This window comes from Halopiger thermotolerans (assembly GCF_054654555.1).
Window position 1 is genome coordinate 1 of record NZ_BAAIEU010000001.1, and the last position, 55,945, is coordinate 55,945.

Here is a 55,945-nt window from a genome sequence, read left to right on the forward strand (position 1 = left end):
AGTACCGATATTGACCAACCACCGGAACTACCCGATGCCTTACCTCGTTCGTGAGAATCTGACTACTCTACACAGCATTTTTTGAGGCTCCGTTCTCTGGTGATTCCTATGCAAACGGGGAAGAAACCCTTCAAAAACCTCGTTCCCGGCCGTGATCTGTTCTACGTCCCGAAATACCAGCGCAACTACTCGTGGGATGAGAAACAACGCCGCGAGCTCTGGGAGGACCTCCTCGAATCTCTCGACAAGACGCACTACATCGGAACGTTCCTGATCGAGGATTCGGACGAATCAGATGACGGGCTCTACGATGAAGTCGGAATCATCGACGGACAGCAACGGCTCACAACACTCCTGATTTTACTCTTCGAGCTACAGGAACAGCTCCACGCTCACGGAAGAGAGGAGTACGCGGTCGACATCCTGGATAACTACCTCGTTGCTTCTGACCAGCAGCGACTTCGGCTCCAGGAGGACGACGATGCGAAATTCTTCAAGAAATACATCCTCGAGGACGTCATCGACACGGAAAAATCGACACAGAGCTCGAACCCCGAAGCAGAGTACACGCTCGACACACCCTCGAAACGCCGGCTGGCGAATACGAAGTCGTTCTTCCGTGAGAAACTGGAGGACGCCCCGCCGGAAAACACCGATTACGAGGACCCGGTGGAGTTCTACACCGACCTCTATTCGACGATTCAGAACCTCGATCTGCTCGCGTACGTCGTCGAATCGCGGGCCGAAGCCGCGCGGATCTTCCAGACCGTCAACGACCGGGGGAAGGGCCTCACTGACCTCGAAATCACAAAGAGCTATCTGATGCACCGGCTGGCGCTGGTCACTGATGACGGACCTCGTGACGGGGAGGACGACGAGGAACAGCGGACTGAGGGCCTCATCAACATCGTCCAAGAGAACTTCGGCGAGATCTACTCGAACATCGAGCAGATCACCGACACCGATGTCGGGAGCGGCCTCGACGAAGACCAAATCCAGCGGTATCACTTCATCCTCTGGGATGCGAACTGGACGACGAGCTACGATAAACGGTACTACCAGAATCACCTCGAGCACGTCAAGAAGGCGTTTGCCACGGACAACGGCGACCTCGCCGAGGAGATCATCGACTATACGAACGATCTGAAGCGATCCTTCCAGCGGCTTCGGGAACTGGTTACGCTGGACGGAATCGACAGTACCCGTATCGAGACACGATTGGAGAATCTCTACGCCGTAGGCCGTCTCGGGAATTTCTACCCCCTTCTCATCACCGCCTACGACCAGTACACCCGCGACCTCATTTCGGAATCAGACTTCGTCCGTCTCCTCAAGAAGATCGAGACGTTCATCGTTCGAACGTATCTGATCGAGCAGAAAGCCGCTGATACGGGGCGAACAAGAGCCTATCCCCTGGCCCGACAGCTCTACTACAACGAACCGGGCAAGCAGGCAGAGGACATCAGTCCCAGTTCCGTCGACGACGTCATTGACAAGCTCGCTGACCACGTCCACAACTACTGCGACGATGAAACCCTGATGGACACGCTCTACGACGCCGACGTCTATTCCTACTACAGCGACTCCAACCGGAAGAACGAGCTTCGATACCTGCTCTATGCGTATGAACTCTCGCTAGAACGCGAACGGGAGAACATCCCCTTCGAGGTGCAGAAGGTCGTCGACAACGAGGACGACCGTTTCACGATCGAGCACGTCTGGCCACAGACCGTTTCAGACGAGTTCCCCGAGCACCTCCACGAGACCATCAACGAGAACAGCGACCGGCTGGGCAATTTGGCGCTGATGACTATCGAGGATAACGCCGGGAATCAGAACGACCCCTTCGAGAAGAAGAAAGCTGCATTCGATGAGTCCAAGTTCCGGATGCTCAACGAGATATTCGAGAACAAGGAGTGGAACGAAGCAACGATTGACGAACGGGAGAGACGAATTTTGAACGTGATTCAGGAACGATGGCCGGATGAGGTCGCACGCCGGAAAGAGGAATCCCCTCTTTCAGCGTTCCAAGAAGATTAGAAGTCGTTTAGATTCCCTTGCCGATCTCCATCATCCTCGTCGTTGTTAAATATTGACGAGTCTAAATCAAGATCCAGCATTTCACCTGTTTCGCCAGCTTCGAGGTCTCTTGCTAGTTTCCAGTCGTCGTGGTCGTGGGGAAGCACCCGCAGGAGTCCTTCGAGAGTTGCCTTGAATGAGGGGTCTGACCCACAATTCCGATCATTCATCCAGTTCCACGCTTCTGTTGCTCCTTTCGCTTCATAGATGTGCATCGCGGCGTGTACTTTGTCTAAGGCGGTCGAGAACGAAAGGCTATCAGGGTCTACCGGTTTTCGACCCGAGCGATTTTCTGGTGCCTTGTTCACGTCCTGGACGCGATCACCGTGCGGCCGAAGGACTATGTCTCCACTTTTTGTCCGCCACATACGGTTCTCCTTTTTCAAGCTATCAACGTTCTCTCCAACTCCAACAGCTAACCTTCTGCCTTCATCATATGGGAAGCGTTGAGCTTCAAAGACGAACCAAGCTAGGACGTACCACTCTGTTTTGGCGTCGACATCACGGATTCCTTCATTAAGATATTGCTCAATGAGATAATCCCGAACAGCCCCTCTAGCTTCATCAAGAGCAGTCTGGGGGGAGACTTCCTCACCTGTATCATCCACCACAGGATAGTTTTTGGTAAATATCTCAAGTGTCGGACCGAATGAGGCCAACATCATATCCACCTTAGTAAATTCGGCTTCTTGAGACTCTAATTGCTTGACCTTCTCCTGAGCCCGAACCTGTGTATCCTTCCTAACTTCCTCCCACAGAGTTGGCTCAGAGCGTTGGAGATCCCGCTTCTCACTTGATAAGAGAATGGTACTATCTGCGCTGTTTCTTCCTGCCTGCTGAACTCGGTGTTGATTCTCCGTGTTAACTGGATGTGAAGCAGTAACTACGAAACCAGATTCGATGAGTGCTTTTGTTAGTGTATCCCACGCCTCTGTTTCCTTGTGCGTGAACATCATCGTGAAGATGCCACCGGGATTCAGGACGCGATACATTTCCTCAAATATATCCGTCATTTTTTGCTCGTATTCCCGACGGGCCAGTTCCTTCTTTGACAGCTCGTCTGATTCAACTCCTTCAAAGCGAGATTTGTTGGCTACTGCCTCATCTTCCTTCTCTGTTAGAGTTGAATTGAAGAACTCTGGAATTATGTCTTTTAGATATTTCTTCATCCAGACGTAGAAATAATCTCCCAACTCCGCATACATTATCATCCCATAATAGGGTGGATCAAGAACCACTGCATCAACATCACCATCGTCGATCGATAGGTCTGCCGCGTCTCCCTGAAGTACCTCTGATGGGGCGTCTGAATTTTCTAATAGTTCTCGAACGCCTCCATAGACATCTTCTGCAATATTCGATAACATCCAGTCATATCCGTGATCTTCTACTGTGAGATTATGTTCGACAAAAGACCAAGAGAATGCAAAGTCTGAACCCGCGAACATGTGGCCAATCTTCGGTTGGCTTGCGTCCCATTGGGCCATCCGACTGTTGTAATCGAGGGCCTTGTCAGCAACCAAACAAAGATAGACCAAAATAGATTCTGCCTGCTGTTCCGGGTATTCATCTTGAATTTCTTCTTTGACTTCTTCGAACTTTTGCCAATACGTGTGGTGCGTGAGGAGCTGACGAGGTGTGAAAAGGTCTCTCCATTCACTCATCCCATTTCTCCGCAGCTCCGTCGTCTTTTCTCCAGAGGGGATGGATTCAGTCAGCGAGGTAGAGATCTCCACATCTGAATCTGCAAATTCAGTTGCTTTCTCAAACGCCTCAAAATCCTTCTCGTCAGGCTTTCTGAACTCGCACCCACCCGACGTGTATGTGTCATAATATATGGCATAAAGCTGATAGTCGAAATCGCCTTCCTGTAGTTTCTCTTTCAGAGAATCACTTCCCAGAGTAACATGGCACCGAGGACACGTCATCTTACTATAGGATACTGTGCCATCCGTGGGGTTGAACTCGTCTCTCTCTACGTCTTCTGGAATATCAACGATATCGAAATCAACGTAATCGTTCTCATCGTTAACCCGTGGCCTGACGGCTTTTCCACTCCCTCGATTTCGATCCAACCACCAGTTTGAGGCCAACGGGACTTTCAGCCCACAGTCTGGACAGGTAACACGGTGGGCAAAGAGGTACGTCTGAATCTTCTCGTCATCTCTTTCTGGGAAGAACTCTTGTAATTCTTCTCGCGCTCTGCTATCTATCTCATCCCCCCATTTGATGATGTCGTCTGTTAGATCGACATCCGTCCTAGTGTATTCCAATAACGCCTTAAGAACCACTGAGGGGACTGGATTTAGTTCGTTAGCAATAGTTGGAAGCCCGTATCGAATACTTTCTAAAGGTATAGATCCGCCGCCTGCAGTCGCGTCGAGAACCGTTGGAAGCTCCCCATCCCAAGTACTTTCTAATGAGTTGTGAATTTCATCTTTTTCAGCGTCAGAAGGGGTGTACCGCCAAATTTTTCGGTAGCCATAGTGTTCGTGCTCCGACCCACTCCGCTGATCTTTGGTTTGTCTCTTTTTACGTACGTGCTCCGCAATGGAATCTTCCGGATTACGATTAGATGGCTTGAATCCCATCCAGTTCAACAGAGTGTCATCATCTATAGAGTCAGGAAGCACAGATGCTAAAACAGCTAATCTAGAAACTGGCGTTGGTCGTGGAGCAAACCACACATGGGCATACCTATGAGGGGGCCGGTGCTGGAAATCCAGATTTTCCCTTTCTGTTTCAATGCCAATTGTCCGCACCGGTACTGTGTCCTGAATCTTAAATTGATGGTTATTATCAGACATGATTTATTCGGTCAGTAGTGTTCGTAGTGCCTTTGCGCCACCAGAGCTATTCGGAGATCTGCACTTTGCGTTCCAGTAATAGCACTCCTCTAAACTCATTCGAGCAACACCACGAGCAAGATCTCTCATCCGATCAACCCTCCGCAATGGCTTAATCCCAATAAACCCTAAAGAGAGTCTGACGCCAATTTCTTCGGGGAGTAGGATAGTTGCTGATCCAGTACCCGTAATCTGCTCAGGCTTGATCTCCGCTTCTCGAAGACTCTCATCGATAAGCTGGAGAATACTTCTTAGGCGTGACCCGGACAACCTGCTTACCTTTACTCCAACCCAGTTGTCCCAGGTCCACTCTTCAGATCCATCGGTGTCTCTATCGATTATTTGCTCGAGTGGGAGGGTTTTCGATGAGAGCTGCCGGCGCCGTTCCAGCCGACGCTGGCGTGCGTCAGCTTGCTCAGTCGGAAGCAGCTCGTAGAGCGTAATCGTTGCTTCGTTCCCTGTCTCGTCGCGGACGAGGGCGAACGTGGGACGTCCACCGTAGACGCTGCTTCCAAGGGCGAAGGTCTCTGCCCGTTCCTCGTCTCGTTGGATGCTCATGAGTCGTCACCTTCGATGTTCGTCGGTCCGCCGGCCTGCGCTCTGACGGTGATGTTCGTCCCGTCGAGTTCGTCACCGAGCTGGGCGAGCACGTCGTCTTCGTCGTCGTCGATGGCCTCCGGTTCGTCCATCTGGAACTTAAAGCTCAGCTTGACCTTCTGATTACCACCTGCCCGGTCGCTAAAGCCTTCGGGACTCTGATTCAGCGTGGTGAAGGCATCAAGCGGCCCGGTGAAGTTAGCGTTGAAGGTTGCCTCACCGTTGCCCAACTCCGCACGGCTCTTGTAGTCGAGATCCACAGTGATGGACTCATTCCGGGACTTCACGGGCGACCGTTGTGCGACGAAGGACCCGTGCTTGAACGGCTGATCGCCTTCGATCTGGACGATGAGTGAATCGATCCCCGGCGTCGCATCACTACCGGCCTGGGAGACGGCGTGCCCCCGGATTTCGCTAAAGGCCCGCTTCGCGCTCATCGACCCGGTGGATTTGTCCCACGTCCCACCGGGACCCGTTCTGCAGTCCTCGCAGAGGACGGGCTCGTCGGCTTTCGTCTTGCCGTCGACCTCTTCTCCGCAGTCGTCACACTCGGCGGGTTTGTTCCGACATTCCTCACAGAGCTTGTGAGTGCTCTGAGGTGGGAGGTCCTTACCGCAGTTCGCACATTCCGTCAGCTCCGGCGGACGAATCTCGTCGGCGTGCTGATCGAGGAGGTCCTCGATACTCCCGAAGAGTTCGTACTCGTCGCCGATCTTGACCTGCGAATCCGTAATCGAGGTCGTGACGTCCGGCGACTCCGGGAGCGGCGCGTCGTGTTGCCAATTATCTGGCTGGGACTGGGCGTTCCAGTAGGCCGTCCCCGTCTCGCTATCCCAGTAGGCGTACTCGTGGTCCGAGACCATTCGTGCGATGGTCTTTCGCAGCGGTTTCGTACTTAAGAGGAAGGGCAGCCCCGGCTTCCGGGCGAACTGTGCTTCAAGGTCCGCTGTCGTCATCCGGCGCTTCTGGCTCTGCCACAGCTTCTGCTCGAACCAGACCTTTCCTTTGGGTTGGTCGTCGTCTCGGATGATCCGGTTCATGTCCTCGAGCGTGGTTCGGACTGCGTCGACGAGCTTCGTCCCGCCACCGGCGTCCACGGACGTGATGGTCACGTGCGTTAGCCCGTCGTCCTCGACATAGAACAGGTGGCGATAGACGTTCCGAACGCTCTCCCCGAGGAGGCCACGTGCTTCGTCCTCCCTGTCCCGGAGTTCCTGGAGCTGTTCGTCGGAGAGGTCCGCAGTCTGCTGAGAGTCGTCTCGGAGGTCCTCGATGGCTTCGAGTCGCGTTGCCTGGTCGACCGCATTCTCGAGGAGTTCCGCATCGGGGGCGAGGAACAAGACGTAGTTCTTGTACGACCGGCTCTGGATGGTCCCCCCGTGTTTCACGGCGGTTTTCTCGTATAGCTCCTGGATTTTGTCGGGAACCTCAGTTTCCTGACCACGCTCCGTTTGTACGGGCGCGGTGAGCATGTGCATAATCGAGAGCGTAGGTGTGGAGCCGTCATCTGCCACGTCCGCTGGCTCCTCGGGGAACATCTCGACGTTGAATCCCCCGCTCCCGACCTCCCGTTCCAGTCTGGCTTCGAACCGGCTTCGAGCCTGCTCTTCGGAGGTGTTCTGGATCCGCTGGTCGATGATTCGAATCAGGTTCGGCTCGGCTTTGAACCGGATCTGATCCTCGTCGTAGAGGTAATAGCAGGCGACGTTCATGTCGTCGCCGCCGAGGTTCTTCAGCGCGTTATCGTAGTGGTCGAAGGAGACGCCAGGATGGGCGACTGCTTCGTTGAGTCCTCGTCGAGCGATTCCTGACGCCTGCTCACCGAACGCGAGACTATTCCAGAGCACCGTCGTCGTGATGTGGGACCCGAGCGCGGGGATGCCCTTCTCAGTCCACTTCTGATCCTCGAGTTGGGCGTGTGCGGTCCCGTCACGAGTATAGATGTCCGCAGTCACCGCCGCACTCAGATCGACGAATTCGAACAGGGATTCGTTGAGCGTCGCCCGAATACTCCCGTCCGGAGCATCGTCCGCCGGCGTGAGATCGTAGAGACGGAGGAAGTGACGGTCATACTCTTCGGGCTGGTGATTCCACAGGTAGTGAATCGCTCGCCCGAGCAGTTTCAGTGCTCCACGAGTCCGCTGGAAGTCCGGGATCGTGTCGATCTTCTCGGTTAGCGTTTCGAGAACAGTGGGGTGGAATGGGTATTCTCGTTCGAGTTTCGAGCGGTAACTGTCCTCGCTAACCTCCTGCGGGAACTGACGGGGGGCTTCGTCGTAGAAGTGGAAGTACTGCTCGGCCACCGTAGCCGCAACATCTGTATCGATTTCGTCGAACAGTCGATGCTGGAGAACAGCCCCGACTTCCGTCTCGCCGGTAGGAGTGATCACCTTCTGCTGGCGCTGGACGACAGCGTCCAGTTCATCGACCAGGCCACGGACCTCTTCGGCCTCCTCCTTGAACGCCGAGTCCGCGATACTGTAAATGACGGTGAGTGAGTCAGCTTGGGCGGCTGTCTCCAGTAGCGACTTCATGAAGGAGACAGTCTGACTGGCCAGGGTAGCCCCGCCGACCTCGAGCGTCGACGCGTCCTCGAGGTACTCCGCGATCTCGTCAATAAGGACCACGGAGGGCTGGTCACTCTGTTCCAGGAGATCCTTCAGCGTGTTCTGACCAGGGGCCTGCCGGTCCCGGTCGTAGTCCTCGATCTCCCGATAGCCGTCCAGCCCGAACAGCTGGTAGGCAATCTCGCCCCACATCGTGTTCGTGTCCGGGGCGTTCGGGTCAGTCCGACTACTTCGGGCGCTGCGGGCGTCGACGTGTCCGCCGACGAAGACAGCTGAATTTGCTTCGAGTCCATCGGAAACAGCGTCCAGATACTCGGTCGCCAGCTCGTCCTTATCGACGAACTTTGAGAGATTTCCAATCTCGGTCGGGTTGTTTGCGAGATGATACGAGGCTATGAGATCGTGAGTTTCGGTACTTCCCGAACGTCGCTTCGTGAACTGTGCTGAGTCATGGACGAACGGAGTGAATGCCGGTGTGGTAACTGAGTGAACAGGAAGTAGAATCCACGCATGAGGAGAAGTGAAGTAAGAAGGCTGAGATACGCTGTTCTAGGCGAATGCTGTTGCTCACCCGGAGCTTGCCCAAGGCCGCGGGCTGACCTCAGCCCGCGGCCGGCGCGTATGCTTCTGGCACACCTGTTCCGTTCATCTCGATCTCCCAACTCCGCTCTAGCTCTTCCTCTAATGCATGTCTGATCCAGTCAGAGAACGTCTTGAACGTGAATTCCTCGGGCAGGTCGCGCCCGCCCCGCTGGGGGCGGGCGACGACCGCCCATCGAAGCACAAGCCAGAGGTTCTCCAACAGGAATCCAACCAGGACGAACGCGAAGCGGATGATTGGGTCTTGTGTCGTCGTTACCACTCGTGCTTGGCGAAATACACGGTAGCTCGTTTCGATCGCTGACCGTTTCCGATAGAGCCGTTCGACTTGTTTCGGCGTGCGATCGGCCAGATCGCACGCCACATAGCCTCGCACGACCTCGCCACTTTTCCCGCGATCTCCGGCGTGATATGACACAGCGACCGCGAGCGGGAATTCCAGTTCCCGCTCGCGGCCTTTGTACATCCGATAGGTTGTCATGTACGAGCAGTGCGTATCCAGCTTCTTCCTCATGCGCTTGCCCTTCTTTTGGACGGGAACGACAGTCGCAGCAACCTCCCGTGAGCGGCGCAGAATACGTTCGTTGTAGAAGCCGCGATCAGCCAACAGAAGCTCTATCTCGAAGGGATAGGCCTCGACGCGGTCGAGGACGCGCTCGACCGCGTCGGCCTCTTTCTCATCACTACGGACGTACGTCATCGCCAACGTCACTGGCTTTCCGTTCGAGACGAGATACGCCGTGCAGTACCGGTGGCACGTCGTTGTTCCGTCTTTCGCGTGCATGCGACAGAGTTCACCTTCTTCATCGGCGTACGTTCCGTGGTAGGGGTTATCGACGAAGTCAATGGAGACGATCCTCGACCGATCAGGGTCGAGGATCGTCATCGCTAACTCTCTGAGAAGGCGGTTAGCAACCCGCTCAAGCCACTCCCGGTTGAGCGTATGTAGCCAGTCCATGACAGTATCGTCACAGACAGCGTTGTCGTTGTCCTTGCACGTCTCCCAGATGGACGTCTGATTGACTGCTGCAAGAATGACAACAGCCCAGATATCGCCGGGATCGAGGGGCGAGCCCTCGATCCCTGGCAAGGGGAGCTGGCAGATGACGTCTTCCGCTAAATCTTTCACGTCCGAATCCGAAAGAACACCGTCTGGCTGAGGGATACTGAACACATTCACTCAACCAGACATCTTCCTCATGAGACCAACGCTTTAGCTCCAGCTCTCACACCAGTCGGGAAGTACCGAGTTTTCCCGCCGCCGAAGGTCGTATCGAGACAGAGAATACTGCTTTTGTAGCCGTGCGTCTCCCGGTCTGCGGCAGCCAGGAACCGACCGGATAGGTTGCTCAACAGTGTGGTCAACCCCTCTGTCGGATACGTGGTATCGAAAAATTCCGCAGCGTCACGATACACAGGGGCGGCTTCATCGGGCTCGTGGGCGACGGTCGCGAGGTTAGCAGCGAATTGCTCCTCCTCCAACGTCCCGTCGATAACGTCGGAGCGAGGCTGGCAGGCCTCGAAGAGCGAAGTCACCTCCTCCTTTTGTGTACTCATCGTATGACAAGACGTGGTTTTCACACTACCTTAAAAGTTCGAACTGTGTTCCTCGATTCCGGTAGCAATCAATTACTGCCTGATCCCTCGATGAGCAAACTTCCTTATTTAAATTCAGAGATGCTTCTGTTCTGGGATTCTCTCCGCTGCCGCCCGATTTGGAGTATCTCGAACTCGGACAGGTCGATATCTTCATCCTCAGTGATCGAATCGCGAACTGACTCGGGGAGGGATTCGACCTCGATTGCTGTCAATGGATGTTGGGTGAGGAAATAGCTGCTTGCGAGGCTCGTCGGTGATACAGCAATAACCTTCTCGCTCTTTACTTCCTGCAGTTTGAGTTCAGCATTTCTATACTGATGTACTTCCGCGGATAGCGCCTTAACGGGAAAGAGGGCGGAGATATCCCCGTGGTCAATGTATCCGCCAGCGTCGTAGAAATGCCCAACACTCATCTATCTACACAAAATAATGCTTGGTACTTATTTCTTGCGGGGGTACTATAATCCGGGCTCGATTCACACCAATCTGTTACGATGGTCAGAGATCTCTATCAGTGTACGGCAGGTGATCTTGCTACACAAGCAGTCGATACCGTTCCTGCTGATTGGTCGGTAGCAGAGACCTATGAGTGGCTTTCAGAGAACGGCTACGACGTCTCCCCAGTCGTTGACGGGGAACAGCCCGTCGGATTCGTTGAGATCGACGAACTGTCCACGGCTCCCGACGGTGCTCCAGTCTCTGAACACCGACAAGATATCACACTCGAGGAAATCATTTCTACTGATGCGGATTTCGGGAGCGTTCTTTCTGCTCTCTACGACTCAGGCTTCTACTTCCTCGGCGGCCGCAATCAGGTCACGGGTATCCTTACTCGAGCAGATTTGAACACGTCACCGGCATACATTCACCTCTACGATCGACTTTCACTCCTCGAAGAGGGTCTTCGTGACTTGATCCAAGACGAGGCTCCTAATTGGAAGACGAATGACGCGGTTGACCTCTACCACGACGAAATACAGGACATTGAGCGACGCTATCAGAAGGCCGAGTCAGCGAATATCGCCTTGGAAGAGATCCATTATGCTCAATTTTCCACCCTCAAGAAGATCGTCGCAGCAATTGACCCGTGTTGGGAGGCGTGTGGGTTCTCGAGTGGTGATGCTGCAGAACGAGACCTCTCAGACGTCACCGATGTTCGGAATGCAGTTGCCCACTCGAACCTCCTAATCGAGAATACTGGTCAAGGACTGATGGAAGGCAGGACCGTCACCACCGTTTTAGATGCGTATGAAACGATAGAGGCGTGTATTGAGGAGTTGGACCTCGAGTCAGACTGAAGGTCTATCTCCGGCTGGGACAGAATTATGTCACGGGGATTAGTTTGCTTGTTGCATGGCTAATGGCTGTGATTTTCTCACCAGTCCCTCCTTCGACGAACTTCAATCTGAGGTGTTTGAACGGGTTGCTGAACAGGCTGGCGACGAGCCCGCCAGCATCCTCTACATCGAGAACAACGACCATCGCACGGATGAGGTCGCCGACGCATGGGCCGAGAATCACGAACCGCTCCGGCTTCGAGTAACCGATTTCAATACTGTCATCGGTGAATGCTACGAGCGAATCGCCGACCCGAGTTCTCTTCTGGATGCGTTGACCCGGCGCCGGTTAATCGACCGAGCGCTTCGAACTGTTGCTGACCGTGGTCTCTTGGACGATGCGCATCTCTACCGAGACCACTTCACCGACCTCATTACAGAACTGGAGGGAGAGGGCTACCACTCACCTGAATCAGTTCGAACCCTCGTCGCCGACTCCCAGTTATCTCCTGGAACTGCTGATCTGGTCGCGAGCGTGTATGAGGAGTTCTACGAGCTCCGCCGAGAAGGTGTCGGGGATGACGTGTACACCCTTAGTGAGGCGTACCGGACGGTCCTCGATAGTGGAGCTTCCCTTACGGAGATCTTCCCTCACGTCGACGTCGTCGTGATCTCTGGATTCTACGACCTCTCTCACCACCAGAAGAGTTTTCTTCAGCGACTAGCCACCGCGTTTCCCGTCTGTATCTCGCTCCCCCTGGCCGACACAGAAACGCCATCCGGTGGAGCAAACCAGATCACAGCTGACGCAATGGAGACGTACCAAGCAATTGCTGGCCCACCAACCACTGTCTCTCCCGATTCTCCGAGTTCACTCATCGACGCTGCTGGGAAGCTTTATACGCCAACTCCAGGAGTTGATGAGGATACGGCTCCTCCCGACCAGCTTCAATGGTACAGTGCCCCCACACCAGATCGAGAGGTTAGACAAGTTGCCCGGAGAGTACGGGGACAGCTCGCTGACGGCGCCGACCCGAACGACATCCTGGTTGTGATTCCGGGTCTAATTTCGTATCAGGAGCAAGTCGCCGACGTATTCGAGGCCGCTGGTATCCAGTCAGTCGGGTTTGCGAACAAACTGCTGTATCAGACGTATGCTGGGCGGGCAATGCTCGATCTGGCTGAACTCTGTGTCGACGACCCACGCACAGATACGGTAGCTCGTCTCGCGACGAATCCACTCGTGACTCTTGGAGGAGCCACCGACGACGTTGATCGGTCCGCTGTTGCTGACCTCGCCCGCCGCCTTCCGACGGTCGATACTGACCGACTTCTCGAGGAACTCGACGATGCCTCTGCTGAGGTGTTAGAGAACCTTTTCCAGGTCGCCGACGATGCTGAGGTCGCGGAGGCCGACGACGTCGTTGAAGCCGTGCGAACTGTGTTCGAAACTGTCGACCTCTCTGACAACGTCGACTCTATCGAAGAAGATGCGGCGTCATTCGATGCCCGAATGGAGGTCGCGTCCTACAATCGGGTCGAGAGGGTGCTTGATGCGGTCGAATTCGTGGCTGAGCGCTTTGGGATGGACGAGCCAATCGAAGAAGTGGCCGATGCACTTGAGAAGGTGCGGGTCCCCCCACCGAGTCAATCTACACAGGACGTCGTCGAGATCGTCGGTCCGCGCGACGCCTACATGCAGTCCTATTCGCACCTGTACTTCGTCGGATTGACCGAGCAGGACTTTCCCGTCGAACAGGATCGTCCGCTCTTTTTCGAGCGACTGTTCGACGACATCCCCGACCTCTCGTTCACCGATGACCGAGCTGAGGCCCGCTACCAGTTTGCTACCTTGCTCTCAGGTGCCGAGAGCGTCTACATTACGACCCCCGAGACATCATTTGATGACGATGACCTGCTTGAGTCGTCGATTCTCGATGAACTCGCTCGAGTAACTGGCCTTGAGCCAACGCCTGATGATCTTGGGAATGCCGTTCCCGAAGACGTCCAGCGGGCCCTTCGTCATCACCGAGATAGGGAGGCACGGGAGGAAGCCGTTAAGCACGCTGCTGACTCCGGAGTATTCTCGCGACAGCAGGCCGAGCGCGTCGTGGCGGGTGCGAGGTGCGCTGAAAGTCGAGCTGACGCCGGACTATCCGCCCACGATGCACAGCTTGACCCCGAGTTGGTCTCGGAACTCCACGGTGAACGTGGGCCGTACAGCCCGACGCAGCTGAAAGATTACGCTCAGTGTGGGTACGCCTACTACATGAAACGGATACTGGACATCGAAGCACCGGACGAGTTCCATCTCGAGCCTCAGAAAGTTGATCTCGGGAGCCTCGTCCACGATATCTTCGAGGAGTTCTATCGCGGGCTCCAGGATGACCACGGCGATCCAGTTGACCTCAGTGAATATGACCGGGAATTCCTCGAAGAACAGCTGTTAGAGCAAACACGAGATAGCCTTGCGGACTCCGATATCGACTTCGACGACGTGTTCTATAAACGGTGGCTGGAGCAGCTCCTTGCTGGGCTCGCGACGCCCGACGTGAACGAGTACTTCGGTGACGGGCAACCTCATCAGGGAATCGATCGGGGGCTCTTCGTCCGGTTCCTTGATGCGGAGCACGACGACAACGATGATGTTCCGGCATGGTTTGAGGTGCCGATGGACTTCTCCGATTCAGAAGAGGGCGAAATCACAGTGACGACACCGGATGGAAGAGAGATATCCGTCGGTGGATTCATCGACCGCGTGAGTCTTCGCGAACAGGACGATGGTACCATCGATGGATTGGTTCACGACTACAAGACGAGCGACCCGGACACCATTCAGACAATCGACGGTATCGAATTTCAGCTCCCTCTCTATACACTTGCGACCCGAGCTGAACTAGCAACCCAATACGGAGATACACTTGGCAGTGTGGACGGAGAATTCTATGTAACGGAGCCGCCGACGGAGGTCACCCGGAAGTGGAGTCTTAGCTACTATCTTGAACGGTATGATGGAACTGACGAGGACTATGAGCGGTTCCTCACAGAAACTGTCCCGTCACGGGTTGGCGAGATAGCTGACGGTATCGAGAATGGTGCCTTCCAAACGACCACGCTTTCGCCGAAAGAAGCCGGCTGTCGCTACTGTGATTATCGAGACATCTGCGATGTTCGACACCACCAACGCCAAGAGATAATCCAAGAGATGGACCGCTCCGGTTCGTCCGGTTATATCCCACAGAGGGCGCGAGATGGGTCGTTCCTGGATACGCTCGGGGGTGCAGACGAATGACGGGGATCGACGATACGCCGGCGTCGACGGACGACGAAGATGGGGAGGAGCTTTCCCCGACAACTGAACAGGAGGAAGCTCTGGAACTCGATCAGAATATCGCGATTACCGCTGGGGCAGGGACTGGAAAGACGACGACCTTGACTCTCCGTTACCTCGAGATGCTGGAGTCCGATCCCGGCATCGGGCCCGAGAACATCGCGACGATCACGTTTACGAACGATGCTGCGAATGAGATGCAGGAGCGTATCCGGGAAGAAGTAGCTGAGCGTCTCAGTGAGGCCCCGGAATCTGACGAGTACGACTACAGTCGATGGCGCAGCGTCAAGGACGAATTAGAAAACGGATATATTCACACCATCCACGGGTTCTGTTCTCGGCTGCTCCGTGAGTACGTCGTCGAAGCCCCGGTCCAACCCGAGTTTGACACGCTGGACGAGGCTGATGCCAAGGTGTTGATGCAGGAGGTGGTCCGGGAGACTATCGACGCTCGTTGGGAGGCGAATGAGGACATTCGTCGTCTCGCTCGTCTCTGGAATCGGGATTCGCTCGAACAGGTCCTCGTCGGTCTGCTTGAGAACCGGCCGAGGAGTACCGAATGGGCGACTCGATGGGAGGGTTCGACAGTAGATGAATACCTCAATCACATCTGGTCGACCTTCTATCCCATAGATAGGGGTACAGCGGAAGAACTACTCAAAGAAGAATCCGTACAGGAGGCTCTCCATACGATCTGCGGACTTCACGATGAAGAGTTCGAGATTGATCCTGACGACAAGGGAATGCAGTTTATGCAGGATGTGACTCGTGTCGTGCGAGACACGGGAGTTCATACCGACGATGCAGTGGGATACCATTGGCAACGGGCACTCGACTCTCTCTGCGATCACCTGACTTCTAACAGTGGGGAACGATACACTGGACGACAACGGTTCCGCTACAGAGGATCCAAGAGCAATTGGAGCGCTCACGAGGAAGAGCAAGAGCAGCTTGATGCTGCTGTCTCCGCTCTACTTGATGGCCTCAACCCCGAGGAGAGGGACTTCATCGGCGGTCTCGATACCGAGTGGAACAGTAGTCACTACGTCCTGAGCCTTGCTCGGCTCTACTCCACCGTTCTGGACGAATATACACAGACGAAATCGGAACAGAATGCTCTCGACTATCACGACCTCATCCAGACCTGCATCGACTTCTTGAACGCGGACGACAGTCTCTGCGAGCAAGTTCAGTCACAGTTCGAGTACGTTATGGTCGACGAGATGCAGGATACTGACCAGCTCCAGTGGGAGTTTATCAAATTATTGACTGCCGGTGACACCGATGATTTTGATGCTCAGAACGTCTTCCTGGTCGGCGACGAGAAGCAGAGCATCTATCGATTCCGCGGCGCCGACGTGACCACCTTCGGTTCGGCTCGTGAGGACCTCGCTGCGGCTAACCCGGACGATGTCGAGACCACCAAGCAGCTCAGAGGCAATTTCCGCACGATTCAGGAGACGCGAGAGTTCCTGAACGCGCTCTTCGACGAGGTATTCGAGCCGATGGACGACGAGTACCGTGACTACGAAGCCAAGCCTCAGGCACTTACGGATGAACGCCGGCAGGGACGCGATGTTACCGGTTCGGTCGAGTACCTGCTCGTGCCTGACGAGGACGTCCCGGAACTCCACGATACCGACTACCTGAACCAAACGCCTCGATTCGCTGGGCACGGTGAACGCGAGGCTCACGCGCTTGCCAGCCGTCTCACCTCGTTACTGGATGACCCTCCGGAAGTCTACGATGACGACGAGGAATGTCTTAGACCTGCGAAACCCGAGGACATCACCATCCTGTTGCGCGCTCGCACCCGCCTCAAGGAGCACGAACGGGCGCTGGATGAATACGGGATTCCGTATACTGTCGTGTCGGGTACTGGGTTCTGGGACGCCCCCGAGATCACAGCCTTGGTCAATCTGTTCACGTTCTTCGAGAACCCGGAGGATGACATCGCTCTCTACGGTGTCCTCCGGTCGCCACTGTTTGGCTTCCCCGATGAGGATCTCGCCCGACTCCATTCCGAGGATCAGCCACTCTGGACTGCTCTCCAGACAGCAGAGGATGATCTCGGCAACGCTGCCCGCCTTCTAGACGAGTGGCGGCAGATAGCTGCTGTTACCGACGATGTAACGGCTGACACGACCGTTCCGTGGGGGAAGTTGCTCTCCCGGATTATCGACGATACCGGATATATCGCCAGTGTCGGGGCAGATGAACGTCCGCGACAGGCGGCAGTGAATATCAACAAGTTCCGCGAACAGGTTCGCGCTTGGGAAGAGGGTGGTGTCAAGACGGTCTCAGAACTTCTCACGCGAATCGATCGTCGGAAGGAAATCGAATCCCACGCTGACGAAGCAACTATTCCTGAAGATGCCGACGGCGTCCAGATTCGAACAATCCACTCGGCGAAGGGCCTTGAGTTCCCTATCGTCGCAATTCCAGAAGTGGGCACCGAGTTCAACTTCCAGGGGGACGTCGACGACTACGGGAAAGTCTACCTCGACGAGCTTGACGTCGGGGATGGCGAGTCAGAACCGGTGCTCGGTCTGAAAGCTCCGTCAGCCGATGATCCCTATGAGCACCAGAACACGCTCGCTCGGACCCGGCTTCAAGAGGAGGTCAGGATGCAGGAACGAGCCGAACTGAAGCGTCTCCTCTACGTCGCAGCGACGCGGACCCGTGATCACCTGCTCTTCAGCGGTGTTCACTCTATCGACGCCGATGAGGGGGATGGCTTGGGGTTAGGTGACCCGAATGACGCCGCGGATGCACGATACTGGCGTGATTGGCTCCAACCAATTCTCTTGGAAGACGAAGACGGTGACGCAGGGCACATCTTGAGTCAGCTTTCCGTCGGGACAGAACATACGGCCACTATCCGTGGGAGCGAATACACGGTTCGGGTTCCAACCGCTCCTGTCCACGATTGGGACGCGTCAGGGTCGACTGAGCGCGACTACCCCCAGATCGATATTCCTGCCCCAGAACTGTCCACTCCCCCGACGTCAATCACGGCCACGAATTTTGCGAAAGCACTCTCTCCGGATGATGCAGCCATCTACACCGACGAACTTGAGGAGGATGCCGCAAGCCTCGAAACGGATGGCCTTCAGGCCAACCATCTGGGAACGATCGTCCACAAACTCTGTGAGCTACGACCTGATCGAGATCGGTGGCGCTCCATCGCGGCTCGGCTGGGTTCTGCTTTGGATGATACGGTGACTGATCGGGATTTGGATCGGATCGAAGAGTATACTGAGCGCTGCCTACAGTTCCGTGACGGCGTCGTCGACGACGAGTCGCCGACGACTATTCACGAGGAACTCTCGGTTGTGACGCGATTGGAGGCCGGCCGAATCGTCGGCGATATCGACCTGCTCCTAGTCACTCCAGACAGCTACCACGTTATCGATTACAAGACGAACGACACCTCTCAACGATCAGTCAACGACCTCGCAGAGAAGTATTGGCCCCAACTCGAAGTGTATGCAGCTGCCCTCCACCAGAACGACGATTCCCGAACCGTTCACACCACGCTGTACTTTGCCGACGCTGATGAGCATCGGACCACGACCCACGACATGCTTTCGTTGGATATTCTTGGTGATGACCTGAACACACAGCTTGAGGGATTAACGCAGTCCGACGGCGCCGCAGTCCGAGGAGGATCAAGCAATTTCTGAGCCAGTCCAGGCTCACTAACGCTATTCCTGCTCTGGAACTCCTCTACACCCAATTCCTATTCTCAACCCTCGGAATTTAAAGCGAAAACTTATATCACTCGACAAGGCGTACACACGTAATAGCGTATGACTCGATGGCGAGCGAAGCGCCGGTACGAGGCAAACCGGCGGTTCGGCGAGCGTGCAGATGAGGCGCTCGTAGCCATCTCTATCCTCAAAGCCAAGCGTGACGGCATCGACCTCGAGCAGAGTGAGGACGACTTGCGAGCAAAACTCGAATCGGGCCGCCACTTACTTGAGCAAATTCGCGACGCGCTCGATGAAGATCCCGACGCTGATCCGTACGAATTAGCCATCGCTGAGCAGATTCAGGAGAATGCGATTACTGCAAGCTCCCGGTTGGTCGGCGATTTCGAGGACCTGATTGAGGTCATGGAAGCCGCTGAAGAGACTCTTACCTATCAACAGGGTCTTGACGAGGTCCGTGAACAGTTGAAAGAGATCTCGGAGACTGCGAACCGCACTTCTCGAGATAGTATCAATCGTATGCGGGGTACTCTTGCCGACGGAACTCGCTGAGTCCCAGGTCGCGTATCTTCGGGGCAAATTCGAGGCCGCCCGCGAGGTCTTGGATACTCTCGATACTCGGATACCTGCGACGGATTCGATACACAGCTCCGTCGAAGATGGATTCGATAATATCGAGGAAACGCGTTTTCTCTACGAGCGTGCATACGATCAGGAACCGGATGCGGAAGCGACCCACGAACTGTATGAAGAGTACCTAGAGGCCATCGATACAGTTGCCCTGGAACTCCAGGTTTTGGAGGTCGAACTTGTATACTTAGATCTGCATCAGTATCAACGCCAATCGGCAACATCTGGTCGTCTCAACCACGCGTCATCCCTCTCGTCGGAACTCGCGGACGCATTTGGAATGGATATAACTGTCCTCCCGGTAATCTGGGATGGATTTGCGATTGATCCTCTCGATGAGAATCTCCCTGCCACCGGTGATTTGAGCCAAATTTACGTTCTTATCCTCCCCAGAACTCAGAGCGATCCAGAGTTCTATGCGCCCATAATTGCCCACGAGCTGGCTCACGCAGCCTTGGACCGTCAGGAAGATCTGAAGGCGGATTTCTATAATCTTCTGAGAGACGTTCAGCGGCGAACTCGTCAAGAGATCGATGATGAGGCCCACTTTGCACGCTCTTGGCGGACTTGGTTCGAGGAACTGTTTTGTGACGCTTGTGGAGTATTAACCTTCGGACCGGCCTATCTCTCCTCGCTAGCCAGGCATCTTTACCACCCGAATCCGTACTATATCGAGAGCGATGCCGACAGAGATCTCCATCCACCACCTGCACTTCGATTTGATCTCGTGATGGACCTCTCTGAGGAGTTCTTCCCTGGCCTTCTGGATGGGATTCGTGACGACCGTATCGCGTTCGAGCGCCATCTCGATGCACTAGAACACAGTCGACCGCGAATCTACGACACCTACGACTACGGTGAGCTCAGGACGTTCATCACCCAAGAGGTCCCGGCATCGGTCGATCATGATCTCGAGACACTCGTCGACGATATCACAGCGGGTGTGACTCCCGATGACCAGCCGGAACGGTCTCACCGGTTAGCCGCGAACCAATATTGGTTGGATACCTATCCACCTTAGAACGGCGGGTAGGTGAGGCGCGAGACACGGTCGTGACTGAGACGACTATTCATTCTCCGCGTGAGGTACACCGTGAGAGGGTCTTTGATCCCCTTTGAAGGCGCGCCCCAATTCAGTTCCGAGAGATAGAACGCATCTCGCCCGACAGAGTAAATGTCGAAATCTCCCTCTTCAACGGAAATCTCACAGAGAATCGGCTGCGGGGTCCCTTCGCCTAGTCGGGGTGCATCGGTCGTGACGATCAGAACGGTCTCGTCATCCAGCTGAGCATACGAACCCATATCCGGCATTCCGTCATCGTCGTAGATACGATAGGTGGGAGAATGTTGGACGTCGACGCCCACCCATTCGAATGACTCAGTTACGAAGTCATTCGATTTCAGATACTCTACCCCCTCTTTGAGGCCGGAGATCTCATCGTCGCCGAGGTACCCGTTTCGGTGAATCGTGAGGGAACTCAGTTGATCGAACCCAGAGCGAGGATCGTTGACCGTACCCTGAACGGCCCGGATCAGAATCTGCTTCGCCATCCCCTGATTCGTCACCGTACTTCGCCCGGTCGGATTCGTCTCCTCTGTTTGATAGAGAATCTGGTTGTCAGTACCTGAGACTACTACTCCGCTAGCAACGGTTCGGTCACGACCTGTTACGCTAAGCCCGAGGTAGGCGTCTGTATCGAGCTGATTCTCGATGCTGAATGGAATCACGCCCAGCTTTACCCCTAACCCGACTGCCGTGTTCGAAATGACATCGGCCTCGTGTCCCGACCGCTGGGCGCTTCGCAGATTCGTTGCGGTTAACGATTGGAGCGGCTTCCCGTCCAGTATCTCGATCAATTTGTGGTAGACATCTTCGTCGTATTCGGGGAGATACCCAAAGCCGGCGTCGACATCCTCAAGCGAGCGTTGCCATTCTTCGACCTCTCGCGGGTCCTCGTAGTTGACTCTTCCAGGCCGATCCGAGAGGATGAGTCCAAGGTGTTCCTCAACATATTCTCGCACCTGCTGATAGGCACTGAGCGCTTCGTCTTCCGTCCCCTCTGGGAAGAGGACAGCCACACTGAAATCCTGGTCAAACGTGCGTCGAGGGGCGACTTCCTCGAGATACCCCTGCTTTGCTGGGTTCCAGTATTCTTGGGTGAGCTCGCTGCCGTTAAAGCTGATGTTCGGCCGCCCAATTGCCATCTCCGTTGAAGGGTCATCGCCAAACGTCAGTACCGGATACCCGTATGCGCTGATCCCGTCGCGTACCGGGGATGGGCTAATGTCGGTCTGGATAGAGCCGATACTGATGTCGCCGATCAACTCACGGAAATCTTCGACTTTCTGCCATCGCTCTTGAGGCCCGAACGTTGCTCGTTGGCTGATTTCGTCCGGGCGATCTTCAGACGGTGCGAACAGGAGTAACGACGGGGCAGCTGGATACCAATCACTATTGCCGTACTGGATTTTGACGGTCGGTTCAGATGGATCGATTCTGTCGGCATATTCTTTCCCATGCCGGCTCTCGATTTCGTCTAGTGTCTCGTTGTCGAACCGACCGGGTGGAATCTCGGAGACTGTCGTGTTCTCAAAGACTCCCGTGACAGTACAAGAAGCCCGATCCGATGTTTGGTAAATGAATGTACGACCGACGAGTTCGTCGTTTACTCGATCTATCCCCCAGGCAGGATCATTTAGATAGTCAGCTAGCGTCCGTGATCCGAATGCACCTAACGTCGGATCTAATGTGATGAGAGGTCGGTCGTGATGACTAATTCGAACTTCGACGCCGGGATGGACGTCGTATCCTTCGATACGCGCCTCTCTATCCTCGTGATAGAACGTGTTCTTCGTCGAGTCGTACCAGTAATCGTCCGTCTCGAGATCGTCCTTCAGTTCATCGATAAGCGCTTCCTGTAGAACCTTGAAATCACTCCACTCAGAGAAATCGAGATCAGATTCATGTGCGAATTCCAGCTCCGCTCCATCCGCTGATTGAATCGTTCCGTAATCCCGCTCGGCGCCGATTACTGCGATATAATGTCGACCGCCCTGGTTGTACCAACGTGCTCTTCCACCTACATTCCTCTCGAGGATCGTGGCATGGGCATTGAGGAGGGAGTAGTTATCGTTGGGCTGGGGATCGATATCATAGAGGTCCGCGGTTACTGACGGCACGTCGATCTCAAACGAATTGATGAACCGACCCATTGTCTTCTGTTCCCTGTTGACAGGATATAATACCCCGCGGTTCTCCGGTGAGCTCCTACTGATTGAGGTGAGAAAGTCGAGCTAATCATCGCACGAAGTACTTATGGAACCCCTCCGGACGCAACGTATGGGCCTATTTGAGACCCTCTTTAGCTCATCCACCGGTGATTCTGTTCCGCAGGCACAGCAGCCAGGTCAACACGAAATTTTCCCAGAGGAGAAATATACCGTCGCTTACGCTGTAGCTGCCCGGCCTGAGGAACTTCAAGCGTTGGAACAACTTCTGGAAGCTGACCAGAACTCTCCCACTGCTTTAGAAGCAGAGCCCTTCCTCCGGGATATAATTGAGGATATGGAGCATGACCGAGACTATTCTCTTCGCCTTCGCACCTCCGGGGTGGAGCTCGTAGACGATATCCGTGAACTCATAGAGCATTGGGACAATCAGGTAGATGAGCAAATAGGGACGATTTGGTGGCCTATCGGAGCAGATGCCACGTTCAGGTTGTACCTCCATTATTTGGAACTCCGTGCTGATGCAGAGGACGACCAATTTTCCTTCCCGGAGTCCGTTGGTCAGGTTCATACTCTCGTCCAGCGTGGTCTTAGTGCAATGGACGATGATGACGACTCGAAGCTCGCTGTAGTCCACAAGCGAGACATTCCTTGGGAAGAACCAGCTGAGGACAGCTGATCCAGTTCGCTCCTTCTCAAAAGAGACCGATTAATTGTATCCAGTATCAAATCCAGCTACGCTCTTGTGTAGCACATTGTTGATTTCAGAGAGTTGCTTTGACGGCGTGTTTGAGCGCTTCTCGTCCGGGTTTGCGGTAGAGTTCTCGTCTGAGCTGGAACGCTCGGAGATACTGTGTGAGGCGATCTTTTGAGATGCCTCGATGTGGCGAGAGCCACCGTCGCGCCAGCGACGCGTGGCTCTCGCAGGTGTTCACGTGGACCGTGTCGTCGGCGTACTCACCGTCTCCGTGAACGACGTATTCGCGGTCGAATTGCTCATCTTCATCAAGCGGATCGTACGCACGAAATCCGTCGGTATAGACCGTGAGAGGCTCCTGCTGGCGGTCAGTCAGCAGGAGCCGGATCGTCGATTCGTCTGCGGATTTCGCCGGCACAACGTACCGCTGCTCGGTGCCACGATCCACGAGGACGAACACGGGTGGTTTGTCTTGATCATACGTTCCGCGTCCGCGTCGAGAGAGACCGCGAGAGCGCGACCAGCGGTCGCGCTCGCGGCCTTTCAAGCCGGCAGAGACGTAGAACTCGTCAATTTCAACCGGGCCACGGAGATCGAGTGACGGCGCGTCGAGCGCTTCGGCGAAGCGCTCGACACGCCTGTGAATCGTTTTGTAGGTGACACCGATTTCGCACTGTAACTGCCTGAGACTCGTGTTAAACCGCAAAAACGCGTAGATCGAAAACAGCCACTTGCGGAGTGCGATCTTCGAGTGAGCGAAGATTGTGCCAGTCTTATCGTTGAACGTGCGGCCGCAATCCTTACAGAGATACCGCTGAAAGTGCCCGTAGCTGCCGTTTCTGACTGTTCGGTCAGAACGGCAGCGAGGACAAGAAACGCCGTCACGCCAGCGAACCTGTTGGAGCAGGTCCGCTGCGACCGATTCCGACCCAAACACATCCAGCGGAATCATTCGTGTCGGACACCGCTGACGCGGTGTCCTTGTCCTCTTCGACTCCACAGCGATAGCTCAGCAGTATCAACAATCTCCTACAGAAGAGCGATCCAGCTATGGTAGAAATTTCAGACTCCCTGTGTTCGCTGTTTACTGCGAAAATTAAGGAGGAAGATGGCACATTCGTCATCAGGATTCCTCCGAATGAGATCAAGCACGGGGCGCTGACTGTTGATGAAACGTACCGCATCGCTCTTCTTGATTCATCCTCCGAAGCTGAATCAACATCTCCACAAAGCCCACGACATCCCGCCTCTCAGAGGACCACGAGCTATGACTCATCTGGTCCTCCAGTTGATGAGGGGGAGGTACGCGACGTAACAATCGAAACCGTTGGTGATCAAGGCGACGGTATTGCGAAAGTCGAACGGGGGTATGTCGTGATCGTTCCCGGCGCTCAGCCCGGCGACGAGCCAACAGTCGAAATCGAACAAGTTCAGGAGAACGTCGCGTTTGCGAGCATCGTCGATAGCGATCCGCGAGCACTCTAACCTGTTGTCCCTTCTGCGGATCGGTCTTCTTCTCGGTAAACCATCGGTGTGAGAAGGCTCCGTTCGCGTTTGTCTGATGGAGGTGGTTCTGAAAGTCACGTCACGTTTTCTTCACGCGCTCGCGATGACACAACCTTCCAAAGCCGAAATACAATCTATGACAAAGGAACCGATTGAGGTACTCGACGACCTGGCCAACCAGGTCGCCGATGAGTTTGAGGCGTATAGACAGCCGGACGAATTCAAGGATGTCTCGCTCGTGATCGAGAACAGCGACGAGGAACATCCGACGCTGATCGTCCACGTTGATAGAGAGGACGCGGAGTCTCTTGCCGACCGTATTGATGAGTTCCTCCGCGAGCACGGTGCTCGTACTGAGCGGGAACGACACTCAGCTAAGGACGTGCGTGTGTTAGCGACGGTCGATTGACACCGACCCTCCAATTTTTTGACTGACTGCAAGCACCGCTGAAGGCCCCTATCTTGACTTCCAATCAAAGTGGTCCGACCGGTTCAACTCAGGTGGTCAATCTGAGCAGACAGATCTTGGAGAGCGGTGATCGTTTCTTCTGAGACAGCTGAGGCCCGAAGTCACTCCGGTACCCGTGCTTGAGTTCATCGCTCATAATGAATTCAACGAGCAAAACGAACAGAACGAGAAAAATGAATGGATTGAACGCATCCAGAAGAACGAACTGGTTAAGAATCGGCTTGACGGCTTGTACTCGATAAACAGAACGAAAGAAACGAACGTAACGAATAGAACGAATGAGTTGATAGCAATGAGTGTGTTTGCTTCAACGAGCGAAACGAACAGTTGGTTTTAACATCGTAGTAATCCTCTCACCGAGTGAAACACCATCACCGAACGCACCGAACTAAACGACCAAAACGAACGAAACGAACATAACGAGAGAAACGAAGATAATGACCGACACCAATACCGCACGAATCACGGTGGCAAATCAGAAAGGAGGCGCGGGGAAAACAACCGACGTCATTCATACTGGCGGCGCACTCTCCGCCAGAGGCCACGACGTCCTCCTGGTCGATATCGACTATCACGGAGGGCTCACCTGCTCGCTTGGCTACAACGATCTGTATTACGACACCGACCGCACAACGCTGTTCGACGTCCTCGACTTCGATCAGATGGAGTCGGTGAACGACATCATCGTCGAGCACGAGGAATTCGACATTCTTCCCGCCAGCGAGAAGCTCGCGAACAACAAGAACATCCAGACGTTGCTTGAGGCGCCGAAGAGTCGCGAGCGTTTGGAGATGACTCTTGACGAACTCGAGAAGAACTACGACTACATCATCGTCGACACGCCGCCATCCCTGAACGTCCTCACCGACAACGCCCTCGTCGCGACCGGCAACGTCGTCATCCCCGTCATTCCCGAGAAGCTCAACGCCAACAGCCTCCAGATTTTCGCAAAGCAGCTGAGCTCTCTCGAACAGGCGTACGGAGACATCAACCGGCTCGCCATCGTCTGTAACCGTGTCGAGCAGAACGCTGAGCACCGCGATACCATTGAGGAGATCAAGTCGGCGTACTCCCTCCCAGTGTTCGAGATCCCGAAGCGGACCGACCTCTCTCAGTCGATTGGCGAGGGTGTGTCTGTCTTCGGCTTCGGCAAGGAGAACCAGCGCGTCGAGGATGCACGCGACCTGTTCAACGAGATTGCCGACCTGTTCGACGAGACGTTTGAGAAGACCGCACCTGAGGAGGTGGAAGCATGACCGACGGCTGGGGCGATGCTTCCGGCATCGAGGGCAACTACGATGAGGAGGACGAGGAGGTCGAATCCAGCGAAACGAGTGAGGTGAGTGAAACGGTGGAAACCAGTTCATCGACCGAAACGACCGAATCGACTTCAACGAGTGAAACGAACGAAACGAGCAAAACGAAGACGAACATCAAGGACGAATGGAATGGGCGGACGATCTACATTCCCGACGATGTCCTCGGCGAGATGGAGGATACCTACCTCGAGTCCCAGCTGAAGCTCCGCAAGGCGGGGCAGGACGAGTTCAAGAAGAACCGTCACTTCTACCCGCTACTCGTCCAGTTCGGTGTTGAGGCGCTCTCTGATGCGGATGCTGAGGAAATCCAGGCTCGGCTCTCGGAACTCGGCGACGAATGACCTTGCGCAGAGCGAGGCTCGGCAGTAGTTGAGACTGGTCGTCTCAATGCATATGGCATTCTGGCGAAGTTCATAAATAGTATGAAGACGTAGTCTGGGATAGAACGATGGCTCGAATCACCGGCTCCTACCCAGATGACCTCGACCTCCTCATTGAGGGAGCTGTCGAGGCTGGTGTGTTCGGGGGAAAGAGCGACGCGTTGCGCGAGTTCGTGCGTGAATACTTCGAGGACCACGAGAACGAACGTATTGCAGCTGCGGTCGCCCTCTACGAACGCGAGCGGATCACACTCGGTGATGCCGCCAGACTCGCTGATGTCGACCGCTGGACGATGCGTGACATCCTCCGTGAGCATGGTGTTGAACTCCGCCTCGGACTCGTTGACGAAGACGACGCAGCCTACGAGGTAGAGGCAGCACGTGAACTCGAATTCGATGATGAGGACTCGCCTGATGAGGAGTCACGTGCTAAATGACAGGTAACGATCTCCCAGCGAACCCGAGCGTCTTGAACACGACTGTCCTCTCGAATTTTGCGTACATCGATCAGCTGTGGGTAGTTACTGGCCTCTCTGGAATCTGTACGGTACCAGTCGTGCGTGAGGAGCTCGAACACGGCGTCGATAACTACCCATATCTCCAGGAAGCACTCGATATGCTTGATGACGAGATCCCGGTCGCGCCGATCTCGGATACTGTCGCAAACAGAGAAGCCGTTGTTGGTGAGCATCTCGACCCCGGGGAAGCACAGGCGTTCGCCCTCGCCGACGCACACGACGGTCGACTGCTGACAGACGACGGAGATGCCCGATCGTTTGCGAAAGACCAGGGCGTGACCGTTGTCGGGTCGGTTGGCGTTCTGTTGGCTGCAATCGATGCTGGGAAGATCGATGAAGCGACTGCTGACGGGTGGCTGTCGACGTGGATCGATGAGATCGGTTACTACGTCCCGTATCGGACGATTTCCGAGTATCGATGACGGGCTTGCTTGTGTTCGAAACGCCTGATTAGTGTGCCCGTGAACACGTCTATTACCAATGAGTGAAGCCGACAGACGACTATCCGAAGAGAGTGAGCAACGGTTTCTAGACCTGTACGCCCATCTGTTGGTGTATGTCAACGACCGATTCGAGGTCATCGAAGAAATCGAAACGGTCGCTGATCTTGAACAGCACTACACTGACGAGCTTCTCCCGCTCCGAAACACGCTGTACAACGAGTCGACGGCGGACCTGATAGAGGACTTCGTTCAAGAGAATCCTCCCGGTTTGTCGGAGGCTGATCTCGAACAGATCGCAGCGTGGACTGACTCCGTCGCCGGAGAGTTCGTCGTCGTCCGCTATCGAGAGGACGATGCGATCTTCCTCGATTGGACAGAACCGCCGAAAGCATACGCAGTCCGCCCGGCTCGACTTCCGTTCGCCGAGGTGTGGGACGAGTCCGCACTTCCAGTCCCAGTTTCGAGTGTCGTCCTATTGCCGTTCGAGGACCAGATCGTCTACGACGGGTGGATCGGGGTCAAGAACATCATCTTCGGGGGCTCGCTCAGCGCAGACATCGACGACGAATACGAGGAGGCCAAACATCGTTTCGGCATCATCGACTCACTTCCAGTACCCGAGGAAGCCGAAAAGACGGACGCCGAGGAGTTACGCTTCTACATGAAAAACAAGCGTAACCGGGAGCAATACGCGCCAGAGATCGAGCAGTTGCGGGAGAAAACCGACAAACTGGAGCGAATTTACCACCAAGAAATGGGGAAGGCCCGAGCCCGCAGCTTGGGTCGCGAACTGCGCGAGTTGGGACTCAACGAAGCCTATGTAGCGATCTACGATGATCGGATCATCACTAGTGCCCCCTCCGAATCCGAGGTTCGCAAGCTACTCGAAGAGATTATGCCCGCTGGGAAGGCTGACCACCCCTACATCTACCACTTCGATCCCTGATGGATAGTCTGTAGCCTACGAATGGAGTTGCGCGACAGTCGAGGCGATTTCGCTTTTGGTCGGTACGCCGGAGAACTCGAACACGCTGTCTCCGACACCAAAGGCGTACCTCTGGTAGGAGACGTCGGCGTGAATCCAGCATTCGACATCGCTATCTGTCGCCTCATACTCGGCTTCACCTGTATTCTCTCCGTGCTTCAGCACGTCGAGCAGGTACTCTTCGATACGTGGCGCATTTGCGATTCGCAAGAGATGGTCGGCAGCGACGTTGTCCAACACGTCTGCTGGGGTTCCGTATCCGTCGCCGACGAGATAGAACTCGCCGTCGTATTCGTGTGACTCGACCTGGACACGGAGTGTGTACGTCTCAGCCATATCGGTAGTTCCGAAGTACCACGTATCAGACTGGCTATTGAAGAGACGACCCGCCAGTGGCCGCGTCGTGAACAAGATTTAGTCGGAATGGCTCGCAACCACTGTATATGTCTTTCACTGCCAGCTGGCACACGCTTCTCGAGGAACTCGACGACCTCCCCGAGAGTGCGACGCTCATCACGTCACTCTCCCATCAGCGATTTCGTATTACTGACGTGCAGGACGCTCGCGTCATCATTCAGTTCGAAGACAGCAACGAGACGCGGCCACTCCAGCGCGACCAGTTCGAAACGCTCTATCGACGAATTGAGGACGCCCCCGACGGGTTTGACCTTGATCGTCTCCCGCCGGATGCCGACCCATACCCGGCGGTGTGGAGTGTCCATCCACGATTCGAGGTTGATGAGGACGCTGGCATCATCACACAATCAGCGGTTGCGACGGCAACGCAGGTGATGGGTGCAGAGCAGGAACCAACGGACGATGAACGAACTGAGCCCGACGGACTTGATGTCTACTCGGATGCGCTCCTCCTCATTGACGCACTCGAACGTCACGATGTGACTGATCTCTCTGAACTGGAGACGGACGCGTTGGTGAATCTCTACACTCTGCTTTCGGATGTCCAGCGAGATGCTAACGAATTCCGCAAGGAGGTCGCGGATGTCCTCCTCGCTCGGCTCCATCACGACCGTCCGGTTTCGGGGCAGTATGGCTCCGTCCAACGGACGAGTCGCCGTAACCGCTCGCTCAAAGACGATGAGGAGGTACTGGAACGCCTCGAGAACGCTGGCATCGACCGCGAGCGTGTGCTGAGTGTCGACCGCTCGAAAGTCGATGAAGCGCTTGAAGTCACCACGCTCTCCGAATCCGATGTGTATGAGGTCGAAGAAAGCGAATACGTTCGCAAAGCAGAGGTCGATGAAGATGTCAAAGAGTCCCGATTGCAGGGGTTGAAAGACCGCCTTGCTGCCAGCGAGGACGACGAGGCGAACCAGCTCCGAGAGGAGATCGAGGACCTCGAGCAGCGTATCGACGACCTCACCAGCTTCCGCACAGGTACGGAGATGCAAGGATGACTGCCTACCGCTTTCGCGTCAAGTTCGCCCCCGACCCCACGTCGCTGTGGCGGGATATCGTCGTTGGTGCGGACAGAACGATCGCCGAGTTTCAGTCGGCGATCAACCCTGCGGTCGGACTCGATCAGGGCCACCTCTGGTTCGTCGGGGAGGATGAAGACTACTGGGACAGCGCCGTCAAATACCAGTGTCCGCAGGAGTACGAGGAGTCGCTTGGTGGTGATCCGGTATTGCGTACGGAACGGATTGAGAACGCTGACGAGGTGACGATCAGCGAGATGACTCGCCAGCTCGGCCTCGAACAGTATGACCGTATCTGCTACCTCTATGACTACGGCGACGAATGGCGGTTCTACGCAATCTTGAAAGAGATTCTCAGCGATGATCCGAGCGACAAACCACCCGAGGGTATGAAAGAGAAAGGCGAGTCCATCGACGACCAGTACGACGCACCAGGAGCCGCTGAAAGCGATTCGCCTCTCCCTGACCCACTCTATTCAGTGCTCCCTGAAACTGCTGTCCCTGTTACGGATCTGCGTGAGTTGGAGAAGCGAAATGGTATCGTCCACGTCATACCACTGCTCAGTCTCGAAACCGGATTCGGGGCGGTCTGCGAGCGGTTCGCGATTCAGTTCGAAGAGAGGGGATACGTCCTCGAAAACTTTCAGCCGGGGTGGCAGGTCGTCGAGGAAGTCGACGGGGTAGACAAGACGGAGGAAGAACTCCTCGCGGCCCTTGCGGACGCAGTACGTGGATGGCACGCTGAAATCGCGGAGATATCGGGGGCGATGACAGGGCAGCATTTCGACGAGGAGACTGTCGAAGCGATGCACGTCGAACTGGAAGCAGAACTCGAGCGCATAGGATACGGCCACCTGTAGGCTGCTCTCTTGACTGTCTGCCGAAGAGAACGAGTTCTTGGCTGTGAAATGTCCAGCGTCTCGTAGTGGCACCAACCTGTGAGTCTCGCCGGAGTGTCTTTCGTGGGATCGCCCGAAAATCGCACGTCGCGTGGCCGAAGTACGACTCGACACCGTTGTATGACCGAGGTTCGCTAGCCGGACTGGAGTCGGACGTTCGTACTGTTTCGGAAGCGTGGTTCGATCATGACGCCCATACCTCCGTTGAGCTGTTCGTCTGTACGGTTCCGCTGGCCTACTTTCGATTCAACCCTCACGATCGCTACGCGAACTCGACACGCTATGAGATGGCCACGCTCTTTCGCCTGTTCGTGCTGAAAGAACTCCACGGGTGGGACCACGAGACAGCACTCGTTGAGTACCTCAAACGTCGTTCTGACATCCGTGAGCAACTGAGTATCGAGTCGATTCCCGATCAGTCGACGCTGTGGCGAAGTTGGCACACACGCTTCACGGAAAATCTCCGAGAGACTATCGAAACGGTTGCTCGAACGATCCTCATCACCGCTCAGAACGCGGGCATCACGGTCCCGCGTGAACCGGATCGAACGCTCCGGCACCACGATACTGAATCCGGTCAGCCGGCGCCAGACGATGGAGACGTTCTCGACCAGGCGAGCAAGATCACCGACCACGTCAGCCACATCATCTTCCCCGCGTTCTCGCTTAATCGTGGTGAGGGCTGTGAGATCCACGAGAATGCGTTTTGGGACTTGCAAACGTATCTGGGATTGCGAGAGAATCTCGCCGCGAACGAGGGAGCTCGCAGTTTCATCCACGAGTCGACTCGTGACCGGACTCCGATGGGACACGCGCACCGTGACCATCTTCGTGATCTCTCGATCGAACAGATTCGAGAGATGTATCGGCAAGCGGTGGGTCGCCTCTTAGAAGAGGTCGCAGCGACGGAGGCGTTCTATCGTGCCGGGATCGTAGCGATCGATATCACTGAAGCCGATCCCTTCACAGGTGACCGAACGGGCCACGAAGACGAGATTATCGGGACGAAGGAGAAGACCGACGAATACGCCTACCAGTGGGCGACAGTCCAGCTAGTCGGCAACGCTGTCCCACTCGTCCTCGATGCTCGTCCCGTGCGGAAAGGCGTTACACGCAAGGAAATCGTCGAAGACCTGCTTGACTCTGCGGAGGACCTCGTTCACGTCGATAACGTGCTGATGGATCGAGAGTTCGACAGCCAGCACGTCTTGGAGATGCTCAGCCAGCGCGGGCTCTCGTACGTCGTGCCGAAACGAATGCAGACCAGCGAGAAAGCCCAGGCCAAGCGCCTTCTGCAACGTGATAAGGATCGGTATGAGACCAGCCGGAAGTTGCATCTCGGCGATAACAAGTGGCACCACACGACGCTGATCTACCGTCGAAAGGAGAACTCCGAGCATAACGATTACCGACAGTATTCGGTGTTTATGACGAATCGGAGGAGTGGCCACCTCACCGAGTATGGGTATCGGTGGGAGATCGAGAGTGGGTACAAGTCGATCAAGCGATTTATGGCCGCAACCACGTCGAAGCATTTCGGCCTACGGTTCTTCTACTTCGCGTTCGCGTGTCTCCTGTACTCGATCTGGCGAGCGGTGGATCTGCTCGTACAGGTTGAGTTGACCGGTGAGTACGAGCATTCGCCCATCGTCACAGCCGACAACACACTGACGCTGTTGAAGAAAGAAACGGGAATCGGATAGTGAGGGGACTCTCCCCGTGGTAGCGCGGCGTCTGAGTGGCTACACTATCCGAAGCCTCGGAAATGCCCCGGGTTAGTTTCCAGTTCAACAAGAACACGCGTTTCGAGAGCGATCTGAGGCAGATTCCGTTCGTCAAATCGGTCGAAACTACGCATCACAGGCCCGCTAAACCCACTGTAGTCTCAACTCCCAAGGCCCGAGAATTTGTATAGCGATATACGATATACATTCTACTGTAATGCGGAGTTCCGACGCTAAGAGACTCTAGACCCCCGAATTCTCCCGATGGCTCGAAAACAACAAGTGGTCCTGATTATGCCAATAATCACGACCACTTTGAAGTACCCCGCCGCTGTCGGTGAAGCACGAACTTTGGAACCGCACGAAGAAGGCCTCGAACCCGGGGAAAACGTGCGAACACCGCCATCCTCCAGTCCGTGTCGCGAGCGCTGTCGATAAGACCTAATAGCTTCTAATACAAACCAATACTCAAGATGCCCATCTCGAAAGACGAGTTCCGCTCTATCGACGAGGACGGGCCCTCGCTTCCCGATCTCGCGCCGGACACCACCCAGGGCGCGGTGTATCGCTTCCTCCTCGAGCACGCCGACCAGGCGTTTCGCCAGCGTGAGATCGTCGACGCCGTCGACGTGCCCGAGGGGAGCGTCGGCCCCACGCTGAAGCGGCTTGAGGAACACGGCCTCGTCGAGCACCGCGACCGCTTCTGGACGATTGCCGACGCAGAGCACGCGGTCGCGTCGGCGGGGCTTCACGGCGCTGTCACGGCCGACGACATCGACGGCGGGTTCTCTGACGACGACGTCGAGGCCTGGATGGAGACCGCGGTTGACCCCATCGAGTCGGAGACCGAGCAAGACGACGAGGGGTCGTGATCTCGGATGGCTGATCGCGGAACCGTCGTCTGGGCTCCCGATCCGTTCAAAACGGATGGTGGGAATCCCCGGCCGTGGCTGGTTGTTTCCGGCGAGCGGATGCCCTATCCCGACGAGGAGTCGATCGCCGTTGCGTTCACAACGCAATCCCACCACGCCGGCAGCTTCGCCGTGCCGAGCGAAGCGTGGGTTCGCGGGGAACCGGGCCAGCAGAGCTACGTCCTCCCCTGGACGCTGGCCACACTGAAAGACGACCTCCACGTCGTCGGCCGGCAGGGCTCGGTTACCGACGAGTTCACCGACCAGGTTACGACGGCCACGATCTCCTACTTGGACAATTCGGAGGGTTCTGACTCCGCATGATCGACGACACCACCGGCCAAGAGCCCGCAGCACGGCCGTTGCGGAGTTCCTTCGACCGCTATCTCCAGGACAAGGGCAAAGGTCGCGGCGGCGAGGGCGGGAACTACCGTCGGAACGCCGCCCGTGAGCTCGAACGATTTGCGGAGTGGGCCGCCGGCGAGCGCGGCGACGACGATTGGACCGGGATCACTCCCGAGGGGGCCGACCGCGATCCGACCTTCGAGGACCTCGACGAGCGAGTCTTCCGCGAGTACGCTCGGCACCTCTCTGGTGACCGGGGACTCAAGCAGAACACGGTCCAGACCTACTACGCCTACATCTCGGCGTGGTGTGGCTGGTGCGTCAACGAGGGCTACCTGGAGGCCCATTACGCTCAGCGAGCGAGCGCGACTGCGCCGCTCCCCGAGGACGACGGCCGCAAACCCGGCGACCAGCAGGCCTGGACACCCGAGCAGCGCCACGCGATCACCCGACACGTCGACGCACAGGCGCGTGAGGCCATCGAGGCATACACCACCCTTCCCGATGACGTGGACCCACTCGACAAGCAACGAGCCCGGTACGCGGCGCTGAAGGCGGCCCGCGACCGGGCGCTCGTGGTCGTCCTCGCGTACACAGCTGTCCGCGTGGGAGAACTCCTTCGTGATCCCGACGATCCGCGCCGTCGTGGCGTGCGATGGGAGGACATCGACCTCGAGGATGGAAGCATGGACGTCTATCGGAAGAAACAGCAGTGGGACGCTGCTTCTCTCCCCGATCCTGTAATCTCCCCGTTGCGGAGCTACCGGAAACTGATGGATCCGCCGACAGAACGGTGGCCCGTATTCCCGACGCTCGATCAGCGGACGCTCGCAGAGCTCGTACAGGAGGAGTTGGCCGACCGGGGAGAGCAATCGGAAGCAATTGACGAGCGACGTGGGGAGTACGCTCGCGACCTCCTGCTGGCGCTGGACGAGGACATCCGCCCGCCGTCGATCACGACGGACGGCGCCCGCTCGATCCTCCAGCGACTCACGGAAGCCGCGGAGATCGAAATCGACCATCCGAAGCACGACTATCTCGCACCCCACGGCGGTCGCCGAGGAATGGGTGAGGTACTTGTCCGGGCGTTCGGGTACACTGTCGCAGCCCGTTATCTTGACAACTCCGAGGAGATGGTCCGGGAACGGTATTCCCACATCGAGGCCGGGGAACTCGGCGACGTGGCGACCGAGGCCCTCGACGAAATCGACTCAGTTTCAGGAATTGGCGACGACAATTAGCTCTCCCGTCCTGCTCGACGATATCCCTGGTAGAGGGCGGGGAGTCCCAGCGGGAGTGCTAAGACGCCGAATCCGATAAGTGCGTACTTGCTTTGCTGTTTTCGCTGGAGAGTGAGGAGCGTGGCTACGACGCCGAGAAGCGCAATTGCGTAGGCTGCGTTGCTCCAGATGACCTCGTAGGTCGAACAATACAGCCAGCAAACAAACGTGTAGGCGGGGGCGTTCCAGGTTGGTGGCTGAAGCTTCGGCCAGAAAAATCGACAGAACGTGGTCCAAGCCAGCATCGCGACAGTCGGCAACCCTACGAGCCACACCGCAGGTCCCCGATTTGAGTCACCGTATCGCTTGTATCCCGCCAGGAACAGGGCCGGAAAGCAGAAGACCCAGAGCCAGATTCCAACCGTGTAGGTGATCGGCCAGTGTTCGATCCTCGGTTGCGTGAGGGGAAGTTGCAGCGACGGAGGGAGCGTCGCCCACGGGAATGATGGGTCGGGAACGGGATTCGTGAACAGTGCAAATAGACCCAGTGCCGTCCCAGCGATGAGTCCGTATAGTGCAGTGTTGGTATATCGATCGAGCCATATCGGTAGCCCCTCTTTATTACGACCGTCCTCGCCAGGTCGGGACTTCCAATCTGTCATGTGAACCTCGTTAAGGGGTATCGGTTAGCCTGCATGCATCTCGTGGTCGCCCGATTCCTCCTCGTCTCGTGTTGTCCAGTAGCCAACGTAGATCTGTCCGAGGAACAGTAACGTGAAGAGAGCGTTGAGATACGTCGTATAGCCGGCGGGGGCAGTCCCACCAGCTTCACCCTGGGGCGGAATGAGGCCGAGGCCACCCCACAGGTAGTGGATCACGACGCCCGAGATAACGGCGGTGATGAAGATCGAGACGAACAGCACCGCAGCCATCCGGAGGCCGTAGTATCGACGGTACGCGTCGTCGATAGTCGGGACGATCAGATCTGCGAAAATAAAGCTCATGACGCCGCCGAAGGCGATGCCATTATTCCAGAGGATAACCGCAAACGGAACGTTTCCGACCGAGCAGACGAACGTGACAACGCCGATTATGACGCCGATTACTGCGCTGGTGAGTATCCACACGAACGTGCCCTCAGCCCCGATACCGAAGAGCGTCGTCCACCACTCACGGGGGACGAACGCACCGATCAGCCCGGCGATGAGGAAGCCGGCGACGATGTCTTTCCAGAGCATCCCCCACTCGCCAAGGGCGTTCTTCGAGGCGAGTCGCCAGCCGTCGCGGGTCAACAGCCGGTCGCGCCACGTCGCGTCCTGTTGACGCTGCTCCTCAAGGTAGGCCTGCTTGCACGATTCTGAACAGAAATACTCGGTCCCGCCGTCGGTTTCCAGCCTAAGGACGTCATCGCTCGTCGGGTCAACTTCCATGCCACAGGACGGATCGCGCACGCCTTCCGACGAGCGGAGATACTCGCGCGACGCGTCGAACCACTGTTCGGGAACGATATACTTGAAAACCGCCGCGAGGAGTCCGATGAGGATGAGACCAGCTACGTAGTCGGCCAACACGAACTGCCATCCGAGCAGAATCCACATGACGAGGCCAAGTTCGATGACGAGATTCGTCGAGGCGAACTGGAATGCGGCGAGGCTAGCCACCGGTGACGCACCCTTTTTGAACAGCGACTTCGTCGTTGCAACCGCTCCGAACGAACACGACGATGACGCAGCCCCGAACACCGTTCCGAGGCCGAGTTCCTTCCAGCCGTTGCCACCGAGAACCGCGGACATCTTCTCTTCACTGACGAACGTCTCCACGGCACCCGCGATCGTAAACCCGAGCACGAGCGCCCACCACGTTTCCCAGAACATCTCGCCAGCGAGCCGCAGCCCTTCGACTACGGTCTCAACTACCATTGTATCACCACCCCTTGGCAAATTGTATGGTCAACCTGATTCCATGGGAGAACAAAGTTTGACTTCTTCATTATACGTGACAATGGTGGATCCAGATTTAATGTGATTTTGCTTAATATGTCTCCGTTATCTGTCTCTAATACTTTCAAACCAAAACAGCTGTAGCGCATTCGAGTTGTTGCTCACGGAGCTCCGTCGGAATATTTTTTGAAATTGCAGACATACCATCGTATGGATTATGAGAGGGATCATACTCGCTACCGACGGGTTCGAGGACAGCGAGCTGAGCTATCCCTATTACCGGCTCCAAGAGAGCGGATGGGACGTCGATATCGCGACGCCGGATGCTCACGGCATCGAAGGCAAGCACGGCTATGAGTTCGATGCCGATCTCGCGATCACCGACCGGGAGCCGTCGGAGTTCGCTGACGGGTACGATGTGCTCGTGATCCCGGGCGGCGGCTCGCCGGAAGCCCTCCGTACGGAGGCACCGGAGGCCGCCGCCATCGTCGCCGCGTTCGACGAGCACGACGAAGCGATCATCTCTATCTGTCACGGCGCACAGTTGCTCATCAGCGCCGACATCCTCGACGGCCGTCGGGCGACCGGCTACTGGACGCTCGAAGTCGACATCGAGAATGCCGGGGCAGAGTACGTCGACGAACCGGTCGTGGTCGACGGCAACCTCGTCACATCGCGCGTCCCTGACGACCTTCCGGCATTTATGGACGCGGCGCTCCGGCTCGTTGACGCCGACTTGGACGCCGAACCAGCCGCCGCACGGGTGTAAGCACGAACAGCGAGGTTCCGTTTCGACTCGTCACTGCACCTGTCAGTTGAGGAGCGCGTCAGTGACGATCCGCTTGTGGTCAAAGCCCATCTCCGGCAGGTTAGTCGGATCGAACGTCCCCACTTGTCGAGCTTCCTCGCGTGGTGTCGGCGTGTCGTCGCCGACAGGTGTACATCGATACGCCGCGCTGACATTCCCCCGCTCGTCCCGATTCGGGTCGTCATAGAGGCCGACGAACTCTTCGACGGCGACATCGAGCCCGAGCTCCTCGGTCACCTCACGGACGCAAGCCTCCCGTGCGGTTTCGTCCAGTTCGACGAGCCCGCCCGGCAGCACCCAGTCCCCCTCGAACGGTGGATGGGCTCGTTCGAGAAGTATTACCTCCCCTTCGAGTACGATCACTGCATCGGTCGCGAGTGCCCGTACCTCGACCATACGGGATAATCGGGTGACACTCACAAAGACCGTTCGGAGATGCTCTCGCCGTTGGTGGTCAGTTCATCTGCCGTAACCGACGACTGAATCGATTCAGGAGAGCAACGCATTGATCTCCTCGGAGCGCTCTGACACGGGGATATCGTCACGGTCACGTTCGATCTGGCGATCGGGCTCCTCACTAACACTGTCCTCGAAGTAATCGAGAACAACGGTTTCTTCGTTGAACCCCGTCACGGAAGCACCGTACAACGACCCACTCGCTGCTTTCCAGATTGTTCTCGTTCAATACATATCGACAGAGGAGGTCTGAGAACTTTCGTGACGATCGGCCTTTTGCATCCGCTGGGCGAGTTCTTCTCGTTGGCTGATTATCTCCTCGGCCTGTTCCACGAGGGGCGATGTATCAACGTTGAGCCCGGTTAGCGGATTAATCCCCTCGTCGATGAGAACGCGTGCACCCTGTGGGTCCGGATATCGGGGATCGGTTTCGACGATGAGCCCTAGGGAATCCAGACCTCGGTCGCGGGCGTGACTCAGTAGCGCCCCGGCCGGTCCGCTAATCATGCCGCTCCCGACCGGAGGAGTAATATCGGCGTCGGCCAGCATCTGATCGGCCTCACCGGTCGTTACTCCGTATACCGTCGGTACAGCCTCGGGTTCTTGCACGCTCGGGAACCCACTCAGATAGACAGGAGTCGTGTTCAGTTCATCAAGCCACACAGTTAGTTCGGCAGCAAATGTGGGCGTATTTACAGCTGAAACCGGGACATCGCTGCGCAACGCTAGCACATCGTGTTCTTCGTCGGCGAACAATCGAATTGGCGGTTTCACGTCCGGATCTGGACCTTCAAAGAGGGCAACGGGTGGGAGTTCTCCGCCGGTAATGTCACCGAAGTACCTCATATCGAGTTGATTGATTATGTGGTCGGTGGCGATCTTCCCAACCAGGCCAACTCCGGGCAGTCCTTCGATCATTACCGGTTCGGTCAGGTCTATCGTCTCGTCGCGAACGGTAATGTCAACCATATATCTATAACTACTGGTTGAAGCACAAAATACGCTGTGTTGCTGTCGGTAGGACACTTCGCTCGTCATCAGACTTTGGAGGCGATGTCAGATGTTTCGCCATTCGTCCCGACTTTGTCCCAAAAACTGGGTGTGGGAACATCCTTTTCGTGGGTACTCGGCGTACTCACGTCCGGCGGTGAGAATCTGCGTCCACTCGACAGATGGAAGCCGAACTGTTCGGTCGTGAAACGACGTTCGAGTATTCGGAAACCTGGGTCGGTTATGCGATAGTCGCCTTACGCGTGATTATGGGATGGACGTTCTTCTACGCCGGAATTACGAAGATTCTTGATCCGGAGTGGTCGGCCAGAGGATTCTTATTGAACGCCATCCCGGACGGTAACCCCTTCGTTGGCTTTTGGACGACGCTTGCTGAAGAGTGGCTGTGGTTGATTGATCCTCTGAATGCGTGGGGACTCACTCTAGTCGGGTTGGCCCTTATCTTGGGAGCGTTCGTTCGCTGGAGTGCGTTCTGGGGCGCAGTGATGATGCTGTTTTACTGGGCGGCCAGTCTCCCGCTGGCGCACGGTATCGTTATAGATGATCATATTGTCTATGCGCTGCTCCTGTTCGGGTTGGGCGCGTTCGGCGCCGGTCGTCTCCTCGGCTTAGATGGCTATCTGGAGCAGACTGAGGTCGTCCAGAAGCACCCAAGGTTACGCTACCTGATGGAGTGACACACTCCTCTGATCTTTGTCAGTTGAGTTGTCAGGGGAGCGTATCGTAGGACGTAATGGAATCGTCTTGGATTGCTTCGAGGGGGTCGGGAACCCGATAATCTGGCTCGAGTTCGCGAAGTTCTGCCGCTGCGGCGGTGATCGCGTTAATTGTACGTCGAGTCGTCGGGCTATTTTCTTGCGTTTCGCACTCGCGAAACACGGCGACATCGTCTTCGATATCGAATCGAACGATACACTCGCCCCGCGACGGATCGGCAGCGACCGGATTCGAGTTCGCTTCCTGAATATACGTCTCTACGTCAACCGCAAATACTTCACCGGTTCGTGCGTCGTACCGTTCGGTGACGGGACCATACTCGACTTCGTAATCCACCATGCTTCTCTAACTCCGGCAAGGTTCTTGAAAAGCATTCTGTATCTGACGCTGAGGATAGAGAATCGAAGGCGTCTTCGAAATCAATTGGTCACGTTGCTACCAATGAGTTCCGAGTCTGCTATTCCCGACTGTTTCATCCGTTGATAGGAGACCTCACGCTTTAATTTCCTCTGTGGATTCCGCACTCATATCTACGTATTTTGGACTATCGAATTATTGTGAAAAGGATTAGTATCGGGCAAATCGAAGGAGGACACATATGCAGAGGTCTTGGGTCCCCCTTGAATGTGTAGAGTGTGGCGAACAGTGGGAGAAACCCCCTGAAGAACTTCCGACCCCAGGTAATGAGTTTGTATGTGATAACTGTGGGACGGATCGACCGATTTCGGAATTCATAAAAACCAAACAAGGGCTGAAGGTTTTGAAACAATTCTACGGATCATGAGAGGTCACGACTAACTGAGATGGATTTATTAATGATGATAATTGAATGCCAGTAGCAAAAATTTCTATTCCATTCACGTGTACGATCCGTCTGGGGTTAGTAAGCATGGCAGGAGACGACTCAACATCAATCCGAGATGCCGTTTTGGCTATGAAACAAACCAATCCGGAATTGACTTCGGATGAAATAGCGACTCGGTTGGGCTGTTCAAAACAACGAGTCGAGAAGACATTAGAAGAGTACGATTCTATCGGCACCGATATACTGGATCCGGCCGAGTGGGAGGATCCAAATCAGTGTCCATTCTGTGGTGATAAACTAAGAGATGGCGGACCTGGGTTTATTGATCACATAGAAGACGCTGAGGACTGTGCAGTCTCGTTTGCTCAATGGCGTGAAGGAATCGCCGGTGACGTTCAGGGGGAGTGGGTCGGATGATCTGTCCGACGCTACGGGACTGGTTCCTCTCGATTAGATTGAGATATTCCCCGCCAAGTTAGGCCGTCAATTCTAGCAATTGCTACCTACGTCTCGTTCGACGACGGCAGGGATATCGACATCGTTCGGAGCCACAAATAAGCACGTCGCTTAACAGGAATCACTGATTACTGGCAGACGATGAGTTCCGTGTTAGATGATTCAGTACGTGAGATGTTAGTCAGAGCGTGTCGAACGGCAATAGGAGAACACCTCCGAAGTATCGTCTACTTCACCCCTAACGAGTTCAAGCAGATATACCTTCGAGACGATCTTCGTGCGGAGGCAGATATCAAGACATTCGTCGAAAATGAGCGAGCTGGCTTTGATCGACAAGAAACATACACTGGCTCAGAATTAGGTAAGTACCAGTACACGATACACGGATTTGACGATGGATTCTTGCTCAGAGTCGTGGCCGATGATCGCGCCGTATTCGTTACAACTGATCAACTTTCGATTAACAGGTTTGAGGAAGCAGTAACTGCTATCCATAACGCACTTGTAGAGAATTAGTCCAGCTTCCTCTGTATCATCCTGGAGGGACCGAATGGTAACGATCAGGAAATCGGGATTTCCCTACCCGTCAGTTTCTCTGTTCGTTGTCTCCACTGTAAGAGTTCGAAGGCCCGCATGAGGTCGGACCGAGAGACGAGCCCGACGAGTTGGCCCCGATCGTCAGTAACAACGACGCGTCCGATCTCATTAGATTGCATCGCCTCGAAGACCGTACTGGCGTCGGCGGTTTCCGGGACGGTCGTGAGATCAGTCGTCATAACATCCGCAACTGTTCGGGTTTTCCGCTCCTCTGGAGAGAGGTCACGCACGTCGTCAAGGGTGACAATACCGACCAGTCGGCCGTTGTCGACGACCGGATAGCCGCCGTGGCGCTCTCGGAGCATCCGGTTTACGAGCGCGTCGACAGTCGTGTCCGGGGGGACTGTTTCAAGATTCCGCGCCGGCGTCATAATATCCCGCACCGGTACGTCTTCGAGCGCCGCCTGCAGTTCGACCTGACGCGCCTCGGCTGCGGCACCGATGAACAGGAAGAACGCGATCCCCAGCGTGATGATATTCAGCGTGACAATCCCGAGGAGTCCGAGCAGGACGGCGACCCCCTGTCCGACCCGGGCAGCGATACGTGTCGCTTTCGCGAACGGACGCGTTCGAGCCAACAGCGCCCGGAGGACCCGGCCACCATCCATCGGGAAGCCCGGTAAGAGGTTGAATACGGCGAGAGTGACGTTCAGTATCGCGAGGTATCCGAGTACGAATTGGGCCGCATCGACAGAAGTGGGAACGGCAACCAGTGTTCCGTAGGAGAGCGCACCCAGAAAGACGCTCACCATCGGCCCTGCGACGGCGATGGCTGCCTCGTGGGTCCATCGTTCGGGAATCTGAACGAAGTTGGCGACACCGCCGAATATCCAGAGCGTAATCGAGTCGATCTCGTACCCATACCAGCGGGCGACGAGCGAGTGCCCGAGTTCGTGTAGTGCGACACCCACGAACAGTCCCACACCGGCAATCAAACCCAGGATCCACGGTTGCAACCCCGCGGAAAGGGCTGTTCCGTCGATCCCGAGACCCAGAATACGATTGAGAACTGACGTCAATCGCTCCAGTTGTGTCCCGATTTCGAAGGTGATTATCGCTAATGCCACGAGAAGGGTCAGATCGAGCTTGATGGGGATACCCAGGACTCTCGTCAGGGTGAACCGGCGCATGGTTGAGATTTCAGATTCTATCCTCAAAAGGATGTCTTTTTGACGTCCGGGTAGCGATCAGCGATCATCAGGTTCCAACCTCAGGGAGCATCCTGTTGCTCCTCTTCCTCATCGAGCGCAGCATCGACTTTTTCCGTGACCAATTCCTCGACGTCTTCTTTCACGATCAGGTCGTCAATATTATGAGCCCCATCTTTCTCTTGGAGGACCTCGGCAAGTTCGTCGATGTCGTCGATATTCTCCGGCAACTGTTCTTCCAGTTCGGTGTCGACTGCTTCTTCGATGCGTGTGTCCACCGTAGTGCTGACTTCCTCTGCGACCTGTTCTTCGAGGACCTGATCGACTTCCTCGCCAACCTGCTCTGCGGCCTCCGTGGCGACCTCGTCGGCAACCTGTTCTTCGACTTCCGCCTCGACCTTCTCTGTGACCTGTTCTTCGACTTCCGCCTCGACCTCCTCTGTGACCTGTTCTTCGACCTCGCTCGCGACCTGTGCTTCCGCTTCCTCCGCGATGGACTCTTCGAGGATTCGCTCGTAGATGGACATCTTCTCCCACATCCGGAGGAGATAGCCGACGACGAGCCCGCCCTCGAACGCGGCTACCCGCGGGTCAACGCGGAATACTAAATATCCGAATCCGGCGATGAACAAAATACCGTAGAGTAGTTCGACGTGGAACTGCGTCTGTCGTCCCTGAAAGCGACTGCTCAGTGCCATCGATATGATGTTGACGTCGAGTCCTCAAAAAGACTGGCCTGTGGGAAGGACTTACACGACGAGTTCGAATTGTTCGGCGAGTGTGAAGGCGATGAATGCGATCACGCCGGCGACAGTCGGCGTCGCGATCCAGGTCGCAACGATGCGCTTCACGGTCGAGGGGTCGTACAGGTTGAGCTGGTCGGACGCCCACTGCGACCGTTCTTCGGGGGGCAATCCCTCAGGATTGACGATAGCTGACAGGGGGACCCGGCGACTCGCGCGTCCCCAGCCGAGTCCGATTACACACGACGTCAAGGTGACCGCTAAACTCGCGGGAATCCCGGCCCAGCTCAGTCCGGTGATAATCGTCGCCGCGATCATCTCCACAACCAGCGCGGCTTCGAGCGAGAGGTCCGTGATATCTTCACCGACGGTCTCCATCGTCCGCGAGCCGAGGGCGAACGCCCCGAGTCCGATCGCGACTCCCCCGAGCGCCACACCGGACGTCATTCCGAGTTGTCCAGAGCCGACGAGCGGTGCAACCGCGTTCGCGGTGTTCGAGGCACCTGCTGAAAACGCCATGTAACAGCCGATTCCGACGATAACGAACTGGGCGAGCCGGCTCGTGTCTCCGGTTTCGAAGTCCAGCCGTGCCACGATTTCGTCGTAGAAATAACGGCCGATAAACGCACAGATCCAGAACGCGAGGATCGGCGAGACGATCCACCACATGATGACGACTCCGACGGTCTCCCAGTTGAGAACGCCGAGTGCTGCTCCCATCCCGATGACTGCAACGACGGCTGTCTCACTAGTACTGACGGACACTTTGAGGATGTTTCCAAGCAGAATCCCGAGACCGATGAACAGGAGCACCCCGATCGACGCGATTGGGGTGAAGTATTCAGTCGGAACGAACTCCTCGCCGAGGGTGTGGACGACATTCGTCCCGACAGTAAACCCACCGAGTAAGACGAAGATAGCCATCAGTCCGGACGCTAGTCGCATCGACAACACGCCACTTCCTGTCGCTGGGCCGAAAGCTACGCCTGTTGATGACCCTCCGATATTCACGCCGACGAAGACGGCGGCTGCTATCCCGAGGACGAACAACACTGACAGTGCCATCATCAGTGTGTATGCCTGTTCGGGAAAAGAGTCCTTCCATTCGTCCCGGAATCCGGTATCAGCGCTCCAAAGACTAACAAGGGTGAGTCGGTTATTGTTAGCCCATGTATCAAGCTCTCATTCAGAGCGGCGACATTGATTGTGACGACTACGAGCACACCGACCACGGGGTCGAACTGTACGAAGACGGTGAATTCATCGCGTTCGTTCCCTACGAGAATCTCTTGGCTGTGGTGGATGAGTCTTGGGCAACTGCAGAGGATCGCTCCATTCTCTAATCGCCATCAGTACGTCCTTGATATTATCCTCCATCGTGGCTGTGATTCTTCCCAGTAGGTGTCTCCCCTCCGATCAGCACTTGTGATGGCACTGAGCAGACAATAGCCGCTCCCATCACAACGTTTTCTATCTGTGAGGATCAAGATATCTATGTATGGTCGTCGAACGCGCCCTTGATGAACTCCAAGTGGTAGGAGAGTTCGACGAACAAGTCGCAGAGGATCACCCGACGGTCGTGAGTCTGATGGAGGATGTCCTTGATCATGGCGAGGTCCATGCCAAGTGGGCTGATTCCGATGATAAGGTCGAAGTCCGGCAGGGCACCGCTACGTTCGATTTTGACGGTGAAGTCATTGTCATAGACGACGGCATCACCGATCACGCGTTTGCGATGAATCAGTTGGTCAGCTGGGAAAAACCGATGAATGTCTACGAGAGCGAGCTCTAACGATGCGCCATCGATTCTTGAGCTTCATTTGTCGGTCTGATAGTTACGGGCATATCCCGTAAGAGAAACGAGGACCGAATCACGACGTGCCGACGTGAACTCAGTTAGTTCTTGGTCGGAAGTCGGTTCGGTCGACATCAGCTTCCGTCCGTTCGATCCACTCCATCTCGTCAACACCTACGGTGCATTCGGTTCGATCACCAAGAACCGTTACCAGTTGGTCGTCGAGGGAACCGATGCCGAAAACCCCTCTGAGGACGACTGGCAGGAATACGAGTTCAAGGGACAGCCTGTTCGACCAGATAAGCGGCCACCGCAGTGGGCACCGTATCATCTCCGGTTGGACTGGCAGCTGTGGTTCGCCGCGATGCAACCTCGTCCGGGGCCCCGCCAGCGATGGTTCTTCTCATTCCTTGCGGCACTCTTGGAGAACGATTCGGACACCCTCTCGCTTCTCCAGACGAATCCGTTCCCTGACGATCCCCCGAAACAGATCAGAGTCCTCCGCTATCGCTATCGATTCACGAGCCCCGCGGAGCGAAGCGAAACTGGACGGTGGTGGGATCGAGAGCAGATCGGAACGTACGTCAGGCCAGCCTCGCTTGAGAATCTCCAGGCTGGCGGACGCGGTCGACGGTTCCGCGTCCGATGACAGATCCAGGCGAGACAAATCACCGCGTTTTGTCACTCGGTGTTGGTTCTCCTCCCATTCGTCTTCCTCGCCGGGGATATCTTCGAGAGCAACTTCCCCCAGAAAGCGCGGTTGTTTGCACCGCGGCGATATCCCCACTCGCGAACGGTCCGGTAGGTGTCGAACCGCCGAAGGAATTGGATCGCAGGACGAGCGATCGATCCGAGGTCGGTACGAAGGAGTGCTTCTTCAATTGATGCACCACAGGAGTATACTGTCGCGTCGGTCACCAAATGCGAACACTTCTCGTAGTCGTCGGGTAGTCGATCGCGGAGCTGTGAACCTAACTCGGAGAAACCGACGATCTGAACGTCAGCGTGCTTCTCGAAGTATTCAGCCCACCAGGTACAGAATCCACAGTCATCATCGTAGACGAACACGGACTCACTCATATACACGACTACGGGCGGCCCCTACTAATCGGTTCCACGTCCTCCGAGCCACTCCCTGGGATTGATATCAACTTGTTCCACTCCAGGAACGGTATGCTGACCTGCTTCCGGAGGAATCGTACAGACATGGGCCAGTTCCTCCGATTAATCAAACGGAACATACAGCGAGCGAGAGGCGTGGAACGATTCGTTCGACTTATCGTGGGCGGTGGGATCGCACTCGTTGCCGGGCTCTGGATCACGGTCCTTTCGACGACAGGGTCGTGGCCGTGGTTAGTAGGTTCTCTGCTTATTTTCGTCGGTGTCGGAGGGGTCGGCGGTGGGATCTGGAGTGAGATTGATTACTAATTGTCCACCTGTTTAGATCAACTCGTCCTCTCCTCTATTGAACTATTATCACCAAGGATTCTGAGATCTTCCTGAGTAACCTAAGATCAGTGGAAAATGATTCAATATCTCGATCACCGACCTAAGTTCGAAGGTGAGATGATGGCGATCGAACCAATCCTCAGCAGTCACGACTGACCCGGTTTACTCGCCAAATGGGCGAGCTGGCTCGCCGCGCTTGCCGGCCTCTGGATTGCCGTCTCGCCGTTCGTCCTGACTGGGACGATCACTGCCGGGACGGCCATGTGGAGTAACGTCGTCCCTGGTGTCCTCGCGATCGTTCTCGCTGCGTACGCCGGGTATGACCTCCACTCCGGCGAATAACGTCGCTATTTCATCCATTCATCGCGGTAGCGCTCTTCCCATCTAGCCCTTGATACGGTGATCAAAGGTGTCCACGGATCCGAACTGACGGATCCAGACGTGAAGGAACTGAAACCAGCTACTGACTTCAGTCGCTTTGCCGAAGTTGGTCGATTCGCTCTTCGAGGTCGTCTATAGCATCGCGCACCTCCTGTTTTGCTTTCTCGCTCATCTCTTCTGCCTCATCGGCAGCTTTCTCGAACGAATCTCTCACGCGCTGCAGAGCCTCGGATGTACTATCGTTTTCAGTCATGCTCCTGTTTTGAGCTATCCAGTACAGTAGTAAAAGTTTGGCTCGCTATTCCTCTCGGATCCTTGGAAGGATCGATTCCGGGCGGCCTGGGGAGGATGTGACCTGTACGGGACGAGGCGACTGCTCTTATCCTCGGAGGAGGTTCAATACCTCGTCTACAACTTCTGCCTGTGTGGCAACGACGTATCGCTCTCCGGGTTCGAAGACGGTCGACGGTCCAGCGACAGCGTCTCCTTCTGCCGTCGAAATAACGAGACTCCCATCGGGGAAGCGAACGTCTTCGAGCTGTCTGCCCGCAACAGGGGCGTCTTCGTTGACGCGAATCTCGTGAATATCGATCGCTCCGAGCGTATCGACGAGCGTCCTGACGTTGCTGCTGATTATCGCATTGGCCGCACTTCGAGCGCCAGATATTTCCGGGGAAACGACTGCGTCGACAAACGGTTCGTACTGTTCGTCGGCTTCGCTTTCTGTCCGGGCAACTGTGTGTAGTTCCTGTGTGAGTCGTTGAGCCATCATACATGCAGCGAGGTTCGTTCCTTCATCTCCGGTGAGTGCTGCGAAGACATCACAATCTGCGAGTCCTGATCGTTCGAGTACGTCTGGCCGGGCTGCGTTGCCCTCGAAGACGCTCGCCGTGTACTCGTTGCTGAGCCATTTGCATCGTTCCGGATCGCGTTCGATGATGAGTATCTCGTGGCCGCGATTCGAGAGCATCTCGGCTGTTTCGGCACCTACACGTCCACCACCCGCGATCATGACGGTCTTGTCGGTCGTCATTTGTCAGTAACCTCCTGTGTTTGTGGATTTGCTGTCGCTGGACTCTCGTTCGATTTGACGTGTGTTACAGTATCCGGTTCTACTCCGGTACCTCCGTCCCGGAGGAGAGTAAGATAGACCAGGCCACCGAGCACGATCCAGCCGAGGCCTAAAAGCCATGTTCTGAGATCGATAAACGCGCCGAGTAAGAGATTGAAACCGATACCGAGGACAGGAGGAATGGGATAGTACGGGACGCTGAACGGTCGGGTCAGTTCCGGTTGAGTCCGTCTGAGATGAATAACGCTCCCATTCACCAACACGAACGAAAGCAGAAAGAACAGGCTCGAGAGATTTCCGACCCGCTGGATGGGGACGAAGACGATAGAGGTCACCATGACCACTGCACTCGCGATCACCGCGACGTGTGGCGTGCCAAATCGGTGATGGAGTCGACCGAACGATGGCAGAAGGAGGTCGTCACGTCCCATCGCGAAGGCCACCCGGCTCGACGCGAGTACAACGGCGTTGAGTGCGCTGATCGTCGAGAAGACCGCACCAAACGCGATGATGGCAGCACCCGATCCGATAACTGAGAGAGCAGGCATGAACGATTCCGCGGCCTGAGCAATTGCTGTTTCGCCGGCCTGACCCAATTGCTCAGCCCCGAGCGTTCCGACCGCCACAAATACGACAAGTAGGTAAATCAGCACCGTGACCGCTAGACTAATGAAAATCGCTCGGGGGATGTTCCGTCTGGGGTTTTCAACTTCCTCTGAGACAGTCGTGATGAGATCGTAGCCCTCGAAGGCGATGAATGTCAGTCCCATGGCCGGGAGAACGGCCACTGGTCCCTTCTCGGCAGGGAACAGCGGTGAAAAATTCCCTAGGTCGACGACAGACAGCCCAGCTCCGACGAAAAACAGGAGAACGAGAACTTTGAGGGCAGTAACTAACGTCTCGGCACCACCGCTAGCTTCCGTAGAGAAGACGTTGAGAGCAACGAGTCCGCCAACAGCGAGGAGAGCGTAAACCACCGTGAGTTCTGGCAATCCTGACCAGTACAGGTGGACGAATTCGATGAAATTCGGTGCGAATCCGAGTGCGTACAGGCCTCCGGCGATCATATAGGCGAACCAGAGCATCCACCCCATGAGAAACGCGACTGGAGCAGGAAACGCCCTAGCAACGAACGCGTATCCGCCGCCGCTCTCTGGGATTGCACTCGCCAGTTCCGCGTACGAGAGCGCAGTAAACGCCGTCACAACCCCATTCAACGCGAACACGAGAATCGCAGCAGGTCCGGCGATATTCGCTGCTAACCCCGTCAGCACAAAAATTCCAGCACCGATCATCGCTCCGATACCGACCATCGTCGCGTCGAGGAGCCCAAGATCCTTCGACGGCGACCGACTACTCGACTGACTCATATCCACCTCGTATGGGCTGCGACAACGAAGGGTAACTGTCTCCTGTAATCGTAATTGTGATTTCGATCAGGAGTGCAACGTGAGACATTCTGCCCCTCCTCATTCCGTTTCTCCGGAAATCTGGTTGGCATTCGCCCGGATGCTCGTTTCTAACTCGATCTGCTCCGAGTCCTCGATCTGGACGGACACTCCATCCACACGCTGTTCGTACAGCGTCGCATTCCGCCCTCCGGTCGAGATCTCGGTTCCCTCTGTCACCAATCCTCCATCGATCAGCTTCTCCATCTTCCGGTACAGAGTCGATGAAGGAATATCACAGATCCGAGATAACTCCTCTGCTGTTGACGGACCATCGGTAAGATGGCGGAGGAGTTCCCGACATTCTCCGTCTCCCAAAGCTGAGAGTATCTGATCGGGGGATCGATCAGACTCTTGTCTGCCGGTTCGATAGCCGAGACTCTCGTCTCGAGAGCCCGATTGTGAACCCATCCTCACCTCAGGTAAGCCCTTATCCATTGTTAAAGATTTTGAGAAGGGGTCCCACACGATCACAGGGCGGATTCTTCCCGAAAACTGGTACTGGGCATTCGAGTATATGTGCCGAGTGGCCCTGAATGAGGGTGATGGCATTCCCAAGTCCATTCCGTCGCTCGAGTCGTGACCGAGATAGCCTCGCACGGCTGTTGAACGCGATGAATGAGGATTTCGAGCTGTACGAGGAGGACGACGAGTTCGTCCTCACGGTCGAACTTCCGGGATTCGAGCGCGACGAAATTGACGTCCGGTGGCACGATGACCGACTCCGAATTACGGCCGAACACACCGATGAGGAGGGAAGAGAGGAACGGCAGTACGCCCAGACCTTCAGTTTCCCCAAGGATGTCGACGAAGACGAGATCGATGCGACCTACCGAAACGGGATTCTTGAGGTCCGGCTGCCCGTGGTCGGAAGTCACGCAGGTCGCGGGCGCACGATCGAGGTAACCGGCGAATGACGTTCCTCGTTCCGTTCGACGACTCTAATTTGGCGCGAGCGGCACTCGTTCGAGCCGGTGAATATGCCGAGGCCTTGGACGAGGACGTGACCGTCGTCAGTGTCATTCCGGAGGAGGACGCGGCGTACGCTCGACGGAAAGGGTGGATCGACGAAGACGAGGAGTACAGCATCCACGACGTAGCGGAGACGCTCCATCGGCGCGTCACGGACTATCAGTCGAGTGCGGCGTTCCGCTACGAACGAGCCGACATAGGAGTTTCCTCGGCAGTCGCAGACGAAATCAAAACTGTTGCCGACGATGTCCTTCCGTCCGTCGTGTTCCTCGGGACGGACAACGTTGGCGAGGTTGCTCAACCCGTGACCAGCGTCGCCGGTGGCGTCGCCGAGGGTGCCGAGTACGACGTCCATATCGTTCGGCACTGGTCTCCCACTGCCGTCCAGCGGATCGAAACGGACACCGAAGCCTATCCGGACACATAGTCCGGTCAGGTGGCCAGACACGCACGCACGCACCCGTTGTCGAGCAGCGGCGAACAGATGGGTTTGACGATGAATTCTTTGTCAGATAAGCTGGGCACTCTGGTCGACGGAGTCTCGACGAAAAAGATCGTTAGTTCCCAAAATCCGACAAGCGACGGCAATCAGGTCAGCGCTGACCCACTCACACCGTCCGCTACGAGTCCCCGTTTAACTCTCGATGGGGATGGTCTTGCCGCGAGCGGTAGCGCCCTCCTCGAGCGGGAGGGTGACTTCGAGGACGCCGTTTGTGTAGGTAGCGTCGATGGCGTCCTCGTCGATGTTTTTCGGGAAGCGGAACCGACGGTGATACGTTTTCTTCCGCCCGTGATCCTCGGCGACATGTTCAGCGGCAACGTTCAGGACGCCGTTGTCCCACGCGAGATCGATCTCATCGCGATCGAAGCCGGGCATCTCGATGGTGAGGACGAACTCGTCGTCCTCCTCGTACAGTTCGTAGTCGTTGCCACCGAAGTCGCCGAAGATGCGGGACGGGAAGTCGAGACCCTGCATCCAAGAACTCGTGGGACCAGTGGGCAGCGGCATGGCTGTTCACCTCGTTTCCATTCGGCAGTATGCTTGCGGTTCGTATTAAATCTTGCTTTGCAATTGGTGGTTTGTGAAAAAATACCAAGTGTAATCTTCCGACATTAGGGTAGTCTGAGCGCCTAATTCTGCCTACTCAAGTGACGTTATGTAGAATATGCCCTTGACTTGATAGAGGTATCCAGCGTCGTGTAGGAATTCTACCAGTCGCTTGGCCTGCTCCTCGTCGAAACCAGACTCTATGAGCGTCTGAATTGCCGCTGGTTCCGGAAACCCGTTTCCGTGGTCGAACTTGTCGCTCAGAACTTCGAGTGCATCTTGGGCACGCGGGGGGAGTGATTGCATCCTTCGTTTTCTCTAGGTCTATCTATGACCCGTCACTCACATACGGCTCATTCAATATGGTGTGGCATCAGCTCAGCCCCTTACAGACGCGGAACGGTATTGTGCGTCTGTAGGTCCGTGCTGCCCTGCTTTCCGCTCACAGTTCAGGCACCCATGTAGAGTCCCTTCGACAGCGAATACCCGCCAGTACTGGTCAGATACTTTTGCCCCACACTGATCACAGGTTTGCATCTTCAGTATCGTGTTGTTCATCCAGCAACACAGTGCTTACGATCATCCCCGCCACGGAAGATGCTAATTACGATTACCTGGTCTCGTTTCATATCGCTGTTCAAGTTTCCACAGGTACTCCGAGATGAGTTCCTCAAATGCGGCAGAGATGTTGTACCCGACCGAAACGACTGATCCGGTCAAGAAAAGCGTGAGTCCCTTGCTGAGAGAAGCGGCAACGATGAGATGGGCAGCACCAATCGGGACGAGTGCGGCGAGATAGTGGATACCGGCGAGAATATGATACTCGGGAGCCGACGGATTCTCGACAGTATCGACAGCACCACCAAAGGTGGTGACAGCGAGGAGACCGAAGCCAGTAACGGTCCCGACTGCATACTCCAAAATCCCGAACGTGTGCAACAGGCCAAACTTGTTAATGAGAAGCAGACCCGTCCCCCAGAAGGCGATCGTAAACCCGTATGCGAACGATTCCTCGACGAGGAGCCCCCTCATGAAGTCCCTGTTCATCGTTGATCATCGAAGTTACACCCGTCGAGGACAAAAATTCGTAGCGTGGGGTTCTTCTAACCTGCTCGTCGTCCCGACGTACACGGGAATTACCACCACCGGGTCAGACGGTTCGAGTACATTCGAGGGAACGCAATCGATTGAGTGCCATCGCGACCTCGAATCGACGAGGCACACCGTACTCCCCTGAGTCGTATGGGGCGATAGAAAGAAGATCACCGCTCTCGACGAGGGCGTCGAACTGGTCAAGAGCCTCGCCGATGGTTGTTGTCCCATCAAAGTACTCGGTGGCGAGATAGAAGAGTGCATCACCGATACTCCGGACTTGTGAGGACTCCGTGATACCTGCGACACGACCGAGTTCGATGTCGGTCTCCCCGAACTCGATCGTGTCGTCGCGTGACCTGATCCGGACCTTGCCGTTCCGCCGCGGATCAATCGAATCCGGACGTGGACACCGCTCGTGTTCGATGAGTGAGGACGGGGCCTGATCAGAGCTATCCGACGGTTCGCGGACATCGTATCCGGACCCGGTTTCCGTGCCGATTGCGTGAGCGTGTTCCGTCACGTCCGTTGGCCGGAACTCGTGCATTTTGATGACCGTGTCGGCGACATCGAAGTAGGCACTGCTGCCTCCCATGATGAGCACCGTCGAGACATCGTGGATTTCGTGCAGCCCGCTAACCCGGTCGACTAGTGGTGTGATTGGCTCCTCGTCCTCGGTGACGAGCTCTCGCATTCGGTCGTCGCGGATCATGAGGTTGGTCGCAGACGTGTCCTCGTCGATCAGCAGGAGGCGAGCGCCGGCCTCGACAGCCTCAACGATGTTCGCGGCCTGCGATGTCGATCCGGACGCATCGGGGGTGCTGAACCGTTCGGTGTCGAGGTCGGTGGGAACGTCGCCGATGAACGGGGAGATGTCCGTTTCGGTCACAGGGCGGCCGTCCTCCGCACGAATGCTCACCGCGTCCGATCGTGTAATGACGAACTCCCGGCCGTCTCCAGGGATATGATCGTAGACACCGTGAACGAGCGACGACAACAGCGTCGACTTGCCGTGATACCCGCCACCGACGATCAGCGTCACTCCCTCCGGAATACCCATGCCGGCGATCGACTCCATCGTCGGTGGCTCGAACGTGACGCGGTGTTCGTCGGGCGACTCGAACGGGACGACACCGTCGGCCATCGGCTCGTCGCTAGCGCCGCTCTGGCGGGGGAGGCGGGCACCATCGGCCACGAAGGCAACGAGCCCGCGCGACGCGAGTTCCTCGCGGATCCAGGCGGCGTTCTCCTTCGTGAGGACGTGTCGTTGTATCTCGTCCGGGTCGTGGTTCCGATACCGCAGCGCGTCGTCAACAATGGCCGGCACCTCCTCGAGCAACATCTCCTTTCCCTGAATCGCGCTGAGGGGTGTCCGACCACTGGCCGGAAGGCCGGCGACGAACCGAACGAGAAGTTCGTCCTCGCGGACCTCGACGGCTGTTCGGGGGATAATCGCCTGTCCCGGCGTGAGTGCGGTGATGAGGCCACTCTTCCCGCTTCCACGGTGCCCTTCGACGATCTGTTGGCAGGAGTCGTTGAACGCCCGGAGCAGGTAGTCTTCCAGCCCAATTTGTCGCTCCTGAGAGGAGTACAACGCGTCCGGGAATTTCGCTTCGGAATGGTTGATCCGGACCCGGAGTTTGCTCGGAGACGCGAATGGATCACCCTGAACGTGGTCGACTTCGAGGACGAAATCGTCGAACTCGTATGCACCTTCTAGCTCGTTATAGAAAACACGAGGCGAAAACCCACGGCTTTAGCCGTGGGATGAAGCCGACAACTGGGAATCAAACCACGCTCCAGTAGCAGGCCGACTCCCCAATGTTTAAGAAATACCCGTGCTACATATAAGATATGGGGGTGCGGCGTACTGTCCCCGTTGCGCTCGATGTAGACAGTGACGACGCCGCACTCCTCGAAGACACCGTAGACACGTTCCTCTGGTGCGCTCAGTACGTCGTAGACCACGCTTTCCAAGGCGAGTACGTCACCACCAGCAAGACCACGCTGGATGACGAGACCTACGACGATGTGCGAGAAGCCACGGACGGCTTCAACGGTGGACTGGTGCAAGCCGCTCGGAACAAGGCCGCTGAAGCCTGCAAGAGCGTCGTTGAACGCTGGAAGCAAGGCAAGAAAGCGTCCAAACCCACGTTCACCAGCCCGCACGTCGTCTACGACCACCGCACCGCGACGTTCCACGACGACTACGTGAGCCTCGCTACCACAGACGGTCGCATCGAAGCCGATTACGTACTGCCCGACGAGGATAGCGACACGCCGCACTCGGAGTACCTCTTTTCAGACAAGTATGAAACAACGGGTGCGGAACTGCACTATCACGACGGTGACTGGGTGCTTCACGTCCACTGCAAGCGGGACGTGGAGTCCGACACGTCGGAGAAGGCAACCACTGAGAACGGAACGGTTCTCGGGGTTGACCTCGGCGTGAACAACCTCGCTGTCACTAGCACGGGCACGTTCTGGACGGGCGACGAGTTCGACCACTGGCGCAGAGAATATGAGAAACGGCGTGGGTCGCTCCAACAGTGCGGGACGCGCTGGGCGCACCAGAACATCCAGTCAGTCGGACGGAAAGAGGAAGGCCGATTCAAGCTGATGCTGCACCGCATCAGCAACGAATTGGTCGCGGAGGCTCGTGAGAACGAGTGTTCGGTGATAGCGTTC

The 55,945-nt window shown here is 56.1% G+C and carries 57 protein-coding genes and 3 pseudogenes (1 of these 60 cut by a window edge); 32 read left to right on the forward strand and 28 right to left on the reverse strand.

Annotation, left to right across the window (positions count from 1 at the left end; all coding sequences use genetic code 11):
• Nucleotides 1-108: 108 nt before the first annotated feature.
• Nucleotides 109-2,040: a DUF262 domain-containing protein gene (locus ACYQ26_RS00005; RefSeq protein WP_211087438.1), complete on the forward strand. Its 1,932-nt coding sequence runs from the start codon at nt 109-111 to the stop codon at nt 2,038-2,040.
• Here ACYQ26_RS00005 and ACYQ26_RS00010 read toward each other — a convergent pair.
• From ACYQ26_RS00010 to ACYQ26_RS00035, 6 genes are all read right to left on the reverse strand, one after another.
• Nucleotides 2,037-4,886, reverse strand: coding sequence for a DUF1156 domain-containing protein (locus tag ACYQ26_RS00010; protein WP_459806276.1), 2,850 nt, complete (start codon nt 4,884-4,886; stop codon nt 2,037-2,039). The genes ACYQ26_RS00005 and ACYQ26_RS00010 overlap by 4 nt on opposite strands.
• A gap of 3 nt (nt 4,887-4,889) precedes the next feature.
• On the reverse strand, nt 4,890-5,483 hold the full coding sequence (locus ACYQ26_RS00015; protein WP_459806277.1) for a DUF7680 family protein: 594 nt from the start codon (nt 5,481-5,483) through the stop codon (nt 4,890-4,892).
• The gene (locus ACYQ26_RS00020; protein WP_459806278.1) at nt 5,480-8,281 is read right to left on the reverse strand and encodes a DUF499 family protein; all 2,802 of its coding nucleotides are present in this window, start codon (nt 8,279-8,281) and stop codon (nt 5,480-5,482) included. The genes ACYQ26_RS00015 and ACYQ26_RS00020 overlap by 4 nt, the downstream gene beginning before the upstream one ends.
• A 409-nt stretch (nt 8,282-8,690) precedes the next feature.
• Nucleotides 8,691-9,863, reverse strand: a complete 1,173-nt coding sequence (locus ACYQ26_RS00025) for an ISH3 family transposase (RefSeq protein WP_459806279.1) — start codon at nt 9,861-9,863, stop codon at nt 8,691-8,693.
• Nucleotides 9,864-9,886: 23 nt separating this feature from the next.
• A complete protein-coding gene (locus ACYQ26_RS00030) occupies nt 9,887-10,246 on the reverse strand; it encodes a DUF499 family protein (RefSeq protein WP_459806280.1) in 360 nt (119 codons plus the stop codon).
• 104 nt (nt 10,247-10,350) lie between these two features.
• On the reverse strand, nt 10,351-10,701 hold the full coding sequence (locus ACYQ26_RS00035) for a DUF8165 family protein (protein WP_459806281.1): 351 nt from the start codon (nt 10,699-10,701) through the stop codon (nt 10,351-10,353).
• An 81-nt stretch (nt 10,702-10,782) separates the two neighbouring features.
• Here ACYQ26_RS00035 and ACYQ26_RS00040 point away from each other — a divergent pair, with 81 nt between their 5' ends.
• The 5 genes from ACYQ26_RS00040 (at nt 10,783) to ACYQ26_RS00060 (ending at nt 20,260) form a co-directional block, all read left to right on the forward strand.
• Nucleotides 10,783-11,586, forward strand: coding sequence for a CBS domain-containing protein (locus ACYQ26_RS00040; protein WP_459806282.1), 804 nt, complete (start codon nt 10,783-10,785; stop codon nt 11,584-11,586).
• Nucleotides 11,587-11,641: 55 nt separating this feature from the next.
• Nucleotides 11,642-14,857, forward strand: coding sequence for a PD-(D/E)XK nuclease family protein (locus tag ACYQ26_RS00045; RefSeq protein WP_459806283.1), 3,216 nt, complete (start codon nt 11,642-11,644; stop codon nt 14,855-14,857).
• Entirely contained in the window at nt 14,854-18,582 is a 3,729-nt protein-coding gene (locus ACYQ26_RS00050; RefSeq protein ID WP_459806284.1) for a UvrD-helicase domain-containing protein, read from the forward strand. The genes ACYQ26_RS00045 and ACYQ26_RS00050 overlap by 4 nt, the downstream gene beginning before the upstream one ends.
• A 126-nt stretch (nt 18,583-18,708) precedes the next feature.
• Entirely contained in the window at nt 18,709-19,161 is a 453-nt protein-coding gene (locus tag ACYQ26_RS00055; RefSeq protein WP_459806285.1) for a hypothetical protein, read from the forward strand.
• Complete coding sequence (locus tag ACYQ26_RS00060; RefSeq protein WP_459806286.1) at nt 19,142-20,260, forward strand: hypothetical protein; 1,119 nt, start codon at nt 19,142-19,144, stop codon at nt 20,258-20,260. Before ACYQ26_RS00055 ends, ACYQ26_RS00060 begins: the two co-directional genes overlap by 20 nt.
• Here ACYQ26_RS00060 and ACYQ26_RS00065 read toward each other — a convergent pair.
• Entirely contained in the window at nt 20,257-22,452 is a 2,196-nt protein-coding gene (locus ACYQ26_RS00065; RefSeq protein ID WP_459806287.1) for an argonaute/piwi family protein, read from the reverse strand. The two genes, ACYQ26_RS00060 and ACYQ26_RS00065, sit on opposite strands and share 4 nt — an antisense overlap.
• Nucleotides 22,453-22,579: 127 nt before the next feature.
• Here ACYQ26_RS00065 and ACYQ26_RS00070 point away from each other — a divergent pair, with 127 nt between their 5' ends.
• On the forward strand, nt 22,580-23,146 hold the full coding sequence (locus tag ACYQ26_RS00070) for a hypothetical protein (protein ID WP_459806288.1): 567 nt from the start codon (nt 22,580-22,582) through the stop codon (nt 23,144-23,146).
• A gap of 85 nt (nt 23,147-23,231) precedes the next feature.
• Here the strand turns inward: ACYQ26_RS00070 and ACYQ26_RS00075 are convergent, their stop codons facing one another.
• Complete coding sequence (locus tag ACYQ26_RS00075) at nt 23,232-24,116, reverse strand: IS1595 family transposase (protein ID WP_458262711.1); 885 nt, start codon at nt 24,114-24,116, stop codon at nt 23,232-23,234.
• A gap of 98 nt (nt 24,117-24,214) precedes the next feature.
• Between ACYQ26_RS00075 and ACYQ26_RS00080 the strand changes: the two genes are divergently transcribed.
• The 7 genes from ACYQ26_RS00080 to ACYQ26_RS00110 all read left to right on the forward strand — a co-directional run bounded on the left by ACYQ26_RS00080 (nt 24,215) and on the right by ACYQ26_RS00110 (nt 28,745).
• Entirely contained in the window at nt 24,215-24,649 is a 435-nt protein-coding gene (locus ACYQ26_RS00080; protein ID WP_459806289.1) for a TRAM domain-containing protein, read from the forward strand.
• A gap of 157 nt (nt 24,650-24,806) precedes the next feature.
• A complete protein-coding gene (locus ACYQ26_RS00085; protein ID WP_459806290.1) occupies nt 24,807-25,079 on the forward strand; it encodes a hypothetical protein in 273 nt (90 codons plus the stop codon).
• Nucleotides 25,080-25,576: 497 nt separating this feature from the next.
• Nucleotides 25,577-26,395 (forward strand): ParA family protein, encoded by an 819-nt coding sequence (locus ACYQ26_RS00090; protein WP_435069812.1) that lies wholly within the window; start codon nt 25,577-25,579, stop codon nt 26,393-26,395.
• Nucleotides 26,392-26,799, forward strand: a complete 408-nt coding sequence (locus ACYQ26_RS00095; RefSeq protein WP_459806291.1) for a DUF8160 family protein — start codon at nt 26,392-26,394, stop codon at nt 26,797-26,799. The genes ACYQ26_RS00090 and ACYQ26_RS00095 overlap by 4 nt, the downstream gene beginning before the upstream one ends.
• A 107-nt stretch (nt 26,800-26,906) precedes the next feature.
• Nucleotides 26,907-27,275, forward strand: coding sequence for a UPF0175 family protein (locus ACYQ26_RS00100; protein WP_074796939.1), 369 nt, complete (start codon nt 26,907-26,909; stop codon nt 27,273-27,275).
• Nucleotides 27,272-27,778 (forward strand): PIN domain-containing protein, encoded by a 507-nt coding sequence (locus tag ACYQ26_RS00105; RefSeq protein WP_459806292.1) that lies wholly within the window; start codon nt 27,272-27,274, stop codon nt 27,776-27,778. Before ACYQ26_RS00100 ends, ACYQ26_RS00105 begins: the two co-directional genes overlap by 4 nt.
• A gap of 58 nt (nt 27,779-27,836) precedes the next feature.
• Nucleotides 27,837-28,745: a hypothetical protein gene (locus ACYQ26_RS00110; protein ID WP_459806293.1), complete on the forward strand. Its 909-nt coding sequence runs from the start codon at nt 27,837-27,839 to the stop codon at nt 28,743-28,745.
• A gap of 15 nt (nt 28,746-28,760) precedes the next feature.
• Here ACYQ26_RS00110 and ACYQ26_RS00115 read toward each other — a convergent pair whose 3' ends face one another.
• Nucleotides 28,761-29,120 carry a hypothetical protein gene (locus tag ACYQ26_RS00115; RefSeq protein ID WP_459806294.1) on the reverse strand — a complete coding sequence of 120 codons (360 nt, stop codon included), beginning with the start codon at nt 29,118-29,120 and terminating at the stop codon, nt 28,761-28,763.
• Between the two features lie 107 nt (nt 29,121-29,227).
• On the opposite strand from ACYQ26_RS00115, the gene ACYQ26_RS00120 reads away from it, so the two are divergent.
• The 6 genes from ACYQ26_RS00120 (at nt 29,228) to ACYQ26_RS00145 (ending at nt 35,340) form a co-directional block, all read left to right on the forward strand.
• Nucleotides 29,228-30,199, forward strand: coding sequence for a DUF7983 family protein (locus ACYQ26_RS00120; protein ID WP_459806295.1), 972 nt, complete (start codon nt 29,228-29,230; stop codon nt 30,197-30,199).
• A complete protein-coding gene (locus ACYQ26_RS00125; protein WP_089649981.1) occupies nt 30,196-31,080 on the forward strand; it encodes a DUF7964 domain-containing protein in 885 nt (294 codons plus the stop codon). The genes ACYQ26_RS00120 and ACYQ26_RS00125 overlap by 4 nt, the downstream gene beginning before the upstream one ends.
• Nucleotides 31,081-31,145: 65 nt before the next feature.
• Nucleotides 31,146-32,822 (forward strand): transposase, encoded by a 1,677-nt coding sequence (locus tag ACYQ26_RS00130; RefSeq protein WP_089649982.1) that lies wholly within the window; start codon nt 31,146-31,148, stop codon nt 32,820-32,822.
• A gap of 494 nt (nt 32,823-33,316) precedes the next feature.
• Nucleotides 33,317-33,715: a helix-turn-helix transcriptional regulator gene (locus ACYQ26_RS00135; protein WP_459806296.1), complete on the forward strand. Its 399-nt coding sequence runs from the start codon at nt 33,317-33,319 to the stop codon at nt 33,713-33,715.
• A 6-nt stretch (nt 33,716-33,721) separates the two neighbouring features.
• Nucleotides 33,722-34,078 carry a type II toxin-antitoxin system PemK/MazF family toxin gene (locus ACYQ26_RS00140; protein ID WP_459806297.1) on the forward strand — a complete coding sequence of 119 codons (357 nt, stop codon included), beginning with the start codon at nt 33,722-33,724 and terminating at the stop codon, nt 34,076-34,078.
• A complete protein-coding gene (locus tag ACYQ26_RS00145; RefSeq protein ID WP_459806298.1) occupies nt 34,075-35,340 on the forward strand; it encodes a phage integrase SAM-like domain-containing protein in 1,266 nt (421 codons plus the stop codon). Before ACYQ26_RS00140 ends, ACYQ26_RS00145 begins: the two co-directional genes overlap by 4 nt.
• Before the next feature lie 665 nt (nt 35,341-36,005).
• Here the strand turns inward: ACYQ26_RS00145 and ACYQ26_RS00150 are convergent.
• Nucleotides 36,006-37,238, reverse strand: coding sequence for a permease (locus tag ACYQ26_RS00150; protein WP_459806299.1), 1,233 nt, complete (start codon nt 37,236-37,238; stop codon nt 36,006-36,008).
• Nucleotides 37,239-37,476: 238 nt separating this feature from the next.
• On the opposite strand from ACYQ26_RS00150, the gene ACYQ26_RS00155 reads away from it, so the two are divergent.
• Complete coding sequence (locus tag ACYQ26_RS00155) at nt 37,477-38,028, forward strand: type 1 glutamine amidotransferase domain-containing protein (RefSeq protein ID WP_459806300.1); 552 nt, start codon at nt 37,477-37,479, stop codon at nt 38,026-38,028.
• A 42-nt stretch (nt 38,029-38,070) separates the two neighbouring features.
• Here the strand turns inward: ACYQ26_RS00155 and ACYQ26_RS00160 are convergent, their stop codons facing one another.
• From ACYQ26_RS00160 to ACYQ26_RS00170, 3 genes are all read right to left on the reverse strand, one after another.
• The gene (locus ACYQ26_RS00160; protein WP_459806301.1) at nt 38,071-38,463 is read right to left on the reverse strand and encodes an NUDIX domain-containing protein; all 393 of its coding nucleotides are present in this window, start codon (nt 38,461-38,463) and stop codon (nt 38,071-38,073) included.
• A 93-nt stretch (nt 38,464-38,556) separates the two neighbouring features.
• On the reverse strand, nt 38,557-38,700 hold the full coding sequence (locus tag ACYQ26_RS00165; RefSeq protein ID WP_459806302.1) for a hypothetical protein: 144 nt from the start codon (nt 38,698-38,700) through the stop codon (nt 38,557-38,559).
• A gap of 48 nt (nt 38,701-38,748) precedes the next feature.
• Complete coding sequence (locus ACYQ26_RS00170) at nt 38,749-39,492, reverse strand: proteasome assembly chaperone family protein (protein WP_459806303.1); 744 nt, start codon at nt 39,490-39,492, stop codon at nt 38,749-38,751.
• Between the two features lie 203 nt (nt 39,493-39,695).
• On the opposite strand from ACYQ26_RS00170, the gene ACYQ26_RS00175 reads away from it, so the two are divergent.
• Nucleotides 39,696-40,211 carry a DoxX family protein gene (locus tag ACYQ26_RS00175; protein WP_459806304.1) on the forward strand — a complete coding sequence of 172 codons (516 nt, stop codon included), beginning with the start codon at nt 39,696-39,698 and terminating at the stop codon, nt 40,209-40,211.
• 31 nt (nt 40,212-40,242) lie between these two features.
• On the opposite strand, the gene ACYQ26_RS00180 is transcribed toward ACYQ26_RS00175, so the two are convergent.
• Complete coding sequence (locus ACYQ26_RS00180; protein WP_459806305.1) at nt 40,243-40,590, reverse strand: hypothetical protein; 348 nt, start codon at nt 40,588-40,590, stop codon at nt 40,243-40,245.
• Between the two features lie 259 nt (nt 40,591-40,849).
• On the opposite strand from ACYQ26_RS00180, the gene ACYQ26_RS00185 reads away from it, so the two are divergent.
• The 3 genes from ACYQ26_RS00185 (at nt 40,850) to ACYQ26_RS00195 (ending at nt 42,028) form a co-directional block, all read left to right on the forward strand.
• On the forward strand, nt 40,850-41,035 hold the full coding sequence (locus tag ACYQ26_RS00185; protein ID WP_459806306.1) for a DUF7836 family putative zinc-binding protein: 186 nt from the start codon (nt 40,850-40,852) through the stop codon (nt 41,033-41,035).
• 105 nt (nt 41,036-41,140) lie between these two features.
• Nucleotides 41,141-41,473, forward strand: coding sequence for a DUF7501 family protein (locus ACYQ26_RS00190; RefSeq protein WP_459806307.1), 333 nt, complete (start codon nt 41,141-41,143; stop codon nt 41,471-41,473).
• Nucleotides 41,474-41,686: 213 nt separating this feature from the next.
• Nucleotides 41,687-42,028 (forward strand): DUF7522 family protein, encoded by a 342-nt coding sequence (locus tag ACYQ26_RS00195; RefSeq protein WP_487247243.1) that lies wholly within the window; start codon nt 41,687-41,689, stop codon nt 42,026-42,028.
• Between the two features lie 44 nt (nt 42,029-42,072).
• Here ACYQ26_RS00195 and ACYQ26_RS00200 read toward each other — a convergent pair whose 3' ends face one another.
• The 3 genes from ACYQ26_RS00200 to ACYQ26_RS00210 all read right to left on the reverse strand — a co-directional run bounded on the left by ACYQ26_RS00200 (nt 42,073) and on the right by ACYQ26_RS00210 (nt 45,065).
• Nucleotides 42,073-43,239, reverse strand: a complete 1,167-nt coding sequence (locus tag ACYQ26_RS00200) for a CBS domain-containing protein (RefSeq protein ID WP_459806309.1) — start codon at nt 43,237-43,239, stop codon at nt 42,073-42,075.
• An 80-nt stretch (nt 43,240-43,319) separates the two neighbouring features.
• Nucleotides 43,320-43,955: a hypothetical protein gene (locus tag ACYQ26_RS00205; RefSeq protein WP_459806310.1), complete on the reverse strand. Its 636-nt coding sequence runs from the start codon at nt 43,953-43,955 to the stop codon at nt 43,320-43,322.
• Between the two features lie 51 nt (nt 43,956-44,006).
• Nucleotides 44,007-45,065: an inorganic phosphate transporter gene (locus tag ACYQ26_RS00210; RefSeq protein WP_459806311.1), complete on the reverse strand. Its 1,059-nt coding sequence runs from the start codon at nt 45,063-45,065 to the stop codon at nt 44,007-44,009.
• A gap of 104 nt (nt 45,066-45,169) precedes the next feature.
• Here ACYQ26_RS00210 and ACYQ26_RS00215 point away from each other — a divergent pair, with 104 nt between their 5' ends.
• The 3 genes and pseudogenes from ACYQ26_RS00215 to ACYQ26_RS00225 all read left to right on the forward strand — a co-directional run.
• Complete coding sequence (locus tag ACYQ26_RS00215) at nt 45,170-45,343, forward strand: hypothetical protein (protein WP_459806312.1); 174 nt, start codon at nt 45,170-45,172, stop codon at nt 45,341-45,343.
• A gap of 155 nt (nt 45,344-45,498) precedes the next feature.
• Complete coding sequence (locus tag ACYQ26_RS00220) at nt 45,499-45,792, forward strand: hypothetical protein (RefSeq protein ID WP_459806313.1); 294 nt, start codon at nt 45,499-45,501, stop codon at nt 45,790-45,792.
• A gap of 151 nt (nt 45,793-45,943) precedes the next feature.
• A pseudogene (locus tag ACYQ26_RS00225) lies at nt 45,944-46,444 on the forward strand (lipase maturation factor family protein); the annotation flags it as partial.
• Nucleotides 46,445-46,476: 32 nt separating this feature from the next.
• Here ACYQ26_RS00225 and ACYQ26_RS00230 read toward each other — a convergent pair.
• Nucleotides 46,477-46,875 carry a DCC1-like thiol-disulfide oxidoreductase family protein gene (locus ACYQ26_RS00230; protein ID WP_459806314.1) on the reverse strand — a complete coding sequence of 133 codons (399 nt, stop codon included), beginning with the start codon at nt 46,873-46,875 and terminating at the stop codon, nt 46,477-46,479.
• Nucleotides 46,876-47,430: 555 nt separating this feature from the next.
• On the opposite strand from ACYQ26_RS00230, the pseudogene ACYQ26_RS00235 reads away from it, so the two are divergent.
• A pseudogene (locus ACYQ26_RS00235) lies at nt 47,431-47,586 on the forward strand (SPW repeat domain-containing protein); the annotation flags it as partial.
• A 127-nt stretch (nt 47,587-47,713) separates the two neighbouring features.
• Here the strand turns inward: ACYQ26_RS00235 and ACYQ26_RS00240 are convergent.
• The 4 genes from ACYQ26_RS00240 to ACYQ26_RS00255 form a co-directional block, all read right to left on the reverse strand.
• On the reverse strand, nt 47,714-47,878 hold the full coding sequence (locus tag ACYQ26_RS00240; RefSeq protein WP_459806315.1) for a hypothetical protein: 165 nt from the start codon (nt 47,876-47,878) through the stop codon (nt 47,714-47,716).
• 126 nt (nt 47,879-48,004) lie between these two features.
• Nucleotides 48,005-48,658 carry an NAD-binding protein gene (locus tag ACYQ26_RS00245; RefSeq protein ID WP_459806316.1) on the reverse strand — a complete coding sequence of 218 codons (654 nt, stop codon included), beginning with the start codon at nt 48,656-48,658 and terminating at the stop codon, nt 48,005-48,007.
• On the reverse strand, nt 48,655-50,067 hold the full coding sequence (locus ACYQ26_RS00250) for an APC family permease (RefSeq protein WP_459806714.1): 1,413 nt from the start codon (nt 50,065-50,067) through the stop codon (nt 48,655-48,657). Before ACYQ26_RS00250 ends, ACYQ26_RS00245 begins: the two co-directional genes overlap by 4 nt.
• A 99-nt stretch (nt 50,068-50,166) precedes the next feature.
• Nucleotides 50,167-50,709, reverse strand: coding sequence for an ArsR/SmtB family transcription factor (locus ACYQ26_RS00255; RefSeq protein ID WP_459806317.1), 543 nt, complete (start codon nt 50,707-50,709; stop codon nt 50,167-50,169).
• 50 nt (nt 50,710-50,759) lie between these two features.
• On the opposite strand from ACYQ26_RS00255, the gene ACYQ26_RS00260 reads away from it, so the two are divergent.
• Together ACYQ26_RS00260 and ACYQ26_RS00265 are read left to right on the forward strand one after the other, a co-directional pair.
• Nucleotides 50,760-51,062 carry an Hsp20/alpha crystallin family protein gene (locus tag ACYQ26_RS00260; RefSeq protein WP_459806318.1) on the forward strand — a complete coding sequence of 101 codons (303 nt, stop codon included), beginning with the start codon at nt 50,760-50,762 and terminating at the stop codon, nt 51,060-51,062.
• The gene (locus ACYQ26_RS00265; RefSeq protein ID WP_459806319.1) at nt 51,059-51,544 is read left to right on the forward strand and encodes a universal stress protein; all 486 of its coding nucleotides are present in this window, start codon (nt 51,059-51,061) and stop codon (nt 51,542-51,544) included. Before ACYQ26_RS00260 ends, ACYQ26_RS00265 begins: the two co-directional genes overlap by 4 nt.
• A gap of 207 nt (nt 51,545-51,751) precedes the next feature.
• On the opposite strand, the gene ACYQ26_RS00270 is transcribed toward ACYQ26_RS00265, so the two are convergent.
• From ACYQ26_RS00270 to ACYQ26_RS00295, 6 genes and pseudogenes are all read right to left on the reverse strand, one after another.
• On the reverse strand, nt 51,752-52,126 hold the full coding sequence (locus tag ACYQ26_RS00270; protein WP_459806320.1) for an Hsp20/alpha crystallin family protein: 375 nt from the start codon (nt 52,124-52,126) through the stop codon (nt 51,752-51,754).
• Nucleotides 52,127-52,258: 132 nt separating this feature from the next.
• A complete protein-coding gene (locus ACYQ26_RS00275) occupies nt 52,259-52,471 on the reverse strand; it encodes a hypothetical protein (protein ID WP_459806321.1) in 213 nt (70 codons plus the stop codon).
• A gap of 72 nt (nt 52,472-52,543) precedes the next feature.
• Nucleotides 52,544-52,723, reverse strand: coding sequence for a DUF7563 family protein (locus ACYQ26_RS00280; protein ID WP_459806322.1), 180 nt, complete (start codon nt 52,721-52,723; stop codon nt 52,544-52,546).
• A gap of 42 nt (nt 52,724-52,765) precedes the next feature.
• Complete coding sequence (locus ACYQ26_RS00285; RefSeq protein WP_459806323.1) at nt 52,766-53,212, reverse strand: hypothetical protein; 447 nt, start codon at nt 53,210-53,212, stop codon at nt 52,766-52,768.
• Nucleotides 53,213-53,315: 103 nt separating this feature from the next.
• Complete coding sequence (locus tag ACYQ26_RS00290) at nt 53,316-54,584, reverse strand: P-loop domain-containing protein (protein WP_459806716.1); 1,269 nt, start codon at nt 54,582-54,584, stop codon at nt 53,316-53,318.
• Nucleotides 54,564-54,977: pseudogene (locus tag ACYQ26_RS00295) on the reverse strand (ABC-ATPase domain-containing protein); the annotation flags it as partial. The pseudogene ACYQ26_RS00295 and the gene ACYQ26_RS00290, both read right to left, overlap by 21 nt.
• 134 nt (nt 54,978-55,111) lie before the next feature.
• Between ACYQ26_RS00295 and ACYQ26_RS00300 the strand changes: the two are divergent.
• Nucleotides 55,112-55,945, forward strand: the 5' portion of a protein-coding gene (locus ACYQ26_RS00300) for an RNA-guided endonuclease InsQ/TnpB family protein (protein WP_459806324.1). 423 nt of this gene lie beyond the right edge of the window; only the first 834 of its 1,257 coding nucleotides appear in the window; its start codon is at nt 55,112-55,114; its stop codon lies off the right edge, out of view.

Coding starts and splice junctions, on each gene's coding strand:
- ACYQ26_RS00005 (WP_211087438.1), top strand. CDS start 109: ATGCAAACGGGGAAGAAACCCTTCAAAAACCTCGTTCCCGGCCGTGAT.
- ACYQ26_RS00010 (WP_459806276.1), bottom strand. CDS start 4,886: ATGTCTGATAATAACCATCAATTTAAGATTCAGGACACAGTACCGGTG.
- ACYQ26_RS00015 (WP_459806277.1), bottom strand. CDS start 5,483: ATGAGCATCCAACGAGACGAGGAACGGGCAGAGACCTTCGCCCTTGGA.
- ACYQ26_RS00020 (WP_459806278.1), bottom strand. CDS start 8,281: ATGTGGGGCGAGATTGCCTACCAGCTGTTCGGGCTGGACGGCTATCGG.
- ACYQ26_RS00030 (WP_459806280.1), bottom strand. CDS start 10,246: ATGAGTACACAAAAGGAGGAGGTGACTTCGCTCTTCGAGGCCTGCCAG.
- ACYQ26_RS00035 (WP_459806281.1), bottom strand. CDS start 10,701: ATGAGTGTTGGGCATTTCTACGACGCTGGCGGATACATTGACCACGGG.
- ACYQ26_RS00040 (WP_459806282.1), top strand. CDS start 10,783: ATGGTCAGAGATCTCTATCAGTGTACGGCAGGTGATCTTGCTACACAA.
- ACYQ26_RS00045 (WP_459806283.1), top strand. CDS start 11,642: ATGGCTAATGGCTGTGATTTTCTCACCAGTCCCTCCTTCGACGAACTT.
- ACYQ26_RS00050 (WP_459806284.1), top strand. CDS start 14,854: ATGACGGGGATCGACGATACGCCGGCGTCGACGGACGACGAAGATGGG.
- ACYQ26_RS00055 (WP_459806285.1), top strand. CDS start 18,709: ATGACTCGATGGCGAGCGAAGCGCCGGTACGAGGCAAACCGGCGGTTC.
- ACYQ26_RS00065 (WP_459806287.1), bottom strand. CDS start 22,452: ATGGGTCGGTTCATCAATTCGTTTGAGATCGACGTGCCGTCAGTAACC.
- ACYQ26_RS00070 (WP_459806288.1), top strand. CDS start 22,580: ATGGGCCTATTTGAGACCCTCTTTAGCTCATCCACCGGTGATTCTGTT.
- ACYQ26_RS00075 (WP_458262711.1), bottom strand. CDS start 24,116: ATGATTCCGCTGGATGTGTTTGGGTCGGAATCGGTCGCAGCGGACCTG.
- ACYQ26_RS00080 (WP_459806289.1), top strand. CDS start 24,215: ATGGTAGAAATTTCAGACTCCCTGTGTTCGCTGTTTACTGCGAAAATT.
- ACYQ26_RS00085 (WP_459806290.1), top strand. CDS start 24,807: ATGACAAAGGAACCGATTGAGGTACTCGACGACCTGGCCAACCAGGTC.
- ACYQ26_RS00090 (WP_435069812.1), top strand. CDS start 25,577: ATGACCGACACCAATACCGCACGAATCACGGTGGCAAATCAGAAAGGA.
- ACYQ26_RS00095 (WP_459806291.1), top strand. CDS start 26,392: ATGACCGACGGCTGGGGCGATGCTTCCGGCATCGAGGGCAACTACGAT.
- ACYQ26_RS00100 (WP_074796939.1), top strand. CDS start 26,907: ATGGCTCGAATCACCGGCTCCTACCCAGATGACCTCGACCTCCTCATT.
- ACYQ26_RS00105 (WP_459806292.1), top strand. CDS start 27,272: ATGACAGGTAACGATCTCCCAGCGAACCCGAGCGTCTTGAACACGACT.
- ACYQ26_RS00110 (WP_459806293.1), top strand. CDS start 27,837: ATGAGTGAAGCCGACAGACGACTATCCGAAGAGAGTGAGCAACGGTTT.
- ACYQ26_RS00115 (WP_459806294.1), bottom strand. CDS start 29,120: ATGGCTGAGACGTACACACTCCGTGTCCAGGTCGAGTCACACGAATAC.
- ACYQ26_RS00120 (WP_459806295.1), top strand. CDS start 29,228: ATGTCTTTCACTGCCAGCTGGCACACGCTTCTCGAGGAACTCGACGAC.
- ACYQ26_RS00125 (WP_089649981.1), top strand. CDS start 30,196: ATGACTGCCTACCGCTTTCGCGTCAAGTTCGCCCCCGACCCCACGTCG.
- ACYQ26_RS00135 (WP_459806296.1), top strand. CDS start 33,317: ATGCCCATCTCGAAAGACGAGTTCCGCTCTATCGACGAGGACGGGCCC.
- ACYQ26_RS00140 (WP_459806297.1), top strand. CDS start 33,722: ATGGCTGATCGCGGAACCGTCGTCTGGGCTCCCGATCCGTTCAAAACG.
- ACYQ26_RS00145 (WP_459806298.1), top strand. CDS start 34,075: ATGATCGACGACACCACCGGCCAAGAGCCCGCAGCACGGCCGTTGCGG.
- ACYQ26_RS00150 (WP_459806299.1), bottom strand. CDS start 37,238: ATGGTAGTTGAGACCGTAGTCGAAGGGCTGCGGCTCGCTGGCGAGATG.
- ACYQ26_RS00155 (WP_459806300.1), top strand. CDS start 37,477: ATGAGAGGGATCATACTCGCTACCGACGGGTTCGAGGACAGCGAGCTG.
- ACYQ26_RS00160 (WP_459806301.1), bottom strand. CDS start 38,463: ATGGTCGAGGTACGGGCACTCGCGACCGATGCAGTGATCGTACTCGAA.
- ACYQ26_RS00170 (WP_459806303.1), bottom strand. CDS start 39,492: ATGGTTGACATTACCGTTCGCGACGAGACGATAGACCTGACCGAACCG.
- ACYQ26_RS00175 (WP_459806304.1), top strand. CDS start 39,696: ATGGAAGCCGAACTGTTCGGTCGTGAAACGACGTTCGAGTATTCGGAA.
- ACYQ26_RS00180 (WP_459806305.1), bottom strand. CDS start 40,590: ATGGTGGATTACGAAGTCGAGTATGGTCCCGTCACCGAACGGTACGAC.
- ACYQ26_RS00185 (WP_459806306.1), top strand. CDS start 40,850: ATGCAGAGGTCTTGGGTCCCCCTTGAATGTGTAGAGTGTGGCGAACAG.
- ACYQ26_RS00190 (WP_459806307.1), top strand. CDS start 41,141: ATGGCAGGAGACGACTCAACATCAATCCGAGATGCCGTTTTGGCTATG.
- ACYQ26_RS00195 (WP_487247243.1), top strand. CDS start 41,687: ATGTTAGTCAGAGCGTGTCGAACGGCAATAGGAGAACACCTCCGAAGT.
- ACYQ26_RS00200 (WP_459806309.1), bottom strand. CDS start 43,239: ATGCGCCGGTTCACCCTGACGAGAGTCCTGGGTATCCCCATCAAGCTC.
- ACYQ26_RS00205 (WP_459806310.1), bottom strand. CDS start 43,955: ATGGCACTGAGCAGTCGCTTTCAGGGACGACAGACGCAGTTCCACGTC.
- ACYQ26_RS00210 (WP_459806311.1), bottom strand. CDS start 45,065: ATGGCACTGTCAGTGTTGTTCGTCCTCGGGATAGCAGCCGCCGTCTTC.
- ACYQ26_RS00215 (WP_459806312.1), top strand. CDS start 45,170: ATGTATCAAGCTCTCATTCAGAGCGGCGACATTGATTGTGACGACTAC.
- ACYQ26_RS00220 (WP_459806313.1), top strand. CDS start 45,499: ATGGTCGTCGAACGCGCCCTTGATGAACTCCAAGTGGTAGGAGAGTTC.
- ACYQ26_RS00230 (WP_459806314.1), bottom strand. CDS start 46,875: ATGAGTGAGTCCGTGTTCGTCTACGATGATGACTGTGGATTCTGTACC.
- ACYQ26_RS00240 (WP_459806315.1), bottom strand. CDS start 47,878: ATGACTGAAAACGATAGTACATCCGAGGCTCTGCAGCGCGTGAGAGAT.
- ACYQ26_RS00245 (WP_459806316.1), bottom strand. CDS start 48,658: ATGACGACCGACAAGACCGTCATGATCGCGGGTGGTGGACGTGTAGGT.
- ACYQ26_RS00250 (WP_459806714.1), bottom strand. CDS start 50,067: ATGAGTCAGTCGAGTAGTCGGTCGCCGTCGAAGGATCTTGGGCTCCTC.
- ACYQ26_RS00255 (WP_459806317.1), bottom strand. CDS start 50,709: ATGGACTTGGGAATGCCATCACCCTCATTCAGGGCCACTCGGCACATA.
- ACYQ26_RS00260 (WP_459806318.1), top strand. CDS start 50,760: ATGAATGAGGATTTCGAGCTGTACGAGGAGGACGACGAGTTCGTCCTC.
- ACYQ26_RS00265 (WP_459806319.1), top strand. CDS start 51,059: ATGACGTTCCTCGTTCCGTTCGACGACTCTAATTTGGCGCGAGCGGCA.
- ACYQ26_RS00270 (WP_459806320.1), bottom strand. CDS start 52,126: ATGCCGCTGCCCACTGGTCCCACGAGTTCTTGGATGCAGGGTCTCGAC.
- ACYQ26_RS00275 (WP_459806321.1), bottom strand. CDS start 52,471: ATGCAATCACTCCCCCCGCGTGCCCAAGATGCACTCGAAGTTCTGAGC.
- ACYQ26_RS00280 (WP_459806322.1), bottom strand. CDS start 52,723: ATGAACAACACGATACTGAAGATGCAAACCTGTGATCAGTGTGGGGCA.
- ACYQ26_RS00285 (WP_459806323.1), bottom strand. CDS start 53,212: ATGAACAGGGACTTCATGAGGGGGCTCCTCGTCGAGGAATCGTTCGCA.